Annotated in this window: 58 protein-coding genes (1 of these 58 only partly in view); 23 read left to right on the top strand and 35 right to left on the bottom strand. The window is 48.3% G+C overall.

Annotated elements, in window-relative coordinates; all coding sequences use genetic code 11:
* A protein-coding gene (locus ACN4EK_RS07020) for an NYN domain-containing protein (RefSeq protein WP_431657016.1) crosses the window boundary here: on the bottom strand, window positions 1-1,400 show its 5' portion. The gene continues 25 nt to the left of window position 1, outside the view; the window shows 1,400 of its 1,425 coding nt (coding positions 1-1,400); the start codon lies at window positions 1,398-1,400; its stop codon lies off the left edge, out of view.
* Between the two features lie 473 nt (window positions 1,401-1,873).
* Here ACN4EK_RS07020 and ACN4EK_RS07015 point away from each other — a divergent pair, with 473 nt between their 5' ends.
* Both ACN4EK_RS07015 and ACN4EK_RS07010 read left to right on the top strand, forming a co-directional pair.
* Window positions 1,874-2,572 carry a PTPA-CTERM sorting domain-containing protein gene (locus ACN4EK_RS07015; RefSeq protein ID WP_431657014.1) on the top strand — a complete coding sequence of 233 codons (699 nt, stop codon included), beginning with the start codon at window positions 1,874-1,876 and terminating at the stop codon, window positions 2,570-2,572.
* A gap of 216 nt (window positions 2,573-2,788) precedes the next feature.
* Window positions 2,789-4,297 (top strand): UbiD family decarboxylase, encoded by a 1,509-nt coding sequence (locus tag ACN4EK_RS07010; protein WP_431657012.1) that lies wholly within the window; start codon window positions 2,789-2,791, stop codon window positions 4,295-4,297.
* 38 nt (window positions 4,298-4,335) lie between these two features.
* Here the strand turns inward: ACN4EK_RS07010 and ACN4EK_RS07005 are convergent, their stop codons facing one another.
* Window positions 4,336-4,713 carry a hypothetical protein gene (locus ACN4EK_RS07005; RefSeq protein WP_431657010.1) on the bottom strand — a complete coding sequence of 126 codons (378 nt, stop codon included), beginning with the start codon at window positions 4,711-4,713 and terminating at the stop codon, window positions 4,336-4,338.
* Between the two features lie 141 nt (window positions 4,714-4,854).
* Between ACN4EK_RS07005 and ligA the strand changes: the two genes are divergently transcribed.
* Window positions 4,855-6,993 (top strand): NAD-dependent DNA ligase LigA, encoded by a 2,139-nt coding sequence (ligA, locus tag ACN4EK_RS07000; protein WP_431657008.1) that lies wholly within the window; start codon window positions 4,855-4,857, stop codon window positions 6,991-6,993.
* Here the strand turns inward: ligA and ACN4EK_RS06995 are convergent.
* The 5 genes from ACN4EK_RS06995 to ACN4EK_RS06975 all read right to left on the bottom strand — a co-directional run bounded on the left by ACN4EK_RS06995 (window position 6,990) and on the right by ACN4EK_RS06975 (window position 13,219).
* Window positions 6,990-8,333: an FAD-dependent oxidoreductase gene (locus ACN4EK_RS06995; protein ID WP_431657006.1), complete on the bottom strand. Its 1,344-nt coding sequence runs from the start codon at window positions 8,331-8,333 to the stop codon at window positions 6,990-6,992. The genes ligA and ACN4EK_RS06995 overlap by 4 nt on opposite strands.
* Window positions 8,334-8,460: 127 nt before the next feature.
* The gene (locus ACN4EK_RS06990; protein ID WP_431657004.1) at window positions 8,461-8,820 is read right to left on the bottom strand and encodes an antibiotic biosynthesis monooxygenase family protein; all 360 of its coding nucleotides are present in this window, start codon (window positions 8,818-8,820) and stop codon (window positions 8,461-8,463) included.
* Window positions 8,821-8,952: 132 nt separating this feature from the next.
* Complete coding sequence (aceA, locus tag ACN4EK_RS06985; protein ID WP_431657002.1) at window positions 8,953-10,395, bottom strand: isocitrate lyase; 1,443 nt, start codon at window positions 10,393-10,395, stop codon at window positions 8,953-8,955.
* Between the two features lie 62 nt (window positions 10,396-10,457).
* Window positions 10,458-12,101 carry a malate synthase A gene (gene aceB, locus ACN4EK_RS06980; protein ID WP_431657000.1) on the bottom strand — a complete coding sequence of 548 codons (1,644 nt, stop codon included), beginning with the start codon at window positions 12,099-12,101 and terminating at the stop codon, window positions 10,458-10,460.
* Window positions 12,102-12,844: 743 nt separating this feature from the next.
* Entirely contained in the window at window positions 12,845-13,219 is a 375-nt protein-coding gene (locus tag ACN4EK_RS06975; protein WP_431656998.1) for a CopG family ribbon-helix-helix protein, read from the bottom strand.
* Window positions 13,220-13,542: 323 nt separating this feature from the next.
* On the opposite strand from ACN4EK_RS06975, the gene ACN4EK_RS06970 reads away from it, so the two are divergent.
* Entirely contained in the window at window positions 13,543-13,842 is a 300-nt protein-coding gene (locus ACN4EK_RS06970; RefSeq protein ID WP_431656996.1) for a thylakoid-associated protein, read from the top strand.
* Between the two features lie 228 nt (window positions 13,843-14,070).
* Here ACN4EK_RS06970 and ACN4EK_RS06965 read toward each other — a convergent pair whose 3' ends face one another.
* The 6 genes from ACN4EK_RS06965 to ACN4EK_RS06940 all read right to left on the bottom strand — a co-directional run bounded on the left by ACN4EK_RS06965 (window position 14,071) and on the right by ACN4EK_RS06940 (window position 21,403).
* On the bottom strand, window positions 14,071-15,168 hold the full coding sequence (locus ACN4EK_RS06965; RefSeq protein ID WP_431656994.1) for a class III poly(R)-hydroxyalkanoic acid synthase subunit PhaC: 1,098 nt from the start codon (window positions 15,166-15,168) through the stop codon (window positions 14,071-14,073).
* A 107-nt stretch (window positions 15,169-15,275) separates the two neighbouring features.
* Entirely contained in the window at window positions 15,276-16,439 is a 1,164-nt protein-coding gene (gene phaE, locus ACN4EK_RS06960) for a class III poly(R)-hydroxyalkanoic acid synthase subunit PhaE (protein ID WP_431656992.1), read from the bottom strand.
* A 31-nt stretch (window positions 16,440-16,470) separates the two neighbouring features.
* A complete protein-coding gene (gene phaB / locus ACN4EK_RS06955; protein ID WP_431656990.1) occupies window positions 16,471-17,193 on the bottom strand; it encodes an acetoacetyl-CoA reductase PhaB in 723 nt (240 codons plus the stop codon).
* An 11-nt stretch (window positions 17,194-17,204) separates the two neighbouring features.
* Entirely contained in the window at window positions 17,205-18,527 is a 1,323-nt protein-coding gene (locus ACN4EK_RS06950; protein ID WP_431656988.1) for a thiolase family protein, read from the bottom strand.
* Window positions 18,505-20,049, bottom strand: a complete 1,545-nt coding sequence (locus ACN4EK_RS06945) for a glycoside hydrolase family 1 protein (RefSeq protein WP_431656986.1) — start codon at window positions 20,047-20,049, stop codon at window positions 18,505-18,507. Before ACN4EK_RS06945 ends, ACN4EK_RS06950 begins: the two co-directional genes overlap by 23 nt.
* Window positions 20,050-20,218: 169 nt before the next feature.
* The gene (locus ACN4EK_RS06940; protein WP_431656984.1) at window positions 20,219-21,403 is read right to left on the bottom strand and encodes an MGDG synthase family glycosyltransferase; all 1,185 of its coding nucleotides are present in this window, start codon (window positions 21,401-21,403) and stop codon (window positions 20,219-20,221) included.
* 72 nt (window positions 21,404-21,475) lie between these two features.
* On the opposite strand from ACN4EK_RS06940, the gene ACN4EK_RS06935 reads away from it, so the two are divergent.
* Window positions 21,476-22,747: a methylglyoxal synthase gene (locus tag ACN4EK_RS06935; protein WP_431656982.1), complete on the top strand. Its 1,272-nt coding sequence runs from the start codon at window positions 21,476-21,478 to the stop codon at window positions 22,745-22,747.
* 1 nt (window position 22,748) lies between these two features.
* On the opposite strand, the gene ACN4EK_RS06930 is transcribed toward ACN4EK_RS06935, so the two are convergent.
* The 16 genes from ACN4EK_RS06930 to cysE all read right to left on the bottom strand — a co-directional run bounded on the left by ACN4EK_RS06930 (window position 22,749) and on the right by cysE (window position 33,317).
* Window positions 22,749-23,393 carry a class I SAM-dependent methyltransferase gene (locus ACN4EK_RS06930; RefSeq protein ID WP_431656980.1) on the bottom strand — a complete coding sequence of 215 codons (645 nt, stop codon included), beginning with the start codon at window positions 23,391-23,393 and terminating at the stop codon, window positions 22,749-22,751.
* A gap of 203 nt (window positions 23,394-23,596) precedes the next feature.
* Entirely contained in the window at window positions 23,597-24,202 is a 606-nt protein-coding gene (locus ACN4EK_RS06925) for a CBS domain-containing protein (protein ID WP_431656978.1), read from the bottom strand.
* Between the two features lie 240 nt (window positions 24,203-24,442).
* Entirely contained in the window at window positions 24,443-24,739 is a 297-nt protein-coding gene (fdxB, locus tag ACN4EK_RS06920; RefSeq protein WP_431656976.1) for a ferredoxin III, nif-specific, read from the bottom strand.
* Window positions 24,740-24,774: 35 nt separating this feature from the next.
* Window positions 24,775-25,119 (bottom strand): FeoA family protein, encoded by a 345-nt coding sequence (locus tag ACN4EK_RS06915; protein ID WP_431657170.1) that lies wholly within the window; start codon window positions 25,117-25,119, stop codon window positions 24,775-24,777.
* A gap of 41 nt (window positions 25,120-25,160) precedes the next feature.
* A complete protein-coding gene (gene fdxH, locus ACN4EK_RS06910; protein WP_431656974.1) occupies window positions 25,161-25,460 on the bottom strand; it encodes a ferredoxin FdxH in 300 nt (99 codons plus the stop codon).
* A gap of 54 nt (window positions 25,461-25,514) precedes the next feature.
* The gene (locus ACN4EK_RS06905) at window positions 25,515-25,880 is read right to left on the bottom strand and encodes an iron-sulfur cluster assembly accessory protein (RefSeq protein WP_431656972.1); all 366 of its coding nucleotides are present in this window, start codon (window positions 25,878-25,880) and stop codon (window positions 25,515-25,517) included.
* 209 nt (window positions 25,881-26,089) lie between these two features.
* Window positions 26,090-26,959, bottom strand: a complete 870-nt coding sequence (locus ACN4EK_RS06900) for a HesA/MoeB/ThiF family protein (RefSeq protein ID WP_431656970.1) — start codon at window positions 26,957-26,959, stop codon at window positions 26,090-26,092.
* Between the two features lie 24 nt (window positions 26,960-26,983).
* Window positions 26,984-27,301 (bottom strand): nitrogenase-stabilizing/protective protein NifW, encoded by a 318-nt coding sequence (gene nifW, locus ACN4EK_RS06895; protein ID WP_431656968.1) that lies wholly within the window; start codon window positions 27,299-27,301, stop codon window positions 26,984-26,986.
* Window positions 27,298-27,516 carry a CCE_0567 family metalloprotein gene (locus ACN4EK_RS06890; RefSeq protein ID WP_431656966.1) on the bottom strand — a complete coding sequence of 73 codons (219 nt, stop codon included), beginning with the start codon at window positions 27,514-27,516 and terminating at the stop codon, window positions 27,298-27,300. The genes nifW and ACN4EK_RS06890 overlap by 4 nt, the downstream gene beginning before the upstream one ends.
* A 239-nt stretch (window positions 27,517-27,755) precedes the next feature.
* Window positions 27,756-28,226, bottom strand: coding sequence for a NifX-associated nitrogen fixation protein (locus ACN4EK_RS06885; protein WP_431656964.1), 471 nt, complete (start codon window positions 28,224-28,226; stop codon window positions 27,756-27,758).
* Window positions 28,223-28,639 carry a nitrogen fixation protein NifX gene (nifX, locus tag ACN4EK_RS06880; protein WP_431656962.1) on the bottom strand — a complete coding sequence of 139 codons (417 nt, stop codon included), beginning with the start codon at window positions 28,637-28,639 and terminating at the stop codon, window positions 28,223-28,225. The genes ACN4EK_RS06885 and nifX overlap by 4 nt, the downstream gene beginning before the upstream one ends.
* Window positions 28,640-28,675: 36 nt before the next feature.
* Complete coding sequence (gene nifN, locus ACN4EK_RS06875) at window positions 28,676-29,980, bottom strand: nitrogenase iron-molybdenum cofactor biosynthesis protein NifN (RefSeq protein ID WP_431656960.1); 1,305 nt, start codon at window positions 29,978-29,980, stop codon at window positions 28,676-28,678.
* Window positions 29,980-31,377, bottom strand: coding sequence for a nitrogenase iron-molybdenum cofactor biosynthesis protein NifE (gene nifE, locus ACN4EK_RS06870; protein WP_431656958.1), 1,398 nt, complete (start codon window positions 31,375-31,377; stop codon window positions 29,980-29,982). Before nifE ends, nifN begins: the two co-directional genes overlap by 1 nt.
* Before the next feature lie 264 nt (window positions 31,378-31,641).
* Window positions 31,642-31,962 (bottom strand): Mo-dependent nitrogenase C-terminal domain-containing protein, encoded by a 321-nt coding sequence (locus tag ACN4EK_RS06865; RefSeq protein ID WP_431656956.1) that lies wholly within the window; start codon window positions 31,960-31,962, stop codon window positions 31,642-31,644.
* A gap of 321 nt (window positions 31,963-32,283) precedes the next feature.
* Window positions 32,284-32,517, bottom strand: coding sequence for an Asr1405/Asl0597 family protein (locus ACN4EK_RS06860; protein WP_431656954.1), 234 nt, complete (start codon window positions 32,515-32,517; stop codon window positions 32,284-32,286).
* Window positions 32,518-32,543: 26 nt separating this feature from the next.
* Window positions 32,544-33,317 (bottom strand): serine O-acetyltransferase, encoded by a 774-nt coding sequence (gene cysE / locus ACN4EK_RS06855; RefSeq protein WP_431656952.1) that lies wholly within the window; start codon window positions 33,315-33,317, stop codon window positions 32,544-32,546.
* 511 nt (window positions 33,318-33,828) lie between these two features.
* Between cysE and ACN4EK_RS06850 the strand changes: the two genes are divergently transcribed.
* Complete coding sequence (locus ACN4EK_RS06850; RefSeq protein ID WP_431656950.1) at window positions 33,829-34,167, top strand: hypothetical protein; 339 nt, start codon at window positions 33,829-33,831, stop codon at window positions 34,165-34,167.
* A gap of 74 nt (window positions 34,168-34,241) precedes the next feature.
* Here ACN4EK_RS06850 and ACN4EK_RS06845 read toward each other — a convergent pair whose 3' ends face one another.
* The 3 genes from ACN4EK_RS06845 to ACN4EK_RS06835 form a co-directional block, all read right to left on the bottom strand.
* Window positions 34,242-34,553, bottom strand: coding sequence for a hypothetical protein (locus ACN4EK_RS06845; protein ID WP_431656948.1), 312 nt, complete (start codon window positions 34,551-34,553; stop codon window positions 34,242-34,244).
* Between the two features lie 62 nt (window positions 34,554-34,615).
* On the bottom strand, window positions 34,616-34,867 hold the full coding sequence (locus ACN4EK_RS06840) for a hypothetical protein (protein WP_431656946.1): 252 nt from the start codon (window positions 34,865-34,867) through the stop codon (window positions 34,616-34,618).
* Between the two features lie 775 nt (window positions 34,868-35,642).
* Complete coding sequence (locus ACN4EK_RS06835) at window positions 35,643-35,813, bottom strand: hypothetical protein (protein ID WP_431656944.1); 171 nt, start codon at window positions 35,811-35,813, stop codon at window positions 35,643-35,645.
* A 49-nt stretch (window positions 35,814-35,862) separates the two neighbouring features.
* Here ACN4EK_RS06835 and nifB point away from each other — a divergent pair, with 49 nt between their 5' ends.
* From nifB to ACN4EK_RS06780, 11 genes are all read left to right on the top strand, one after another.
* Window positions 35,863-37,206, top strand: a complete 1,344-nt coding sequence (gene nifB, locus ACN4EK_RS06830; RefSeq protein WP_431656942.1) for a nitrogenase cofactor biosynthesis protein NifB — start codon at window positions 35,863-35,865, stop codon at window positions 37,204-37,206.
* A 101-nt stretch (window positions 37,207-37,307) separates the two neighbouring features.
* Window positions 37,308-37,694, top strand: coding sequence for a DUF362 domain-containing protein (locus tag ACN4EK_RS06825; protein ID WP_431656940.1), 387 nt, complete (start codon window positions 37,308-37,310; stop codon window positions 37,692-37,694).
* 3 nt (window positions 37,695-37,697) lie between these two features.
* Window positions 37,698-38,903, top strand: coding sequence for a cysteine desulfurase NifS (gene nifS, locus ACN4EK_RS06820; protein ID WP_431656938.1), 1,206 nt, complete (start codon window positions 37,698-37,700; stop codon window positions 38,901-38,903).
* Between the two features lie 62 nt (window positions 38,904-38,965).
* Window positions 38,966-39,844 (top strand): Fe-S cluster assembly protein NifU, encoded by an 879-nt coding sequence (nifU, locus tag ACN4EK_RS06815; RefSeq protein ID WP_431656936.1) that lies wholly within the window; start codon window positions 38,966-38,968, stop codon window positions 39,842-39,844.
* A 307-nt stretch (window positions 39,845-40,151) separates the two neighbouring features.
* Window positions 40,152-41,048, top strand: a complete 897-nt coding sequence (gene nifH, locus ACN4EK_RS06810; protein ID WP_431656934.1) for a nitrogenase iron protein — start codon at window positions 40,152-40,154, stop codon at window positions 41,046-41,048.
* 94 nt (window positions 41,049-41,142) lie between these two features.
* On the top strand, window positions 41,143-42,654 hold the full coding sequence (gene nifD, locus ACN4EK_RS06805; RefSeq protein WP_431656932.1) for a nitrogenase molybdenum-iron protein alpha chain: 1,512 nt from the start codon (window positions 41,143-41,145) through the stop codon (window positions 42,652-42,654).
* Window positions 42,655-42,826: 172 nt separating this feature from the next.
* Window positions 42,827-44,365 carry a nitrogenase molybdenum-iron protein subunit beta gene (gene nifK, locus ACN4EK_RS06800; RefSeq protein ID WP_431656930.1) on the top strand — a complete coding sequence of 513 codons (1,539 nt, stop codon included), beginning with the start codon at window positions 42,827-42,829 and terminating at the stop codon, window positions 44,363-44,365.
* 131 nt (window positions 44,366-44,496) lie between these two features.
* Complete coding sequence (nifV, locus tag ACN4EK_RS06795) at window positions 44,497-45,627, top strand: homocitrate synthase (protein WP_431656928.1); 1,131 nt, start codon at window positions 44,497-44,499, stop codon at window positions 45,625-45,627.
* Window positions 45,617-45,883: a nitrogen fixation protein NifZ gene (locus ACN4EK_RS06790; RefSeq protein ID WP_431656926.1), complete on the top strand. Its 267-nt coding sequence runs from the start codon at window positions 45,617-45,619 to the stop codon at window positions 45,881-45,883. The genes nifV and ACN4EK_RS06790 overlap by 11 nt, the downstream gene beginning before the upstream one ends.
* 49 nt (window positions 45,884-45,932) lie before the next feature.
* A complete protein-coding gene (gene nifT, locus ACN4EK_RS06785; protein WP_431656924.1) occupies window positions 45,933-46,136 on the top strand; it encodes a putative nitrogen fixation protein NifT in 204 nt (67 codons plus the stop codon).
* Between the two features lie 200 nt (window positions 46,137-46,336).
* Window positions 46,337-46,975, top strand: a complete 639-nt coding sequence (locus ACN4EK_RS06780) for a (2Fe-2S) ferredoxin domain-containing protein (RefSeq protein ID WP_431656922.1) — start codon at window positions 46,337-46,339, stop codon at window positions 46,973-46,975.
* Between the two features lie 4 nt (window positions 46,976-46,979).
* Here the strand turns inward: ACN4EK_RS06780 and ACN4EK_RS06775 are convergent, their stop codons facing one another.
* On the bottom strand, window positions 46,980-48,611 hold the full coding sequence (locus ACN4EK_RS06775) for a helix-turn-helix domain-containing protein (RefSeq protein WP_431656920.1): 1,632 nt from the start codon (window positions 48,609-48,611) through the stop codon (window positions 46,980-46,982).
* Window positions 48,612-49,576: 965 nt separating this feature from the next.
* On the opposite strand from ACN4EK_RS06775, the gene ACN4EK_RS06770 reads away from it, so the two are divergent.
* Genes ACN4EK_RS06770 through ACN4EK_RS06760 form a run of 3 tightly spaced genes read left to right on the top strand, consistent with a single transcriptional unit; the run spans window position 49,577 to window position 51,170 of the window.
* Window positions 49,577-50,065, top strand: a complete 489-nt coding sequence (locus ACN4EK_RS06770) for a hypothetical protein (protein ID WP_431656918.1) — start codon at window positions 49,577-49,579, stop codon at window positions 50,063-50,065.
* A 35-nt stretch (window positions 50,066-50,100) separates the two neighbouring features.
* Window positions 50,101-50,721 (top strand): cysteine dioxygenase family protein, encoded by a 621-nt coding sequence (locus tag ACN4EK_RS06765; protein ID WP_431656916.1) that lies wholly within the window; start codon window positions 50,101-50,103, stop codon window positions 50,719-50,721.
* A gap of 20 nt (window positions 50,722-50,741) precedes the next feature.
* On the top strand, window positions 50,742-51,170 hold the full coding sequence (locus ACN4EK_RS06760) for an ArsC/Spx/MgsR family protein (RefSeq protein ID WP_431656914.1): 429 nt from the start codon (window positions 50,742-50,744) through the stop codon (window positions 51,168-51,170).
* Window positions 51,171-51,188: 18 nt separating this feature from the next.
* Here the strand turns inward: ACN4EK_RS06760 and modB are convergent, their stop codons facing one another.
* On the bottom strand, window positions 51,189-53,051 hold the full coding sequence (gene modB, locus ACN4EK_RS06755; RefSeq protein WP_431656912.1) for a molybdate ABC transporter permease subunit: 1,863 nt from the start codon (window positions 53,049-53,051) through the stop codon (window positions 51,189-51,191).
* Window positions 53,052-53,109: 58 nt separating this feature from the next.
* Window positions 53,110-53,898, bottom strand: coding sequence for a molybdate ABC transporter substrate-binding protein (gene modA, locus ACN4EK_RS06750; protein ID WP_431656910.1), 789 nt, complete (start codon window positions 53,896-53,898; stop codon window positions 53,110-53,112).
* A 425-nt stretch (window positions 53,899-54,323) separates the two neighbouring features.
* Here modA and ACN4EK_RS06745 point away from each other — a divergent pair, with 425 nt between their 5' ends.
* The 3 genes from ACN4EK_RS06745 to ACN4EK_RS06735 all read left to right on the top strand — a co-directional run.
* Window positions 54,324-54,710, top strand: a complete 387-nt coding sequence (locus ACN4EK_RS06745) for a hypothetical protein (RefSeq protein WP_431656908.1) — start codon at window positions 54,324-54,326, stop codon at window positions 54,708-54,710.
* 74 nt (window positions 54,711-54,784) lie between these two features.
* Window positions 54,785-56,089: a P-loop NTPase fold protein gene (locus tag ACN4EK_RS06740; protein ID WP_431656906.1), complete on the top strand. Its 1,305-nt coding sequence runs from the start codon at window positions 54,785-54,787 to the stop codon at window positions 56,087-56,089.
* A gap of 14 nt (window positions 56,090-56,103) precedes the next feature.
* Window positions 56,104-57,015, top strand: a 912-nt coding sequence (locus ACN4EK_RS06735) for a soluble NSF attachment family protein (protein ID WP_431656904.1), incomplete at its 3' end; no start/stop codon positions are given.

The following is a 57,015-nucleotide window of genomic DNA, read 5'->3' as shown; positions in this document are numbered from 1 at the left end:
GTGCCCTGCTGTTGGGCTTTCAGCGTTTTACAGGATCTGAGGAATGCCGAATATTTCTGTGGTATGGCTAATTTCTTAATCACTGCGGTGATTGGTTGTTGATAAACCCGATAAAACTGAGTACCCAACACATTGATGTCCACCCAACCGTTTGCAGTCGCCTTAGCCAGTGGCTTGAGTAGCTCAACGATCGATTGTTCTAACTCAGCGGCAGTTTGGGGTAGGGGCGGCGTTTGAGGTTGTGGTGGTTGCTTGGCTAGGTCAGAGCTGGTTTGAACAGCTACACTTTGACCTTGTCCATTATTTTCTAAGCTGATCGCTCCTGAGTTAGCTGGCTGAATTGGTAACTCAAATAGGGTAATGAATGGTTCTGTTTCTTCTGAAGGTTGATGGACGACAAAGTCCGTTGGTCGATCGGTAAATAGATCTCTTGCCTTTTTGCCTGGACAGTAAGTTGATAGCATTTGGCTGATCGTAATTCCCGTGTGTTGCTTGAACAGTTGGGACACTCTCGACAATCTGATCCATAGATTAGAGATCCGAGCCTGTTCAGCCTGGATCAACAGTTTGAGTTGGGCTATTCCCTCTTCCAATGTTGGTATTTCAGGGGCAGGGCTATCAGGGTAAGTCTTAATTTCTCCTGTTTCGGAGTTCAGGATGGTCACAGCGTCGTTTTGCTTCCGCACCTGATAGACGATTAAGCCCTTCTGCCGCAGTTTGGTGCAAAGGCTGGTCATGACTTTATCAGAGGAGCAGACTAAAATCTCGCGGGCAGTTGGGTAATGTTCGTGGATGGACGACCCGATCGCAATCATCTTGCCATCCGCCATATCATTCCCGGATGGAACATGCATCAGGTCATAGCCGCGATCGTGTAACTCCTGATCATACTTGCCTAATTTACGCCAGTTGGCAAAGGCAATTTTCACCCGGAGGGGATGAGTGCAGGTGTTGGCGAGAAATTTTTCAGTTTCCAGATCGGGTTGCAGGTTTTCGGCATCCAATAGCAGAATCGCGATCTCGCTGAGATGGGTTTTTGGACGATCGAACGTTTCCGTTGAAGCGGGTTGGGAAGTTGTTGGATCGACTGGCTGGGTCGTGTCAGGATGGAGGAGTTCGCGAACTTGTTGGGTGAGTGTTGGAAAGGCAACAGACTCGAACCAGGCAGGCAGCAATAGTAACTTGAGAACTTTTTCGATTTCCTGGATTAGCTGATCAGTCGTGGCGATCGCCGCCAACTTTGCCGATAGTTTTTCAATAAACACCTGAGTATGAGCCGGATGCTGCCAGGGTAACGCTCGGCACTTTTCCACCAGCAGTTCGGGAGTTTGGTCATGGACGACGGCGATCGCCCGAGTAATAGCAGTACAAATCTGACGCAGGATCGTAGGGTCGTTCACAGGCAGTGGTGCGATCGGCAATACCAATAAGGATCCTCTACAGGAAAAAGTCAAGTTTTTCCGGGTCAAGCGGGGTGGAAACGTCTCTTGGATGTCAATTAATCCTTTGAATGTAAAAAATCAGTAAATTTACTGTCTTGGGATAGGTAAATTCCTAGAACTTCCCATATAACTAGAACAGTAACGAATCAGGACTGGCAACTGAGTGGAATGCGAGGCTTGTCCAGCTAGGTTTCCTGTAGGTCAACTCACTTGAGGTAATGATTGACCGTATCTTCTAAGTGAATGCTTTCAGGTGATGTCCTAGCCAAGCAAGACATATTCAGTTGACTGAAACTGAAGTAGAGGGTGTCTTGTTCTATCTACCGTCGGTGCACTGCTAGATTACATGCCTCATTTACAAAAGCAGGCTGTAATTCAGGGTTCATTTCAGCTACGTGAGATCGAACATCTGTCCCTTAAGCTATTAACGTATGAAACTTCAAACACCTGTGTTTTCTGCGGTAGCGATCGCAGCCGCTCTGTCGGTAATTGCTGTAGCACCAGAAGCGGTCAATGCTGCCAGCATCACGCACGAAACCTCCTCCTTCTCCTTTAGTAGTAATGACTATGATGATGGGTGGTATTTTCTGGGCAGCAGCCCCTTACCTTATTTCAACGCGGCCCTGGGCACTTTAAACAGCGTCACCTATCAAATCTTAGGTGACTCTACCGCCAGCATCGCAGTAACCAACAATGATGACCAAGACCGATACATCTCGGCAGGAGTTTCCACCTATGGTTATGCTTACCTTATGCCGCAGGGGAATTGGTGGTGGAGTGGGTACAATAACGGAGCTTATGCATCTGTTTACCAGACGCTGACACCAGGGGCAACGGCATCGGACAGCCAAACTAATAACTGGTTCGGCTCATACCCATCCACCTACACCGATAGCTATGCCTTGGGGCAATTTACCGGAGCAAGCAACTTTGACGTTAACTTCTATGGAAGTTTAGACTCTTGGGTCAACAATGTTCGTAATGTTTCAGTCAGCTCAGCTTCAACCAGTGGGCTAAGAGCCGCTATCACCTACGACTACACCCCCGTTCCGACCCCCGCCCTGCTACCTGGACTCCTAGCAATGGGGGTCGCGGCAATCCGTAAACGGAAAACTGAAGTGGATGGTTAATTTCACCCAATGTTTGGGGTTCTGAAAAGGTTAAACGCATAAAACGGAATGTCGTTATTCTGAGGGAGGACTATTGCTTTAGTCCTCCTTTTGCATCAGCTTTCTGCCAAATTAACCAATTCAACCAATGGGGAACGGTCATAGTTGTCAGCGATCGTGTACCGATCGCCCTCGGAGCTTCATAATGAAGATGGACGCTTTACATTGCTTCACAACATGGCAAGAGATCTGCGGGGTTTTATCAAACTGCTGGAACAACGGGGACAACTGCGGCGCATCTCCGCGTTAGTCGATCCGGATTTGGAGATTGCCGAAATTTCTAACCGGATGTTGCAGTGTGGGGGACCGGCTCTGCTGTTTGAACGGGTCAAAGGATCACCCTATCCGGTAGCGACGAACCTGATGGGCACAGTGGAGCGGATCTGCTGGTCGATGAATATGCAGCAGCCGGAAGAATTGGAGGATCTAGGTAAACGGCTGGCGATGTTGCAACAACCCAAACCCCCGAAGAAACTTGGGCAGGCGATCGAGTTTGGTAAGGTGCTGTTTGATGTGCTGAAAGCCAAGCCGCAACGGGATTTATTTCCAGCCTGTCAGCAGGTGGTGGTCAAAGATAATGCGGTGGATCTGAACCAGATTCCGATGATTCGCCCCTATGCGGGGGATGCGGGCAAGATCATTACCCTGGGATTAGTGATCACGAAGGATTGCGAAACTGGCACACCGAATGTCGGCGTATATCGGCTTCAGCTTCAGTCCAAAAATACGATGACAGTGCATTGGCTCTCGGTGCGAGGGGGAGCTAGACATTTAAGAAAAGCGGCGGAACAGGGGAAAAAGCTGGAAGTCGCGATCGCGTTAGGCGTTGATCCCCTAATCATCATGGCAGCCGCAACGCCGATTCCGGTGGATTTATCGGAATGGTTGTTTGCCGGATTATATGGGGGTTCCGGGGTGAATCTGGCGAAATGTAAAACAGTAGACCTAGAAGTACCTGCCGACTCCGAATTTGTCCTGGAAGGGACGATTACCCCAGGCGAGATGTTACCGGATGGGCCATTTGGTGATCACATGGGCTATTACGGTGGGGTGGAAGATTCACCGTTAATCCGCTTCCATTGCCTGACGCACCGTAAAGATCCGATCTATCTCACAACCTTTAGCGGTCGTCCACCCAAGGAAGAAGCGATGATGGCGATCGCGCTCAACCGCATCTATACCCCAATTCTGCGGCAACAGATTCCTGAGATTGTTGATTTCTTTTTGCCGATGGAAGCCTTGAGCTATAAGGCGGCGGTGATTTCGATCGATAAAGCCTATCCGGGGCAAGCTCGTCGTGCCGCCCTGGCATTTTGGTCAGCCTTACCCCAGTTTACCTACACCAAATTCGTGATTGTGGTGGACAAGTCGATCAATATTCGCGATCCGCGTCAGGTGGTGTGGGCGATTAGCTCCAAAGTAGATCCCTCGCGGGACGTGTTCATTCTGCCGGATACGCCATTTGATACGCTGGATTTTGCCAGTCAAAAGCTCGGTTTAGGCGGACGCATGGGCATTGATGCCACCACTAAGATGCCCCCCGAAACGGAACATGAATGGGGTGAAGTGTTGGAATCTGATCCATCCGTAGCGGCAATGGTCGATCGCCGGTGGGCAGAATATGGCTTGGCAGACATTAACCTCAGTGAAGTCAATCCCAATCTGTTTGGTTACGAAGTCGGTTAGATCGCTGACAATCCCGATCGCGCTCTAGATGCCGCCTATCAATCCGGTTGCCGATCCTGCTGCAAGGGATTGCCTGGTTTTCGGATGGTAAAGGAGATCGATCGGGGCGATGGGGCACTCGGTTTCCGGAGCGTGAATGACACTGGGCGGGTCGATGGTTTGGCGGCGGTTTCGGATTGCACCGGAGCAGCGGCATTCTGGTTGAGTGTTCCTGAGTTTGGGGGCGGAGAAGGCAGAGGCGGTTCCTCATAGTCCAAATGAAAGGGTAGATCGGTTAACTTGTCATAATTAGAGGCAACCGCCAAAAACACACCGCCCAGAATAAACACTGGCAACGGTAACGAGAATTGCTTCATCCACTGAAACAACTCGGCAGCACCAAACAGCAAAATAAAGCAGGTTAACCAAACTCGCATCTGCCTATCCCGGACTGACTTCCATACATAAGGACGACTACTTTGCAGGATACTCGATATTTTCAGTTTTGACCGGGGAAAAACCACGGTTGAGCCATCAGGCTCACAGCTAAACTAGGGTGATGGGTTGGGGCATACAGGATGGAAAATTTAGAGCAAGTTACTCCAGAAACGATTCAGCGGGTAGTAGAACTGCGCCAATTGGTGCAGAAAGCCAGTTATGCCTACTATGTGCTGGACGAGCCGATCATGGAAGATTCAGTCTATGACAAGCTGTATTATGAACTGCTGGATCTCGAAACTCGCTACCCAGAACTGATTACCCCCGACAGCCCCACCCAGCGCGTCGGTGAGCGTCCTGCCAGTCAGTTCACCTCCGTTAGACATAACATTCCGCTATACAGCCTGGAAAATGCCTTTGGTAATGAGGATTTGGCAAAGTGGCAGGAACGCTGGCGACGGGTGGCTCCGGCTGTAACTGAGTTTGACTATGTGTGTGAACTAAAAATTGACGGTTCCTCGATCGCCCTCACCTACGAGAACGGCGTTTTAGTCCGGGGAGCTACCCGAGGTGATGGCATTGCCGGAGAAGATATCACCCAGAACGTCAGAACCATTCGATCGATTCCGTTGCGCCTCAATCTAGAGAATCCTCCCCCCTTAGTCGAAGTGCGGGGGGAAGCCTTCCTGCCCTTAGCCTCCTTTGAAGCGATTAATCAGGAACGGGAAAGAGCGGGCGAAGCGTTGTTTGCCAACCCCCGCAATGCCGCCGCCGGAACCCTACGGCAACTAGACTCAAAAATTGTGGCGCGACGCAAGTTAGACTTTTTTGCCTACACACTGCACTTACCCCCGGCAGGAACACCAGCCAATCAGACGACTGACCAGATCCAGCTAAATTTGCTGGCTGAACCCAAAGACCTGAATCCTGAATTCGCTACCACCAATGACCCGGAACTGCCCACTCCCCAAAGCCAATGGGACGTGTTGCAAACCCTGAAACATTTAGGATTTCGGGTGAATCCGGAAGGAGCGTTGTGTCCCTCGCTCTCAGCCGTACAGGACTATTGCGATCGCTGGTCAACGGAGCGCACCCAACTGCCTTATATGACCGATGGAGTCGTAGTTAAGGTCAACTCCCTTGCCTTACAACATCGTCTGGGCTTTACCCAAAAATTCCCCCGTTGGGCGATCGCCCTCAAGTATCCTGCCGAAGAAGCCCCAACGATCGTTGAACGGATCAGTGTCAATGTGGGACGGACGGGAGCCGTCACCCCCCTGGCAGAAATGCGACCCGTTCAGTTAGCCGGAACCACCGTCTCACGGGCAACTCTGCATAACCGCGATCGCATTGCCGAATTAGACATCCGAGTAGGCGACACGGTAATCATTCGCAAAGCCGGAGAAATTATTCCCGAAGTGGTGCGGGTGTTGTATGAATTACGTCCCGCCAATACTCAACCCTTCCAGATGCCCAGCCATTGTCCAGAGTGTGGGCAACCGTTGGAAAAGCCTGAAGATGAAGCGGTGACTCGTTGCATTAATACCTCCTGTCCCGCCATTCTCCGGCGATCGTTGGAACACTGGGCTTCCCGCGATGCTCTGGATATTAATGGATTGGGTGAAAAATGGGTGGTGCAATTAGTTGATCAAGGCTTAGTCCAATCCGTTGCCGACTTATATGATCTCACTACAGATCAACTGCTGACTCTGGAACGGATGGGGCAGAAATCGGCTGAGAAACTCGTGCAGGCGATCGCCGCGTCTAAACAACAACCCTGGTCACGGGTGTTATACGGCTTAGGCATTCGCCATGTTGGCAGTGTGAACGCCCAGATTTTGACCGATCGCTTTCCTAGTGTCGAAGTAATTTTGCAAGCCACGATCGCCGATATTGCCGCCGTTTCTGGCATTGGTGACATCATCGCCCAAGCCGTCCATCACTGGTTCCAAACTCCCGCCAACCAGGACTTGATCCAACGGTTGCAAGCGGCAGGATTACAGTTCGTCGGTGAAAGCAAACCCGTCGCGATCGATCCTGCTACCCAACCGCTCTCTGGTAAAACCTTGGTAATTACCGGCACATTACCCAGCTTAAAACGCGATCAGGCAAAAGCGTTAATTCAACAAGCTGGGGGCAAAGTTACCGATTCTGTGAGTAAAAAAACCGACTATTTAGTCGCCGGTAGTGAAGCGGGATCAAAACTAGAAAAAGCTCAAGCGCTCAACATTCCCATCCTGTCAGAAGCAGAACTCTTGCAATGGCTAGAAACCTCCTAAATTGCCAAAGCAGATTTGGCCGCAAACCACGATCGATCAAACCGGCAGCCTAAATGCTCTTGAATGCAGAGTACATCCTGTTCCGCATTACTAAGGCAATTGGTCGCCCCCGGTGAGGGCGTGATGTTGAACCGAATCCCACCCCCCAAATCAATTTCTGCCTGACCCAAAATTAGCTGCCCTCGGGTTTTATCAATTAGTTGGGGGCGAATTCCTCCTACACCCTGAGCAAACTCCAGATCCTCTAGTTGCAAAGAAGGAATAATTTTTCGTGCATCTTTCAGAAACAAACGGCGATTCACTAATGGCAATTCAAACGCCATGTTTTTGAACATGTAATTCCGAATGTCTCGCACTTTAAATAAATCCCACATTACCTGTGTCACTGCCCCATCCAGCCGCAGCACTTGTAAATAATCCGCCAGTGTCTGCCAGTTGCCCCGCTCTAACAACGGTAATGGCAACGCCGTGGGCCCAAAGCGAGTTTTTCCCGGTGCCAACACATCGGGATCGCCATGAATGGCAGCAAAAGGTAACTGATCATTTTGCACCGTGTAAACCTTGCCATTTAATACTTGCGGTGTGAAGTAAAAATTGCCCGCGATCGGCAGGCAGGAATATTCCAGACCAATTCCCATGCGGTGAGCGAATAATAGACTGTGCCCTCCGGCTGACACCACCACAAACCGAGCCATCAGCGCCCCATCCGCCAGCACCACCCGATAGTTTGACCCTACAGGTTCGATCGCCTGGACAGGAGTTCCCAGTTTCAAATCAATTGTTTTATGGCTGTTTGATTGGGCACGTTCAACAAATGACTGAGCCAGTAGTCCGTAATTTACCCCGGTATATTCATCAGCGATAGCAATCGCAACGACTTCTTCCGGGCGATCGTATCCATTTACCCGGATAACCTTTGGCTCCAATTCCGCAATCTGTGCCTTCTCCAACAGTTGCATCTTGGGAAAGTATGGCTTGAATTGAATATAGCGTTGTCGTAGCCGTCCACATTCCTCAGATCCAACTCCTAAAACCAGCTTGGGAAATGGATAAATCACCTGTTCGCGCTGCGATCGCGGCAACTGACTGGCATAGCGAACAAGCATTTGGGCAGAGCGTTGTACCTTTAAAGCTTTTTCCAGACTGTAATTGGTTTCAATATCGCCATAATGAATTGTCTGGCTATTATGGGTTGCTTTAGAGTTGACCGTGGCAACGGCCTGATATTTCTCTAACAGTGCGATCCGGTTTAAATCTGTAAATTCTGCCAGTGCATACAGCAGCGCCGTTCCTGCAATACCACCGCCAATAATAATCACGTCATAAACTTGGTTGAGCATTGACTTCTGTATCCTGGTTCCTTACTCAATGAGCAAATTCAGCTATAGTCGCTCTCAATGCAGCCGATCGGTCGTCGGGGGATGGCATCTTGTCACCATCCCACCTCACGCCATGACTACTGCATCACTAGTGCTGAGCCACTAGCAAGGGTGACTGTTCCGGAGTCGGAGTAATTTCTGAAACCACCTCGTAAATGGCGATTTTGGGCAGATTGATAAACAAAGGAGTCATTTTTCGCAAGATCGCTCGATGCTGTTCCTGAGCCTGATTCATATCCATCTCATGGACGCTGTCCCAGAAAATCACGGAAATGCCGCGATCGGTGCCCGGTTCCTGTAACAGGTAAGCGCCCTTAAATCCTTGATCGTAGGTGGAAACAGCCTGCTCATACAACTGCTGTGCCTCAGCAAAGCGCCCCGGTTTAAACTCCCCGATCGCAACATGAACGAGTTGACGTTTCAAACAATCATGGAAATCACTACTCATACGGTTCTCTAACTCCAATGGTAATCCTGTGAAAATAGCAAAGCACTTGAAAATAGCAAAGTCCTTGAGAGCATGATTTCAGGGGTGAGGATGTACCTTCAGGCACATCCCCTTTCCTCACATCACAACTCCTTAAATCCAATCATCATCAACCCGCGCAAACTCCTCAATTTCCTTGTAAACCTCCTTAATCCGCGCATAGTAAGCTTCCTTGGCAAACTCCCTCAGGTCATCCGTCTCATGGCAAGAACAACCCGCATGGGCAAAGCCAACATTCGTTCCGTTAGACTCAGCAGACAAGTAGAACTGCTGTGCCTCCGTTGAAGTGGCTAATGCTGTGGTAGAAGATTGACCGCTAGAGATCGCAACGGATACCGCATCAAAATATCCGGTTCCGACCTCCTGTTGATGTCGAACTGCCGTATAGCCTTGGGCTTCACTCTCAAACTCAGCCTCTTGCAGGTCAGCATAGGCCGCCATCCCCGCATGACGATAGTTCCGAGCTAACTCAAACATCGAGTGATTCAGGCAGTGGAATCCAGCCAGGGTGACGAACTGGAATTTATAGCCCATTGCTCCCAGTTCTTTCTGGAAATTAGCGATCGTCGCTTCATCCAGTTTGGCTTTCCAGTTAAACGATGGTGAGCAGTTATAAGCCAGCAGTTTGCCGGGATATTCCCGATGAATCGCTTCAGCAAATTGACGAGCTTCATCCAGGTTCGGGGTCGAAGTTTCCCACCACAATAAATCCGCATAGGGTGCATAGGCTAACCCCCGGGCAATACAATGGGCCAAGCCTGTACCCGGTTTGAGCCGATAGAAGCCTTCCAGAGTACGTTCACCTGTAATAAAGGGACGATCGCGCTCATCCACATTGCTGGTAATCAAGGTAGCGCTTTCGGCATCAGTACGAGCCACAATCAACGTTGGTACACCCATCACATCCGCCGCTAAACGAGCCGCATTCAGATTGCGAATGTGAGCCGCCGTGGGAATCAGCACTTTACCACCCAAATGACCACACTTCTTCTCCGATGCCAACTGGTCTTCATAATGCACCGCCGCCGCTCCAGCTTCAATGTAAGCCTTCATGATCTCAAAGCTGTTTAACGGACCACCAAACCCCGCTTCTGCATCAGCCACGATCGGCGCGAACCAATGGATATTATCTTTTTGATCCAGATGTTGAATCTGATCGGCGCGTTGGAACGTCCGGTTAATCCGCCGACACAACTCCGGCCCACTATTGGCAGGATAGAGACTTTGATCGGGATACATGGTATTCGCCAAATTGGCATCTGCGGCAACTTGCCATCCAGACAGGTAAATTGCCTTTAAGCCGCTCCGTACCATCTGCATTGCCTGATTTCCAGTGACAGCCCCCAAGGCATGAATGTAATCTTCCTGGTGCAGCAAATCCCAGAGCCGATTAGCACCCACTTCAGCGAGCGTATAGGAAATTTGCATCGAGCCTCGCAGCTTCACCACATCTTCTGGGGTGTGAGCCCGTTGAATCCCATCAAAGCGACCTTGAGGAGCATTGGAAATCAGAGTATCAAAACTGGGTTCAAGCATGATTAACCTCTTATAAATTCCGAAGTGAACTGAGTAATGATGCAGAAATGAAATTGCAGTGATTACAGATCAACAAGTTGCTGATAAGCGGGTAACGTCAGAAACGATTCAAACCGCTCAGCCGTAACTAACTGAACAAATAGGTCGATCGCCCGATAAAAGCTCATGTGCAGATCGTGGCTAGTGACCAAATGCGATCGAGATTTCAGTACCACTTTGGCAGACTGAATCGCCTCTGCCAGAACAGATTGAAACAGACTGCGATCGACGGTACGACCATCCACTAAGACAACGCGGTGATGGAGCCATTGCCAGACCTGTGCCCGACAAATCTCGGCAGTCGCCGCATCTTCCATCAAGTTAAACAGTGGAACACAGCCAGAACCAGACAGCCAGTAGGTCAAATATAAAATACCAACACAGATGTTCTGCTGTAGACCCTGCTCCGTCTTGCTACCTGTGGGCAGAGTCAGGAGATCCTGGGCAGTGATATGGAGATCGTCCCGCACCACTGAAACCTGATTCAGCCCCGGCATGTGCTGGTCAAACACCTCGCGAGCGATCGGCACTAAAGCCGGATGGGCAACCCAGGTGCCATCATGACCATCCTGGACTTCTCGCAGTTTGTCGGCACGAACTTTGTCTAAGGCGGCGGCATTCGCCACAGGATCAGCCCGAATCGGAATTTGAGCCGCCATCCCACCCATTGCCATTGCCCCTCGTCGATGACAGGTTTGAATTGTCAGCAAGCTATAGGAGCGCAGAAAATGTGAGGTCATTGTCACCTGGTCGCGATCGGGCAAACAGAAGTCAGGTCGATGATGAAACTTTTTAATCCAGCTAAAAATGTAATCCCAGCGTCCACAGTTCAACGCCACAATGTGGTCACGCAGCGCATAGAGAATTTCATCCATCTCAAATGCCGCCAAAATCGTCTCAATCAAGACAGTGACCTTAATTGTCCCAATCGGTAAGTTCAGGGCTTCTTGAGCGGCAATAAACACCTGATTCCACAGCGCTGCTTCGTGCCGATTCTCCAGTTTTGGCAAATAGAAATAGGGCCCAGAACCATTGGCGATTAGCTGTCGCGCATTATGAAAGAAGTACAAACCAAAATCAAATAGCGACGCTGACATGGGTTGATCATCCACTAGAACATGAGATTCTAGTAAATGCCAACCTCTCGGTCGAACAATTAACACTGCCGGATTTGGCTTCAGTTGATAAATTTTATCGATGCTGGGATCGTAAAACTCGATCGTGTGAGCGACCGCATCACGTAAATTCACCTGACCGGATATCATATTATCCCAGGTGGGACTATTGGCATCTTCAAAGTCTGCCATGAAAGCATTTGTCCCTGAATTTAACGCGTTGATCACCATTTTGCGATCGGTAGATCCGGTGATTTCGACTCGACGATCTTGCAAGTCTGAAGGAATGGCCGTGATTTGCCAATCGCGATCGCGAATTTCTACGGTTTCAGATGAAAAATCAGGTAGCCATCCCTGATCTAACTGTTGCTGAATCGTTTCTCTTAATTCAAGTAATCGCAGCCGCTCAGTCCCAAAACGGCGCTGTAGCATGGCTAAAAAATCGAGGGCTTCAGGTGTTAAAATCTCAGCATACTGCTCAGAAATTTTACCTCGAAGAATAACTCCATTAGCGATAAATCTATTATTTTGAGTGGCAACGGTAGAGGTCATATTACTTCTCACTTTCCTCGCATGACTTATCTCAAATATCTAGGTAGGTTCTAACAAAACCAATCTCTTAGAAAGTTATAGACAAGTAAAAAACAAAGAAGAATCACAACGATCGATCACCTTTTTATGGCTTAATTCAACCGCTCTCAAGATCACCAATTTGATTTTTAGATGAAGTAGTTACTCAAGTAATTACTTCATTCGGTATCTATCGAGAATATAGGGCTTCAAGAACTGTCTAATTAATTTCAACTTCTAAACTTTAATTGACAGTCTAAAAGTTGGATCGACGCAGTCTTTGTAATTAAATTGTATTTTAGTACACCAAAACCTATTCTGAGAACTGTCAAAATAAAATTTACATTTATTAATAAATTCAATACTTGATTACTTTCAATGGTTTATATGACGAATTTTTTTATAAAAAGACTTAAGAATAGAGCTTAAAAGTGGCTTCAGATAGGAGTTCTGGATTTAACAAATATATTTGAAATACATTGAATGTCAGTGTATTACATAAGGAGAATGACATAGAAAAATGTATGACAACTGAGCTAAAACTCTATGAAATTTAGTTTAATAAAACTACTATATTAAATGAATTTAAATCATCCTATGTTGGGTGTAATACATTGGCTAAACGGCTAGCATAGAGCCTTATAATCAAAAAAACTGTACCTGGACAGGCACAGTATCATCAGCTATTAAAGTTTTTAATTTTTAAACTGATCAGGGATGTTCAACTACTTAGTTTTAAACCAGGTATCAGAGAATTTTTTCATATATGAGAAGTAGTTAAACCACCAATCAATATACTCCCGGGTAGGTGGGTTAACTTGACTGGGATAGTCTGGCAACGATTCAGGATGGCATGGTGGTTGATGCTCCTTCTCTTCGTGATCAACAGATTCAATTCTCAGGGTGTCATACATCTGCTCATGACTCATTGGAATTGCCTCATGCTGCGCCAAAAACTGATTGATGGCATCCAAAATCACCTGGGAGCGATTAGGAGTTTTACCTTCCCGGCGAGGTGGATATAGTTTTTGCGCCAGTTGATCAATCCGTGCGAGTGTTTCAGGTGGAATACGAATGGATACCAGAGGAGAATTTGCCATATTTATTGACGCTGGTTTAAGAGATAACTAGATTTTTATGTACCAGGATTACTGATCTAACAGCCTAATAGACTTTTCCTAGAGGCTTCTATTTTAACAAAGGAAGTTAATCAGTTAATAAAAGTACATTCTATTCATCAACCCTCTAATGAATGCTTGGAATCAATGGGAGTTATTTACTAAAAATTTCTGTAAACGAATAGAATTGCTTATCCTTATTCAAGATATAATGACATCGTAAGTATTGGTTAATCGGGAAGCGGTAGACACCGCCCCGCTTTCCGTCTATCTGAATGGTAGAGTCTTTAGCGGTTTAGCGTTAAATGTTTACAACCTATTTTGACGGATACCAAAAGCAGTTCAATGATTGGCAAAAACAGGTCAACGATTGGCAGAAGCAATTCTTTGACACCTGGATGAGTAGTGTGCCAAGTACCAAAGATGACATCAACTTCTCGGAAGGATTCGACAAAGCATTAGGCTTCCAGGAAGAAATGGTAAAGGCTTATTTAGAAGCTCAGGAAAAAGCGAACAAGATGATGATTGACTCGCAACGGAAGTTCTGGCACGACTACTTTGAGGCGTTGCGTCAGAAGTCGGCTAAAGCGAATACGGTGACTTAGACTTAACTTTTTAACTTGGAGTTGCACTATTCCAGGTGGAATTTTAATGCCGAAAGTGTAACTGGTACTGTGTCAAATTTAGGTCATAGCTAAACCACCTCCAAACGCGATCGCGTTTGGAGGTGGTTTATTATTAGCCAAATAGTGTGGCATAAGTTGTGACATGGGTGATGCGGGGTCAGAAGCTCGTTCCAGCCCCGCAAACTAATTAGGATAGCGATCGACGGGCTAGGTTGCCCGAGCGTTTAACCAATTCGCAATCACCGGTGGTAAGTCTCGTTGCACCTTCCCACTCACATACATGCCAATGTGCCCAACTGGAAATGACTGCACTGTATAGTCCTGCGTACCCACGTATTGTTCTAACGCTAACGAAGAGGCAGGAGGAACTAAGTGGTCTTTGTCAGCATAAAGATTGAGAACAGGCATTGTAATGTTGGATAAGTTGACGGACTTATCCCCCAGCACGACCTCACCCTTAATTAACTTGTTCTGCTGATAGAAATCCTTGAGGAACTGACGGTACGCTTCTCCCGCCTGATCAGGGCTGTCGAAAATCCACTTCTCCATCCGTAGGAAGTTCAGCAGTTTGTCCTCGCTATCGACAATTTCGGGAAAATCTAAATACTTTTGAATTCCCAATTGCTGTGGCTTCAGCATCAAAAATTCGAGATTGAGAAAATCACCTGGCACATTGCCTAATGCATCCACGAGTAGATCAATATCGATCGCCTCGGAACCCAATGTACAACCGCCTCGCATATTCAATAGTGTTCCCGTCTGCTCAAAATCCACTGGAGCCACCATTACCACCAGGTTTTTGACCTTCTCTGGATAAATCGAACTGTAGCAGAGGCTAAAGGTTCCACCCTGACAAATTCCTAGCAGGGTGATTTTGTCTAGATGATGGCGATGCCGAATAAAATCAACAAAGTGATTGATATAGCCGTTGATGTAATCATCCAGGGTTAACCAGCGATCGGCTCGCGACGGATAGCCCCAATCAATCAAATAAATGTCTAAACCCAGTTTGAGGAGATTGGCAACCAGCGATCGATCTTCCTGTAAATCAACCATAAAAGGACGGTTGACCAACGCATATACAATCAACACGGGAATACCCAGGGGGTTTTCTACCACAGGGCGAAAGCGATACAGGGTAATCTTATCCTCCTGATAGACAACATCTCTCGGAGTCACACCAATTTCAATATCTTCTTCGCGTAATTGACTGAGGTTCTCAACCCCTCTGAGTAGCTTCCTGGTCAGATCTGTATACTCGTGAAGGGCATCCTCAAAACGCATTTGGGTGAAAAACGGCAGCATAGCTTCTTTTCCCTCGTTGATAGCAGATTCCGCATCATGCTGAGCAATTGAATCAGAGCGCTCAAACTGACAATTAATCCCTATTTCTGGCCTCACAATCACATTGACTAAAGCGATGGCTTCTTGGGCTCTTCAGGAGGCTGTTTTCTTGATTTTGCTGGCGGTTTGTCTGAGCTTTTGGCTGAGGTTACTGAAGGATGGGGTGCTGCTGTTCCTGAGTCTCCATCCGCCGAAGCCGCCAATGTATCCGTGGTAGCATGGGGAGCTGTAGGTTGATGTACTTCCACCTGCGCCTCATACTTCGCCAAACTAGCCTTTAAGGCTCGCACCTCTTTTCGCAATTCGTAGATGTTTTTATGCACTTCATCAACTTCACCACGGGAGGGCAAATTCATCAATTTCATCCACAGTTCCATCAAGTCCTGTTGATAGATTCTGTAGGTATTGAGCGAGTTTAAAAATCGTCCTCGGATTTTGAGATTATCTTCTGCACAAAAGGCTTGCTCATAGACTTCATCGGCAACCCGTCCCCAGATCTGCTGAAACTGCCGCCAATCCTTAACGGGTTCTCCATTTTCAGCCAGAGTTGCCAACTGCTGTATCAGAGCTTCAAAGGAGCGCATCTGAATATCTGTGAGCACAGTTTGATAATCGATGCTGTTCCGATAAAAAATCGCCCAGGCATCAAAGGCACGCAATAGCTTACCATTGAACTCACGGCTTGGCCCCAGTAGGGGACTCCGCATCAAACTGCCGGAAGACTCCTCATATAGCAAGTTCCAATACAAATTATTCAGTTCCAGCCAAGGAGTGCTCGTACCACTGACAGTTTGTTGTAAAGGTGTAACAGAGGAGGTCATGGCTCTGAGCCAAAGCTGGCTAAAGTCCTGTAACTCCGTTAGATAGAGTTGCCAAAGTTCTGTGACATCCTGGGTCGCTTTGAATGTGCCGGTCGAGCTTTGCTCAAACTGTTGACGGATCTGCTCGGAATAATTTTGGAGAAAGTGCTGCCAATCTTCTCCAGTTGTGGTTTTTGGAAAGGATTCCTTCCAGGTGTTAAAGGACAGTTGGAGAGTGCGGAGTAAGAGTTGCTGATTCTCAAAAAATCGTTGGGCGATCGAGGACGATCGCAGCCCTGTATTCCCCATTGCCTCCTGGGTGGCTGTCCCCATCAGATCAAACCAGCTTTTCCACATTTGGGTACCCACTTCAGTCCAGGTATTCACCAACTGGTCGGCAACTCCCCCCCAGGCGGTTGACTTATTATTCATGGTGGCTCCTCTTGGTTGATTGGTGATGGTTCTAAGTGTGATGGGCACCATTCACTCGCAGCACTTCACCCGTAATGAAGCTACTGGCGATCGGAGATAGTAAAAATGCCACCGCCCAGGCAATTTCCTCGGGTTTACCAAAGCGGCGCAGTGGAATTTCAGCCGTAATCTTCTCCCTGACTTTCTCAGGAATGATGCGGGTCATTTCCGTATCAATAAATCCTGGAGCCACTGCGTTAGCCCGAACATTGTAGCGAGCGGCTTCCCGCGCTAACGACTTCATCAGTCCAATCACCCCAGCTTTGGTTGCGGCATAGTTGGTTTGTCCCACATTCCCACGTTCCCCGGAGATGGAACTGATACCGACGATCGCGCCTGCACCTCGTTCATACATGCCTGGGAGAAACGGCTTAATCGTATTCGCCACCCCTTTCAGATTCACATTGATCACCGCATCCCAGTCGGCGGGTTCCAGTTTCGTGAAGAAATTGTCGCGGGTAATCCCAGCATTCGCCACAATGCCATAAACAGGACCCAATTTTTCGGTAATCTGGGCTGCCGCCGCTTCCATAGAGGCTAAGTCAGTCACATCCGCTTGAATCGCTAACGCCCCACTGGCACTGTCAGAAATTTTAATATCCGTGTAGGCAACCTTAGCGCCTAACTCTTGCAGAAAGGCAACGATCGTTGCGCCAATCCCCTGATTACCACCCGTCACCAGAATGACTTGATCTTCTAAACCCAGGGAAACCATATTCATTCTCCTTAAACTCGTTCAATTGCGATCGCCGTTCCACCGCCTGTACCATGACATAGAGCTGCCATTCCTAGTGTTTTGTCGCGTTCCTGCAAGGCATTCAATAACGTCACCACAATCCGGGCACCGGAAGCTCCAATCGGATGCCCTAACGCGATCGAACCACCATGAACATTTAATTGCTCCAGCGATATGCCTAACTGTTGTTGAAAGATCAGCGAACTGGCGGCAAAGGCCTCATTATTCTCAAACAGATCAATCGTTGAGGCGGTCATTTTTAGTTTCTCTAGCAGCTTTTGAGCCGCCCCGATCGGCATTTCAATGAAGCGCCAACTGTCTCCACTATGCCAGGAGCTACCCAATACCTTGGCAAGCGGCGTTAACCCATATTTCTCAACGGCTGACTGGCTGGCTAAGACTAAAGCAGCCGCACCATCACTAATCTGACTACTGTTCCCGGCGGTCAACACTCCGTCTGGTTTAAAGGCTGGTCTTAGTTTAGCCAGAGCTTCTAAGGTGGAGTCGGCTCGAATCCCTTCATCGGTATCAATGATCTGCGTACCTTTTTTAGTCGCAATCTCGATCGGGGTAATCTCCCGTTTGAACACCCCCTGTGCCGTTGCCGCCGCCGCCCGTTGATGGGAATGCACAGCAACTTCATCTAGATCCTTACGAGCCAGACCATAGGATTCAGCCACCCGTTCCGTTTGGTCGCCCATCCCTTCCCCAGTGGTGGCATCGGTCAAGCCATCCTGCAACAACAGATCACTTAAGGGTTCAGGGTTCCCTAAAAGCAATTTGTAGCCCCAACGTGCCCGATGCGACAGTCCGAACCCCGTCTGGGACATGGACTCCATTCCACCGGCTAATACTAAATCGGCTTCACCTGCCCCGATCGCAAGTGCTGCATTCATGACGCTCATCATGCTCGACGCACAAACCATATCAATGGCAAAGCCGTTCACAGAAGCCGGAATGTCAGCCTTGAATGCTGCTTGGCGAGGCAGTAATTGCCCATGCCCTGCCCGCAAAACATTCCCCATAATATAGAGATCTAAGGCTGAGGCTGGCACCCCTGCTTGAGCCAGCACCGCTTTCATCACATGAGCCCCCAGATCAACTGGGGAAAGCGCCGCCAGCACTCCCCCGAAACGACCTAAAGGTGTGCGCGTTCCCGATACGATATAAACATCCCGCATAAGCACCACCAAACCTCTAGCCGCAGGATATAAGGAGAATGTGAGAAACTTGTGAAGATTAACAGACAGCAATAGTTGAGTGCCAGGTGGCTCTACCGATCGCTGGTCGTTAACCGGGTGGCTGGTCAGCAAACTCTTGGATTAATCGGGCATAGGTGGCTGAGGGGCGATCGCCCAAATGATCTTCAAGCAAACGTTCGGTACCATTGGCATAGTCGATCGTAAATAAGCCAAAGCGGGGGGTAAACGATCCCCATTCATAGTTATCGGTGAGTGACCAGTGCATATAGCCAATTAACGGCACTCGATCCGCCAGTAAGCGGCGAATCTGCTGAACATGGTGTTCTAAGAACTGGCTCCGAGTTACGCCATCGGGTCGGGGAGTCGCAATTTGATTATCCGGTTCCCGCCGCAAAGCCATGCCATTCTCCGCAATCATCACCGGCAATTGCAAATCCTGAGCATAATACTGGCAATAGAAATACAAACCTTCAGGCACCATGCGCCAGTCCCAACACTTGAGCATGAAGCCACCCGTCAGTCCGGCAATCCAGCCTTTAGCTTTTAAGTTGAACTGTGACCACAGGGGCAGTCGCACATTATTGACGAAAAAGGGATCATAGTAATCGATCGCGACATAATCAATCACTGACGGGTAAGGGGAATCCTCTAACTCCTGTAAAAACCCGCTCAAGGGTTGCGGATTAATGATACGCGAACCATAGAAATTGGCAAAAATCCGTCCGAGCTTACCAAACTGAGTGGTTAAATCATGCTGTAACGGAATCCGAGCTTTCTCTAACTCTAATTCCAGTTGTCGCGCATTGTGATAGAGATAATCCCGTACCTCCGATCGCTCAATTCCCCGTTGTTTAACTGCCAGTAGATCCCATAACGCTTTATCTGACCAATACAGATCACTACTACAGGTATTGAGGGAAATCAAAGGCGTTAACCAACCCTCCGACTGATACAACGATCGCAAGCAGTTGTAAGCCCGAATATGCGCCTTCAAGAGAATATTGTAGGCTTGCAACAACGCCGTTGTTCCCTGGGCATGACCGGGGAATAAACCACTTAGATAAGTATTGGGGCCTAGAATATTTAATTCATTGATTGTCATGAGCCACCGCACTGGCGATAGCTGGTAGTGGTCAACCAACCGCCGATTAATCTGCGTCATGCTGACTCGGACATAGGTTTCAAACAAATCGATCGTTTGTTCCGATAACCAGGCATCCAACCCCAACCAGGCAGGATGGGTGAAATGATGCAACGTAACGATCGGTTCTAACCCATACTGATAACAAGCCGCAATGCGATCGGCATAGGCATCTAACGCCGCATAATCAAATTCTGGGACTTGGGTCGATCGGGGATCTGAACTTGGCTGAATCCGTGCCCATTCCAACCCCAGGCGAAACGAATTCAAGCCCATTGCCTGACACGCCCGAAAATCCTCCTCATACCGCGTCCAGAAGCCAGATGCTTCTCCCGTTGATGCAATCAATCCCTCTTGTTCATGAAGTGCCCAATTATTTTGGGGTTGTCCAGAAGCATTAAAACCACCTTCGCTTTGGTAGCCAGAGGTGGCAACACCCCAAAGAAACGGCTCATTCCAGGTCGGGGTAGCAGGATGGGAATAGGTTTGCATAGTAAGGAAGCGAGTGAATCAACACAATTAGGGCAAAGCGATCGTCGCCCCAAAGCTTAGAGCATTTCTGACTATTTTGCCCTGTTCAGCCGCTAGAGGGCACACCTGTTTGTTAGAGATTATTGGGATCAATTTACTAAATGAATCTATCTTGAGAATGACCCAAGCCTTAGCCTCCTGAACTTACGGTTGGCGATGTATCCATCTGAGCTTTAGTTTGAGCCGCAGGTAAATCAGTTAAGATCTTATTAGCAATATTAATCGCTGCCTGGGGTTTACCCAGCCCTCTCGCCTGTTGTCGCATAAAGGCTAACTGCTCAGGTCGCTCTAACAGATGCAACACCGTTGGTGGTACCATTTCGGCTAACCGTAATTGAATGCCTGCTCCGTGTGCTGCCACCATATCGGCATTCCATTCTTCTTGACCAGGGAAGGGATCAATAATAATCATCGGGGTTTCTCTCGCCAATACTTCACTGGTAATCAATCCACCCGCTTTGGTAATGACTAGATCACTTGCGGTGACTAGATCATCGACATAATCAATTAACCCCAACTTCCGCAATTGCATGTGAGTGCCATCAGTAATATCCTCTAGTCGATCTAATAAGGTTTCATTGCGTCCCGCCACAACCACCAACATACCGGGTTGTGAACTTTCTACTAATTTACTCACCATCGGTCGGACTCGCTTAGATTGCAGCCCACCACCAAATAATGTGACTACTGGCACATCAAGCGGCAAATTGTGCCGTCGCCGCACGTCTGACGACGATTTAGGTTCAGCAATCTCTAGCCGAATGGGGATACCCGTCACATGCAATAAATCGGGCTTAACACCCCGTTGAATCAAGATATCTGCACTGAGTTGGCTAGGTAGGAAATAACCATCTACCCCATAGTTAATCCAGGTACTATGGGCAATCATATCGGTGACGACCACATAGTGAGGTTTCTTCAGCTTTCCCTTCCGATCCATCAACTGCAACAATCGGCTAGGAATTTGCTGCACACAAATCACTGCATCCGGATCAGTGTCATAGACTAAATGTTCTAGATCTTTGAGAAACGGGCGTTCAATTTTAGCCAGCAGTAGATTAATTTCATTCACCGATCGCTCTAAGTCATCAATATCAATGCCTTCGTAGAGCAGGCGATAGCCCTGGGGGACTTTCTCACTTAACCCCTCATAAATGGCGGTGAGTGTTTCTCTCAATAGAGGATTAGCATGGGCTAAGGCATCCTCAATTTGCACATTGACATTAGCTGACTGGGCAAACGCTTCATAAAGGGCTTTCGCGGCACTGGCATGTCCTGCCCCTAACGAAGCATATAAAATTAAAAGATTTGTCATAGTTGTTACTCACCGCAGGTCAACTCTTGTGCCTATTATGAACTAATGCCCTGCTCATCAACCTGAAATCTCATGGCTGCCACGATCGCCTTCATTGCCCACGATGCTAGAAAAGATGATCTAGTTACCTTTGTCACTGAACGGGCAGGGTTATGGTCGCGGTATCAAATTATTGCCACTAGAGGAACTGCCGATCGCCTGCAAACTTCTACCCCGTTAAGTGTGTCACCAGTAGCCTCAGGAGCGATGGGCGGAGATGTGCAAATTGCGGCTCAGGTCGTAGCGGGTGACGTTGTTGCTGTGATTTTTCTGGTCGATCCACTCTACAGCCAACCGCATGAACCTGCCTTCCTGACTCTACAACGGGTGTGTAATCTTCATAATGTGCCGCTAGCGACGAATTTAGCGACGGCTGAAGCGATCGCGGCTCAACTGGCAAAATCTCTGGTTGCCCATTTAATCTACAACCCCGTGTCTGGGCAGGGGAATGCCGAGCAAGATCTGGCATTGATTCAGGAGTTGTTAGAACCCAACCTGCACTTACACATTCACACCACTACACCGGATATTAACCCTGAAGAATTTGTCAAAACTGCGATCGCCGATGGGGCGGATGTGATTATTGCATCTGGGGGAGATGGTACAGTCTCCACGATCGCGGGGGCATTAGTGGGCACTGGGATTCCCTTGGGCATTATTCCCCGAGGCACAGCCAATGCGTTTGCGGTTGCCTTAGGCATTCCTCGGTTCCAAACCATTCGAGCGGCTTGTCAAGCCATCTTAGCCGGACATATTCGGACTGTGGATGCGGCTCGGTGTAATGGCATCCCAATGGTGTTGTTGGCAGGGGTGGGCTATGAAGCGGAAACGGTTGACCGGGCTAGCCGAGAAATGAAAACGCAATGGGGCGCGATGGCTTACATTATGGCGGGGTGGCAATTGCTAGATGAACATACCCTGTTCGATACCACGCTGGAAACCGATGAAGGGGTATTACAGTTTCAAGCGGCGGCAATCACGATCGCGAATGCGGCTCCTCCCACTTCTGTGTTAGCGCAGGGGGGTGGAGAGGTGATTCTGGATGATGGGTTATTAGATGTGACGGTGGCAACGGCGGAAACTAAACTGCAAGCCGTGACGACGATGCTGAGTATGTTGGGAGCAGCCCTAGTGAAAAGTGGACCGCAACAACAGAATGTGATTCATGGACGAACGAAGCGAATTGTGGTTAAAACTGAGCCACCGCAGAAAGTTGTGGTGGATGGGGAAATTATTGGTACAACCCCGATCGAAGTCGAATGTATTCCGGGTGGATTAACGGTGTTTGCGCCCAATCCAGGGTAAATTAACGTTTCCGAGCAACGATTTGGAAAATATGCCAGTGCTTTTCTTCACCCAACGCGGTTTTTCCAGGGTGTTCCTCTTCCTCAAAGTGTTCTAAGGCAAAGGGAGCTAAGTACGCGTCTACCTGTTCTCGCGTCAGGTGCGTCATTGTCGGATACATCGCCCAGGAATCGCGATCGCCTACTAATTGCCCACAAAATCGCCCGCCCGATCGCAATGCCGTGACGATTTTTGTCCAAAAGGTAGGGAAGTGGTCAGGTGGACAAAACTGGAGCGAAAAACTGGCATTGATCAAATCAACATTACCCTTGGGAAAATCAGTCATCTCTTCAAACCGGATCACTTGAGTTTCCAGTTGGGTTAAATCTACATCCGTTCGGCTGCGGAGCCGCTCGATCGCTTCCGGTTGGGCATCAATCCCTAACACTCGCCAGCCTCGTTGCAGTAGTTCCACCGCATCCCGTCCATCGCCGCAGCCTAAATCGATCGCCGATCGCGGTTCTGAAGCAGGTGGTTCAGCATCAAATTGTGCCAATGCCGTGAGTAAGGTTTCGCGAGGGGGACGACCTTCGACGGCTTGATAGTAGGCAACAAAATCATGGTTAGATCGATGCCCAAACATCGGAGTTTCTGTAGCGTCTGACATAGGCTCAGCGATCGGTAACGGCTAAATTAGTAGAAAGGAGGACTCAACGTGGTCAGCGATCGAGTCCTCATCAGGTTAACTTAGAATCAAGGAGTTAATAAAGGGTAGGGGTTTGGCATTCGGTCAATCGTCCTGCCGATCAGCCAGAGATAATCTACCGAATGCTAAACCCGTACAGGGGTAATAGCTCGCTCAGAAATATCCTAAGCTGTAGCTAGTTCCGCCGTTGCTTGAGAGTCGCCATATTGTTCAAACGCCGTTTTAGCTGGTGCTTCACCCTTGCAAAACGCCAATTCGGCTTCGATTTCATTCACCGCTTCCCAAGCTGCTTGGGTGGCTTCTGCGGCTGCCCCTTGAGCGGCCAATACAGCCCGAGCTTCCGCGATCGCTTTCTGCAACGCATTCTCTAAAACCTGCACTCTGGGATTTTCCAGAAAATCAGCTTTCAGCAGAATGTCCGTCACAGAGATGATGCCAACCAGATCCCCTTGAATCACCGGAGCGCGATCGATCCCCGTTTGGGCAAACAATCGAGCCACATATTCAACCGCTAGATCGGGATTGATCACCACGCAGGGTTTCGTCATCACTTCATAGACCCGCACTTGCTTCGGATCTTTACCATAGGCAACCACTTTGCTGGCAATATCCGTGTCGGTGACAATTCCATAGGCATCATCATCCGAACGACGATCGACAATCAGGGAATGCAAGCCTTTTAGCTTCATTAAGCGAACCGCTTCCGCAACCGTTGCCGATCCTCGAACAGTCGCTACATCTTCGGTCATAATGTCGCTTGCCTTAGCCATTTGGGAATTCCTCCTCAAACTAATGAAATTAGTAATTAAGCCAGGACAAAATTTGCATGAATGGGTGACAGGGTTAGGTAGAAGTATGAGAGCAACAGGATTGGTAATGAGCGATCGAATAACTCACCGAAGATCACCTCATTCCAGTGATGAAAAAAAGTAATTAGTCATGGATATCCCCGATTGTAACGGAGTCACAGGGAGTCACCCCTGACTAACTACTCCAAGTGTCATCAACTCTCATCCAACAGCTAGAGCGACGTGGGTATAGCAATTCTTCGGACATACCCGCGAACAAGCTTGACAGCCAATACATTTGGCTTGATCAATGATGGTCATCACTTTACGTTCAATTTCTTCGTCGTCTTCATCCTCGACGAATTCCCCATCTTCATTCAAAGCGCGTAAGTGCAAAACATCCCGACCGCACACCTTAAAACATCTGCCACAACCAATACACTTGGTTTGATCGATTTTAGATACAAACTGCGGTATCCACTCTAATTTGCCAAACGTTAAACCAGTCAGTGTTGCCATAGTGTTCTCCAATCCTGTTGTTAACAAAGTGTCGGCTAAATCACAGCCGTCGTTGTCCTGGTACGAGTCCGACTGACCTGTGTACTGCTAACTCGCACATAGACGGCGTTTATCACAGTCTCGCTCAATGTAAAGCGGTTGCCCCCAATTCGCACCACGAACCGAGGAAAGCGCTGTTCAACCGTAATCGAAGTTCCCGGAGCAATGCCGATCGCCCGCAGTTTTTGAGCCGCCACATCATTCATCACATTTAACCGAGTCACGACACCCCGTTCTCCCGGTTTCAGCAATCGCAGTGAGGAGCCAGCTACCGTAAATGTTTGATTGAACATCGGACGATCGACCTCCATGAGTAATTGATTGAAGTGCAGTAGAGACACTATACGCAATATCTCTACAACCAATTGTTCAGGGCTAGGACTTAAACCAGATAAGCTTCCTGATGTGTCCGAATCGTGCAATCTGATTTAGGGTAGGTGACACAAAGTAAGGCAAATCCTTTCGCCACTTGCTCATCATCCAGAAAGGTTTGATCGGATTGATCAATTTCCCCTTCCATCACCTTACCAACGCAACTGGAACAAGCCCCCGAATGGCAGGAAAACGGTAGATCAATGCCCGCATCTTCGGCGGCTTCTAAGATCGTTGTATCTTCATCGATCGCCAGGGTGGTATCGAGATTGTATTTTTTGCTGATCAAACGTACATTGTAAGTTGCCATTGTTGTTACCTCAGAGAGAGTAGTAGTTACTTTTCGGGTCAAGTGAAGGCGGGGTTAGCTACAGGGTACAGCCGTCGGCGTACAATCCCCTGCCTGGAAGGACTTGCCACAACCACAGGTATCAGTAGCATTGGGGTTGCTAAATTTGAAGCCACTTTCTAACATGCTGTCTACAAAGTCCACCACAACTCCTTCCAGGAGAGCCGCACTTTGAGGATCAATAAAAATTCGGACTTTACCCTGCTGCTGAATCACATCATCTGGCTTCGGTTGACTCGCAACATCCAGGGTGTACTGATAGCCATTACATCCCCCATCACTCACACCTAAACGAATTCCTTTCTCAGTCTCACTCGGATTAGAGCCTTGGAGGAAGCTCCGGAGTCGGAATTCAGCTTTTTCAGTTAAGAAGACAGTCATTGAACCTCCTGAAGGTTATTTAGGTTAAAGATCAATGGGGATGGGAATTTGCCCTTTTTACTTGAAGGATTTACTGCGCACACACAGGTTGAACCTGACTTCGTTTGCATCCTTTTAGCCCCCTAAATCCCCCACCTTTGGGGGACTTTGAATAGTTTGGCTCCCCTTAGCTCAATCAGTAACATTTAGATCGAGCCTACGATCGCACATCAGCAAAAGAGTAAATAACGATCGCTGGTTGCCGCGTGATCTAGCCCAGTGGCGTAATGGTGTTCCTGACGATGGGTTAACTCCCTGGTAAATCCCTGCCGGGAGAAGGTACGCCAGGGGGCATGTTTGCCACAGACAGGACAGTTTGGATCACGGTAGGCATGGCGTTTGGCAAACTCTAACCGTCCTAAATCCATTGTTAACAGTTGAGACAGTAAGGGGCGATCGAGTCCAGTAATTAGCTTGATCGCCTCTAACGCCGTTAAACAGGCTAATGTGCCAGAAACGGCTCCCAATACGCCAAAGCCGCGCCGATCCCAATCTGGTTTTTCGGGAAATAGACAGGATAAACAGCCCGTTTGTCCGGGAACGATCGTGGTCAGATAGGCTTGCATGCCATCCATCGCCGCCTCGATCATTGGTTTACGCCACCGGACACAGGCATCATTAAGTAGATTCCGCTCTGTGAAGTTGTGGGCACAATCCAATGCTAAGTCAGCCGATGCCATTAACGAGTCCACATTTTCCGGCGTGACATAATCAAATACCGCTTCGATTTGTACATCCGGATTAATGGCGGTCAGGGTTTCCTTCGCTTTAAACACGCGGGGGTGCCCGACCCAATCATCCGTCATCAGCACCTGACGGTTCATGTCATCCAATCGCAGATCCCCTCCCCGCACCAGAATCAATCGTCCAATGCCAGCGACTGCCAGGTAAAGTGCAGCCGTTCCACCTAACCCGCCTACTCCTGTCACCACAGCAGTCACAGATTTTAAGCGGCGCTGAGCCTCTTCTCCAAAGCCCGGCAGCATGATTTGACGGCGGTAGCGTTCTAATTCGATCGGACTCAGGTCTATCACGGTCATTCCCTCGCATTCAACCAATCGCTGTTATTCAGCTTGAATATCAGTCAGTAGCACAACGTTTTTGGGCTTTTCATTGAAGACTTTGAATAGCTTCGTTTGTAGGGGGCTAGTGGTGAGAAACACGTTATAAGCCTGCACTAACGCTTCCTGATAACGGTTCAGCAGTTCAACCTCAGTCCGATCTGCGGTACCCTCTGCATCAATGTCAGCCATCAGTTGCGAAAACTTCTTGAGAATGTGCAGACGATTCACATTCACGACTTTGGGATCGTATTCGAGCTGAAAGAACTCAAAATACGCTTCGGCATCAGTGATAGCTTTGAATTCCTTCAGAGTCGTCATGGTGCTTGCTCCTGGGCTTTCAGTTGTTTCTTCAAGTTATCCAACTGGTGGAAAATGTCGTAGGTTTGCTGAGCCAACTCCATTAATTGCTCATAGTTAGTCGGCAAACCTTCTGCCAAATCATGCAAATCCATTTTGATTTGACCAGCTTTACTATTGAGGCGCTTGATTTGAGTTTTCAATTCCTCAATGCTGGCGATCGTGTCTTGAGCCATAAAGTTCCTGAGAGAGTAGTCTGGCAAATTAGTCCTAAAATTCCTAAACTTTGAAGGTATTTAGCTCTCCAGAATTGAGGATAGTGGGTAATTTGGAGCCTGATTTTGTGGGAATTAAGTCCTTTACACTCGCCCCCTAAATCCCCCAACTCTGGGGGAATTTGAAAGTTCTAATTCCCCCCAGAATTGGGGGGCTAGGGGGGCAGTTTGGGTAGCTATTTGGGCGGTCTAACCTTCCATTAAGCTTTTGCCGCGTCTGGAAACCGCCGAATATATTCGATGCCACTTTGGGTCATCTTTTCTCCTTCGGCAGCCAGTTTTTCTAGCGAATCAAACCCAAATCGTTGCGCATCCCGTAACGTTCTGGCAACCACCAACAACCGCCCCGAAAAGACTAACGCCCAACCAAATCCTTCATGACTCAGATCAATCACGACTTGAGACAGTTGACCCGTTTCTGCTTCTACACAGGTCGCGATCGCCCGATAGAATGCCATAATCCGCCCTTTCGTGATCGGATCAACCTCACCATCGACGGAGATCGCTCGTTTTTGAGCTTTCGTCACTACATACGGTTTAAGCAGCAATTCATCCGACCAGGAGCGAAACGTCCCATAGGGATCATTGACCCGGATCTGCTGCACGATCGCTTTTAGAAAGGGAGAATCCAGAATTTCAGTTGAGGTAGTTTCCGGTGCGGTTGTACTCATACAGTTACTTCTTCCTCTGTTTCAAGTTGATCAAAATTAGCGGTGCTTTGTTGTAATGCTTTGCGTAACCAGGGTGGGGGGCTGCCATTCAATGTTTGAACCAATCGATCCAAAACATCAGTAATTTCGTCTTCCTCTGATCGCGCCTTCACAGGAGTAATCTTCTGCTTAATTAAGCGAGCCGCTGCACTCCCACCGATCGCCGAGACATAGACGATCGTACAGTCATGGAGCGCTGCAATTTTGGGCAGTAGCTTATCCTCATTACCATCCTCTTTCAAATCACCCTCAAAGGTGAGGGTTTCGAGGAATTGATGTCCAGTTTGAGATACCTCGTAAACATCAATCTTTTTTGCCCAACCAAAATGAGCATTGATATGAACGCGATCGTTCGTTGTAAACGCAATTTTCATCCTGTCCTCCTCATGGGTAGCGACATTAGTAGCGAGTTAATGGGTGGCGTTTCTTTCTTCCTGTTCCAAAAATAGATTGCCGATATCAAACAACATCCGCATCGTGCCGCGATAGCCAACCTTGGTAAATAACCCATTGCCCAGGCGATCGAAAATCGGCAGTCCCATCCGATAAAGCGGAATGTAGAGTTGGCGGGAGACGGTCGCAGCATTTGAGTTAGCAATCAGCAGATCCGCCCCGATCGCCAGTTCCGCCAAATCTTCCAGATCCCCCAATGTGACTGAGGGAATAGGCAACTTTTCTAACAACGGCGACTTTGTGGTGGTGACGGCAGCTTGAACTTCGGCTCCCATCGATTGCAGAAACGTGACAACGGAGGCTAGCAGATCGGGTTCTAGGGCTAACGCAACTCGCTTCCGTCCAAAGAAAAAGTGGGTATCCAGCATGGCATCCTGAAGCTGGCAGCGTTGATGGCGATAGGACTCCGGCACTGGCATCTCACTCAGGCTTGCCAATAGTTGCATCAAGCTATCCACTGCACTTAATCCTGTTACCTGATTCATCACGGTGTAAGGGGTGCCAAAGCGCTCCTGAAGAATTGCCGCCGCATTCCGCATACTTTCCCCCAACGCCAGGGTAAAGCGCGATCGCCCGACATCACACAGTTGAGTATAGGTTGTGCCACCTGTTGTCACCGCACTATAGGACTCTGACAGATGCCCATCTAACGACGTTGAGTGATCTGGAACCACGATCGGCTCCAAGCCAAACGCTTTGACCATCTCTTTAATTTCTTCCGTATCACCTGGAGTAAAGGCTGATCCGATTAACACCGTGATTTGTTCTGGTTTAACTTGCTCCGATCGCGGTACCGTCTTCACCATACTTTCAACGGCGGCGGCATAACCATCCTGCAAGGCTCCTCGGAAATCAGGCGTGGAGGCAAAGATAATCGGTAGCCCATCTAACTGGGGATTGCGTTTACGGATGGTGCGGAGAATGCCTTCCATATCATCGCCGCGTGTTTCGGTTAGTCCAGTGGTACACAAGCCAATCATTTCCGGTTTGGACTTTTCCACTAACGTCAGAATTGCCTGTTCCACATTGTCCTCACCACCCAAAATGGTCGTGACTTCCGTCATTGCCGTGGTGGACAGGGGAATCGCTTCCCGAAAGTGACGCACTAACATGACTTTAGCAAAGGCAGTACACCCTTGAGAGCCATGAAATAATGGCATTAAGCCCTTGAGTCCCAGGAAGGCTAACGCGGCTCCCAACGGCTGACTTTGCTTGAGGGGATTCACTGCAACTGCTTTTTTCGGACTGACGATCGTCGCCATTACAGCACCTCCGCTAAAGGTTGTTCTGATTGTTCCCACGGAGCCGGTTGCCGCACCTGTGCCCAAACCGGGCTGTATAACGCCTCTTCCAACTCTTTCGCCATCTCAATCATGCCGACATACCCTGCGTAGGGATGATGGCGTTCCTGGTTAATGTCGAGGAACGGGATGCGAGCTTTTAGAGCGGTGTACTGGTTTCGTCCTCCCGCAATCAACATATCGGCTTTGGTTTGCTCAATCACCCGCAATAGTTCCTGAGCATTACCTTTTTCCATCATGATGCCATCGGCTCCCAGCAACTCCCGAATTCGGGCTTTGTCTTCCTCGGTGCTTTTCTTGGTACTGGTCGCCACCACTTCCATCCCCAGATCCTTCGCAGCAGAAATGATCGACCAGCTTTTCACCCCACCCGTGTAAAGTACAACTCGTTTGCCCTTTAATCTGGCGCGATAGGGAGCTAAGGCGCGATCGAGATTAGCGGTTTCTTCACCGATCAATTGTTCGACTCGGGCTTGCAGATCGGAATCACCGAGTTTGGCGGCAATATTGCGGAGACAGCGATTCATATCCTCTACGCCATAAAACGATTCTTCCACGTAGGGAATGCCGTAGCGCTCCTCCATCTTCCTTGCCATATTGATCAGCGCTTTCGAGCAGATCATCACATTCAGCTTAGCCCGATGAGCAGTGCAAACTTCCTGATACTTAGCATCTCCAGTGATCTTCGCTAACACCCGGATGCCCAATTTTTCAAATAGAGGTAATACCCCCCACAATTCACCTGCAATATTGTATTCACCAATTAAGTTAATGTCGTAAGGCGTAGTAACTTCCGGTTCAGCACTACCAATGACATACTCCAGTAAACTTTCACCACCAACTCGATTGCCTAAGTTTTTGCTGCCAATAAATCCAGGGGAGTTTACGGGAACAACTGGAATACCAACTTTTTCCGCCGCTTTCTGACAAACTGCATCCAGGTCATCCCCGATTAATGCCGTAACACAGGTGGAGTAAACAAATACAGCCGCCGGTTGGTAGCGTTCTTGAAGTTCTAGAATCGCCTTGTATAAGCGTTTTTCAGCTCCAAAGATAATATCATTTTCATTTAGATCGGTGGTGAAGCCCAGCTTATAGAGTTTGGCATCGGAGGATAGGCTACCTCGGCTGCCCCAGGAATTGCCAGCACAGGCGATCGGTCCATGCACTAAATGCGCCACATCCGTAATTGGGACTAACGCAATCATCGCGCCATCAAAAGCACAGCCACCTTGAGCGGCTCCGGGTTGTGCCTGTTGAGTACAGGATTTATTCTTGCCTTTAGCGTCCTTATTGTGGTTGTGTTCGCAGGCTGACTCATTTAAGAGTTCGTTAATCTTACCTTGAGTAATTTTCATGGTTGAGCGCTTTGAGTGATGAGTTTCGAGCAAACAGATGGCAACAGACCGTTGGGGTGAATTCCGCTGAGTGATGAGAGAATCAAAATTCTGGCTCAAAACTCTAAACTGACAACTCAAAAAACAAATTCAGACTCACAAACTTGAACCTATTGAAAGGTAGATTAATCAACTGACATGACTAGAGACTTGAATCATAACTGAGAAATGTCATTCACTCAATCTAAACACTCTCGATTGTTCCTATTTTACCAGTTCACTCGTTTAGCAAATGTATCTAGTGATATCTTCACAACAAACATCAGTCAGATAGCTTAAGGCACGAAACCGTAAATAGACCAGCTCGTTGTAGAGGGGATTCAGTTTACACATGGGTGGAATATGCCACGCCCAGATCCATAACTGAAGATCTCGCTCAAACGGACACTCACAAGGAATCACTCGGCAAATCAAGTGAGCCAGTTGACGATCGCGAATCTCTATCCGATCCAGCCACTGGCGTAACGGTTGGAGTGGGTCAACCTTCGGCAGTCCTTTCAGGATAGACAATCGAGTCTGGGTAGCTGAATGAATGATAGTAGTCATAGGAATTGCAATTAATCAGTAGGGGGGAATAGAAGTAATTGATCGACCAGAAGTAGGAAAGGGATGAAAAACAAGTGGATAGGCATCTCATCCCTGGGGTTAGCTCGAAAGCGATACATCCTACCGCGACTCTTTCGGTGGTTTTTTGGCATCCTCTACCATTTGATTCAGTAGGTAATCATGTACCAAGGTGTAGAGAAAGATAATGCCGATTCCAGTCAGTATTGGTTCGATCATATTGACCTCTTAGGGCTGCGGGTGAGTAACCGTCGGGATTACAGAGATGAGGCTACCAAAGACTGTTTGCGATCGAGCATTGATTTAACTTTGCCAACAACGCTCTAACCAATCGACTAATTCCTGGCGGGGACAGACAAACTGTTTCATGGTTGTGTGTAACAAGACGGCTGCCAAACAAGTATTCACCTCAACTTGTAAAGAACCGTCGGCTAGACACTGACAGGGAATCATCAGTTCTTGCAAACGCTGATGGACGCACCAGCGATCGATACGAGAAACTTGAATTGTTTGGGGTGCGGGTGGCTCGAAAAGCATAGCTGTCACCTTACTAGCATTCGGAGTTAGGGTTGCTGATTCTGAAGGGTATGTAGTTCTTGTTCTAATCGTTCAATGCGATCGAGTAATGTCCGCACAATATCGGCTTGCACATCTGGGATTTTGTCGTGATCTAATGGACAGATATGCTGATCTCGACGGCAAATGTTGCGACCGGGGACACCGACAACAGTGCAGGTAGAAGGCACATCTCGCAGCACAATTGATCCCGCGCCAATGCGGACATAATCACCCACTTGAATATTGCCTAAAACCTTTGCTCCTGCTCCCACAACGACATGATCTCCGAGGGTGGGATGACGCTTACCAGTTTCCTTACCCGTACCGCCCAGCGTCACCCCCTGGTAAATCAGGGCATAGTCACCAACGATCGCGGTTTCGCCAATCACCACTCCCATACCATGATCGATAAATACACCTTTGCCGATCGTGGCACCGGGATGAATTTCCACGCCAGTCAACAACCGAGCCATGTGAGCGATCAATCGCGGGAAGAAAGAAACCCGGCGAACATGCAACCAGTGGGCGAGCCGATGCAGCACCAGGGCGTGCCAGCCGGGATAACAACAAAGCACTTCTAACCAATTACGAGCGGCCGGATCACGCTCAAAGATGATGGAGAAATCGGTCTGGAGCGTTTGCCAAGCCCGGAGAATGGGCAGAGTGGGTTGAGGTTGGTCTGATTCGGTATCTACAGCAGACGCGCTGGGAAGAGGCTCAGTGACCTCTGCTAAGGAGCGGGACGGGCGGGCTAGGGATAAATGGGAAGATTGACGCATTGCTTTCCGGGAGTAGTAAAGCTGTGTCCTATTCCTCCTGCTTATATCAGGTGGGACGACAGGGAATCGACCAACTTACCCGGATAAGATTATTGGATTGATTAGTCATGTACTCAATCCTCAAAAGCCCAACGAGTACCCGATATAAAAAAACTTTTGGGTACGGGTACAGGTATTTTTACACAGGGGGATGAGTATTTTAGGGGGTGGGGAATCAGTATTTTTGGACTCAGGAATAAACCCCGATTCATCAGGATTACAGGGAGTTTTACAGCAGATTTCTGCGTACTTAAACCTGTACTCACCTGCACTCAAAGAGCGGGATTTATCGGCTATTCAGCAATTTTCTGTATCTACAGCTACGGTTCCTTATCCTATATATATGGATGCAAAAACACAAGTCATCGCGACATAACTTATATATTGATCTGTATCGATCATTACAGATAACCAGCCACTCAGCGAGTGATAGGATCAGCCCATTCCCAATCGGTCAATTTCTCCTCAAATCATGGCTCAAAATCCCAATGAATCGCTTCAGATCCAGCAGGTCACCGGACTCCAACCCAAACATTTCGCTGATTTAATCCGAGCCGCCCAGCTCGTTTTTGATCCTGCCGGTGGCGTATCTGGTCGAGTCGTTGAAGTAGACTGGCCGCAGTTTGGCATTTCCTCTGGTGTACTGGAGAATCTCCGGGAGTTAGGCAGGCAATACCAATACGCCTCTCCCTACGTTGCGATCGACGTGATCTGGTCACAACTCACCCCAGAAACGCGCAGTTGGCTGATTGAAAACAAAAAAGAACTGTGGCGGCTGGAAGAAATTTTCCCCGCGTTGGATGAGGATTAAACTTACCACTCAACAAGAGAAACAGGCGATCGAGATCTCTCTCGATCGCCTACTTTCCGGAGATGGAGCGCGGGTTAACTCTGACGTTCAGCAATAAGGACAGCCGCGATCGGTTCTGGTAATTCCTCTAGGTCACTACTGTCTGCCGTTGTCATCGGGGAAGAGAATGTATAGTTCGGGTCGCAGGTTCCCGTATCGTAGACTTGAATCACCCACTTATCGGGCAAGCCTTCTACGCCAATTTCTACGACATACCAGGCATCGTTGATATAGCGAGAGCCTAGCACCGCAAACCAATCGTAATCCTCAGGGGGAATGTTCAAGTCTTCTAGCAGAAAGCTGTGTGCTAATCGTTCGGCTTCTGCTGCCGTCATCAATTCAGCCATTGGAGCAATCATTCCTTTTCACCACTCAAATCAGAACGCTAGAAATCCTCAGCACTCCAAATCTATAGCTGCGGATATAGCCCTAATTCTTTCGCCAGTTCCCGCGCCACATGCACCAGAAACTTAGCGGCATCTGGATTGTCGTTGTGCGCAAAGTACGCCGCTACCTGAGTCATGGCTTGCACCAACCCAGCATCAATCAATTCACGATGACCATCTAAGACATCAGGCTCCTGGCCATTTGGACAGTGCAGCAATTGATCAATCAGGTTCAAATATAGGGTTTGGCGTTCGTCGGTCAGTTGTTCCGTCATAAGTAAAGTGATTGGAACAGAAGGTTGATGTCACTCGATCGAACCATAATTAATAGTGTAGAAAGGTATCCGCTAGTACTAAGCTATTCACCCAGAATTGTCTCTGCGGCTACTTTTTACACCAATCACACCTCGATCGTTAAATAATCATTAACGCAGATTTTTCGCCAATAAAAATGATATTTTAGATACAGAATTGAATTTCGGAGATGACTGGGGTAGCTCCAATTTAAGTTGCTCCAGTTTTTACCCCCTTTCTGGCTGAAGATTGAACCCATTCAGCAGTTTTTGAGTACAGATGAAAGGACTCAAAAAGATCACTCAAACTATCGTTAAAGGTCTGGTATTACGTGGTTTGACCTGAGTACAGAAAAGCCTGCTCCCTCACCCCGTAAATACTCGTACCCTGATGCAGAAATACTCAACCCCTTACCCTCAAAAAAGTTTTAAAGCCTGATCAAATCAAGGCTTGAGGTTGTTGAGTACAAGCTTAATCAATTCAATAATTCTATCTACGACACACCACAAAACGGTTCTGAGGTGGCTGGTATAACTTCCTTAACGCCAAACACAAACTGCTCTTTCAGGAAATCAAACCTCTAGATTCCAATAAGAGCTTGAGTGTGTGGAGGGATGTGCTACCACTAAACCCTGTGAATCGAAGTCGTCTACGAAGCTATATTTACCCACGTTCATCAGTGGATCGTAGCGAACAGGGAATTCTAATCTGTGTAGGCAGATTCGCTAGTATTGCGGCTTCGATCGCCAGGTTTCGTTAGTAGTCAATTTTCCACGGCAACCAGTCCACCCAGCCCCTTCCGAAATTCAATTCAATGACACCACCACCAGCTACAGGACTTTTGATTTCTCCGACCACAAGTTCTCCTGCCTCGGTTACGGAATCGGTTACGGACATTTTGGTTACTAAAAATACAGTCACAACCACATCGAGTTCCAGTAGTTGTGGATGCAGTAGTACTAAACCTGCACCCACTATGGATGAACGGCTCCGAGAACGCATTGAAAAGCATCCTTGTTACAGCGAGGAAGCGCACCACCACTATGCTCGGATGCACGTTGCCGTCGCCCCAGCTTGTAACATCCAATGCAACTACTGCAACCGCAAATATGATTGCGCCAACGAAAGCCGCCCTGGTGTCGTAAGTGAACTATTAACACCAGAAGAAGCCGCCCATAAGGTGTTGGTGATTGCGGGTAAAATTCCCCAGATGACCGTATTAGGGATTGCTGGTCCTGGTGATCCGTTGGCAAATCCTGAAAAAACCTTCCGTACCTTTGAACTGATTGCCGACAAAGCCCCAGACATCAAATTATGTCTGTCTACCAATGGTTTAATGTTGCCGGATTACGTCGATCGCATTAAGCAACTCAACATCGACCACGTCACCATTACCATTAACATGGTTGACCCCGAAATTGGCACCCAAATTTATCCCTGGGTTCACTATCGCCGTCGCCGTTATAAAGGGTTAGAAGCCGCCCGCATCTTACACGAACGGCAAATGGAAGGCTTACAGGCACTCAAGGAAGCCGATATTCTGTGCAAAGTCAACTCTGTGATGATTCCGGGCATCAACGATCAACACTTAGTCGAAGTGGATCGAGTGATCCGGGAAAAAGGCGCATTTTTGCACAACATCATGCCCCTGATTTCTGCGCCTGAACATGGGACTCACTTTGGTCTAACCGGACAGCGAGGACCTAACCCCAAAGAACTGAAAGCCCTGCAAGATCAATGTGCCGACAGCAACATGAAAATGATGCGTCATTGCCGCCAATGTCGGGCGGATGCAGTGGGGTTATTAGGTGAAGATCGATCGCAGGAATTCACCAAAGACAAGTTCATGGAAATGGCTCCAGAATACAATCTGGAAACCCGTCAAGAAGTCCATGCTGGCATCGAAAAATTCCAGCAAGAACTGAAGTCAGCTAAAGCCAAAGTTAAATCCAGTCAGAAGGTGGCTAACAGCCCGAAAGTTCTGGTTGCCGTCGCGACGAAAGGAGGCGGAATCGTTAACCAACACTTCGGTCATGCTAGAGAATTCATGATCTACGAAGTGGATGCCAATGAAGCGAAATTTGTGGGACACCGCAAGGTCGAAAACTACTGTCAGGGTGGCTACGGTAAAGAAGATACCCTCGATACCGTGATCAAAGCCATCTCTGACTGCAAAGCTGTACTGGCATCCAAAGTGGGTGATTGTCCCCAGAAGGAACTAAAGCAAGCTGGTTTGATTGTGATTGAAGCCTACGATGTGATTGAAACCGTTGCCCGTCAGTTCTACAACGAATATGTATTGAACGCTACCGAGAACTGAGGACTGTACGCTGAGAACTGGGTTGACAAACTAATTGACATTCGAGTTGATAGCTCAGTTCTCATTCCTCATTCCCTGGCACTGCATTAAGGAGTAGCACAATGACATATACCATTACTAATCAGTGTATTGGCTGCGATCGTTGTCTTTCAGTTTGCCCGACTGGTGCCGTTCAATTCGATGGAAATCGCTACTGGATCGAGTCTGATTTATGTAATCACTGCCTTGGCTACTATAACGTTGCTCAATGTGCGGCGATCTGCCCAACCAACTACGGTTGTATTGCAGTCACTTCCCGAGGTTCAACTCCGGTTAAAAGCTTAAGTCCTAACGATTACTGGGAACGCTGGTTTACAGCCTACAGCTATCGGATTGCCCGTTTGCAATCGCAGCAACAAAACTCTTATTGGGAACGTTGGTTTGACACCTATTCCAAACAACTAACTCAGCTATTCGCCACACATTCTTCTCCGCTTGCCGAGGTTTAATCCATGACTGTGATTTATCTAGACAATAACGCGACCACCAAGGTAGATCCTGCTGTTCTAGAGGCAATGATGCCTTATTTGACCGAATACTATGGCAATCCGTCCTCCATGCATTCCTTCGGTGGACAGGTAGGTAAAGCAGTCAGACAAGCTCGTGAACATGTAGCTGCACTCCTCGGGGCTGAAGAGTCAGAAGTCGTATTTACGAGCTGTGGCACAGAAGGGAATAACACCGCCATTCGAGCGGCGCTGGCGGCTCAACCCGATCGTCGCCACATCATCACCACCCAGGTCGAACATCCGGCAATCCTGAATGTCTGTAAGCAACTGGAAAAACAGGGTTACACAGTGACTTACCTGTCCGTAAATCGCCAGGGACAACTGGATTTGATGGAACTGGAAGCCGCCATTACTGGCAATACCGCCCTGGTTTCCACCATGTATGCCAACAATGAAACGGGTGTGGTTTTCCCCATTGAGCAAATCGGGGCGATCGCCAAAGAATATGGAGCCGCCTTCCATGTGGACGCGGTACAGGTGGCGGGTAAGCTCAATCTGAATATGAAGACCAGCACGATCGATTTGCTGACGATCTCGGGTCACAAACTCCACGCTCCTAAAGGCATTGGCGTATTGTATGTGCGGCGAGGATTTCGCTTCCGTCCCTTACTCCTCGGCGGGCATCAGGAACGGGGTCGTCGGGCGGGTACGGAGAATGTCCCTGGCATGATTGCGATGGGCAAAGCCGCCGAGATTGCTAACTTTGAACTCAAATATATGCAGCGGGAAACCCGGTTGCGCGATCGCCTGGAACGGGGACTGTTAACGGCTATCTCTGATTGCGAAGTCAACGGACATCTCACTGAACGTCTGCCCAATACCAGCAACATCGGATTTAAGTACATTGAAGGCGAAGCGATTCTGTTGTTATTGAACCAACATGGCATTTGTGCCTCCTCCGGTTCCGCCTGCACCTCTGGCTCCTTAGAACCCTCCCATGTGTTACGAGCAATGGGTTTGCCCTACACCACCTTACATGGCTCCATTCGCTTCAGCTTATCGCGCTATACCACGGATGCCGAAGTCGATCGCGTTCTAGAGGTGATGCCGGGAATTGTCAAACGATTGCGCGAAATCTCACCCTTCAACAATGACCAGGCTGAATGGTTACAAGACCGTGAAACCGCCACCGTTGGCGCAAAAGCCTAAACCCCGCTTCCCCTGTCTGCCCACGCTTTTAGTTGTGCCCTTTATCCTTCAGAGAACTTGCCATGTGGGACTACACTGATAAAGTATTAGACCTGTTCTACAATCCCAAAAATCAGGGAGCGATCGACGATCCGAATGAAGCTGGTATTGCCGTTGTGTTTGGTGAAGTTGGTAGCATTGCCTGCGGTGATGCCCTGAGATTACACCTGAAGATCAACATCGAACAGGATACAATTCTCGATTCCCGGTTTCAAACCTTTGGTTGCACCAGTGCGATCGCCTCCTCTTCGGCATTGACAGAAATGATTAAAGGGTTAACCTTAGATCAAGCCTTAAACCTGAGTAATAAGGATATTGCTGAGTATCTCGGGGGCTTGCCGGAAGCCAAAATGCACTGTTCGGTGATGGGGCAGGAAGCGTTAGAAGCGGCAATTTACAAATACCGTGGCATTGAAGTTGAACATCACGAAGAAGATGAAGGCGCGTTAGTTTGTACCTGCTTTGGCATCAGTGAGAATAAAATTCGCCGGGTGATTATCGAGAACGATCTCGGCACAGCCGAACAGGTGACCAACTACATCAAAGCTGGTGGCGGTTGTGGTTCTTGTTTAGCCAACATTGAAGACTTGATCATCGCTGTACAGGCAGAAACCGCGACGACCTCCGCTAGAGTGGCGGCTGAACTAGAACGAGTCAATCAACCCCTAACCACGATTCAAAAAATCAATCTCATCCAGCAAGTGTTGACCGAAGAAGTCCGTCCGGTGCTGATGGCAGATGGCGGTGATGTCGAACTGTACGACCTAGAAGGCGACATTGTCAAAGTTGTGTTGAAGGGAGCCTGCGGATCTTGCTCCAGCAGTACCGCTACCCTCAAAGTCGCGATCGAAGCCCGGTTGCAAGAACGAGTATTACCCAGCCTGACGGTTCAAGCGGTCTAAACCAAATCGAGTACAGTTTTTCCACTCTTCACTCTCTGAAACTTTTCTACCCACGATCGAATTCATGAAAACCTACTCACTTTTACGCTCCCCAGCGACCTGGGGCGAACGATCACCACCCATGTGCCACTGCGAACGCCTCCGGCACACTGATCGAAATCGCTCTTAGTGCGTTAACCCGCACGACTCTCTCTGAGATTCCCACCGACACCCGTAGGGGCGGGTATCGCAAACTATCGGGAAGGCTATCACACCCACCCCTACATGCCCGACCCTTCTAAAACTATCCATTAAGGAGACAAGTTCCATGACTGACGAACAAATTAGACAGATTGCGTTCTACGGCAAAGGTGGTATCGGTAAGTCCACAACTTCACAGAACACGATCGCTGGTATGGCAGAACTGGGTCAGCGCGTCATGATCGTTGGTTGTGACCCGAAAGCAGACTCCACCCGTCTGATGCTGCACAGTAAAGCTCAAACCACCGTTCTTCACCTCGCAGCTGAACGCGGTGCTGTGGAAGATGTAGAACTTGAAGAAGTGCTGCTGACTGGTTATCGCGATGTCCGTTGCGTTGAATCCGGTGGTCCTGAACCCGGTGTCGGTTGTGCTGGACGCGGTATCATCACTGCCATCAACTTCCTGGAAGAAAATGGCGCTTATGAAGACCTCGACTTTGTATCCTACGACGTATTGGGCGACGTAGTTTGCGGTGGTTTCGCCATGCCAATTCGGGAAGGCAAAGCCCAGGAAATCTACATTGTCACCTCTGGTGAAATGATGGCAATGTATGCCGCTAACAACATTGCTCGGGGGGTTCTGAAGTATGCCCACTCCGGCGGTGTCCGTTTAGGTGGTTTGATTTGTAACTCCAGAAAGGTCGATCGGGAACTTGAACTGATCGAAACGCTGGCGAAGCGCCTGAACACTCAGTTGTTACACTTCGTTCCTCGCGACAACATCGTTCAACACGCTGAACTGCGCCGGATGACAGTGATTGAGTATGCGCCCGATAGCCAACAGGCTGAAGAGTACCGCACCTTGGCGAAGAAGATTATCGACAACAAGAACCTTTGCGTCCCGACACCAATTTCGATGGATGAACTGGAAGATCTGTTAGTTGAATTCGGCATCCTGGGTGGTGAAGAAGAGTACGAAAGAGCGATCAAGGAAGGTACTAAAGCTCCGGCTAGTATCGCCTAGTTAATTCGCAGGGGATGGAGCATCTTACTTACCCATCCCCTCCTTTCCCTTTCTCTCCATCCGCCCATTCCCTACTCACTCAGAGAGGCAAAACATGACACCTCCCGAATCCGCTACATTAGAAGAAGCGACTACCGTTAATCAGACCACATCCGTTGCCGACACTAAAGAACTGATCAAAGAAGTTCTGGAAGCATATCCCGATAAAGCCAAGAAAAAGCGGGAAAAACACTTAAATGTCTATGAAGCAGGTAAATCAGACTGTGGTGTTAAATCTAACATCAAGTCGCTTCCTGGCTCCATGACTACCCGTGGTTGCGCTTATGCCGGGTCTAAAGGGGTGGTTTGGGGTCCGATTAAGGACATGATCCACATTAGTCACGGTCCCGTTGGTTGTGGTTATTACTCCTGGTCTGGTCGCCGTAATTACTACATCGGCACCACTGGAATTGACACCTTTGGGACAATGCAATTCACCTCTGACTTCCAGGAGCGTGACATTGTGTTTGGTGGTGACAAAAAACTTGCCAAGCTCATCACTGAATTAGAAGAACTGTTCCCCTTAAATCGCGGTGTTTCGATTCAATCAGAATGCCCGATCGGTCTAATTGGGGATGACATCGAAGCGGTTGCTAAAAAGTCCGCTAAAGAAATTGGCAAAACCGTTGTACCCGTTCGTTGCGAAGGGTTCCGGGGTGTGTCCCAATCACTAGGTCACCACATTGCCAACGACGCTGTTCGCGATTGGGTATTCCCCCAATACGACAAAGCCAAGAAAGAAGGTAATGTTCCTGAAGGCACTCCCTACGATGTCGCCATCATTGGAGACTACAACATTGGGGGAGATGCCTGGTCTAGCCGGATTCTGCTGGAAGAAATTGGCTTGCGGGTTGTAGCACAGTGGTCAGGGGATGGCACACTGCATGAAATGATCAACACTCCTTCCGTGAAACTGAATCTAGTTCACTGCTATCGCTCCATGAACTACATCAGCCGTCACATGGAAGAAGCCTATGGTATCCCCTGGTTAGAATACAACTTCTTCGGGCCGACCAAAATTGCTGAATCCCTGCGCGAAATTGCTGCCAAATTTGATGCCACGATTCAGCAAAAAGCGGAAGAAGTGATCGCCAAGTATGAAGCCCAAACCCAAGCCGTGATCGAAAAATATCGTCCTCGGCTGGAAGGCAAAACCGTTGCTCTGATGGTAGGTGGTTTACGTCCCCGTCACGTTGTTCCCGCCTTCTACGATCTAGGCATGCAACTGATTGGTACAGGCTACGAGTTTGGACATAACGACGACTACAAACGTACCACTCACTATGTAGAAAACGGCACACTGATCTACGATGACGTTTCTGCCTATGAGTTTGAGGAGTTTGTCAAACAACTAAAACCCGATCTGATTGCCTCTGGGATTAAAGAGAAATATGTTTTCCAGAAGATGGCACTGCCTTTCCGGCAAATGCACTCCTGGGATTACTCCGGTCCCTACCACGGTTACGACGGATTCGCGATCTTCGCCCGTGACATGGATCTCGCACTCAACAGCCCAACCTGGAGCCTGATTGGTGCTCCCTGGAAGCAAGCTGAGGCAACGGCATAACTGGGCTAGGGGATGAGGAGATTGGGAAGATGGGGAGATAGGGAAGACAAGATATATCCTCTCTCACCCTCCTTACCTTCCCCACCCCCCTCATCTTCCCCCACTCCCTCACCCTCCCCACCTGCCTCGCTGCCTCACTCCTCTTCATCTCACTCATACTTGGAGACTCATCATGGCTCAGAACAATATCGACAACATTAAAGACCACGCGGAACTATTCCACCAGGACGAATATCAGGAATTATTTCAGGCCAAAAAAGAATTTGAAGGCGGGCATGATCCGGAGGAAGTCCAACGGATTGCGGACTGGACAAAAACTTGGGACTATCGGGAAAAGAACTTTGCTAGAGAAGCGTTGACCGTTAACCCCGCTAAAGCCTGTCAACCGCTTGGAGCCATTCTCGCCGCTGTTGGCTTTGAAGGCACACTACCCTTCGTACATGGTTCTCAAGGTTGTGTCGCTTACTTCCGCTCTCATTTCACTCGCCACTTCAAAGAACCCTTCTCAGCCGTTTCCTCCTCTATGACTGAGGACGCGGCGGTGTTTGGGGGCTTGAACAATATGATTGATGGCTTAGCCACCTCCTACAATCTCTATAAACCCAAAATGATTGCCATGTGTACAACTTGCATGGCAGAAGTGATTGGGGATGATCTACAAGCCTTCATCAAGACCTCGAAAGAAAAGGGTTCCATCCCAGAAGATTTCCCAGTTCCCTACGCTCATACGCCTAGCTTTGTCGGTTCCCATATCACGGGGTACGACAACATGATGAAAGGGATTCTGACGAATCTGACAGCGGGCAAGAAAACCGAAACGAAGAACGGCAAAATCAACTTTATCCCTGGATTTGAAACCTACATTGGCAACCTGCGGGAGATCAAGCGGATTGCTAATGTCATGGGCGTTGATTACACCCTGTTAGCCGACAACTCCGAGTACCTCGATTCACCCAATACTGGGGAATACAACATGTACCCGGGTGGTACTCCGCTAGAAGCGGCGGCGGACTCGATCAATGCTGAAGCCACGATCGCCTTCCAGGCTTACTCCACCACCAAAACTCGGGAGTACATCCAAAAGGATTGGCAGCAACCGACCTATGTAGCTCGTCCCGTTGGCATTCGCGGTACGGATGAGTTCTTGATGAAGCTGTCTGCCCTGACTGGTAAGCCGATTCCCAAGGAGTTGGAAGATGAGCGGGGTCGTGCAGTTGATGCCCTCACCGATTCCCAGGCATGGCTACATGGCAAGCGGGTATCCATGTACGGCGATCCCGATTTAGTGATTGGCTTGGTGCAATTCCTGTTAGAAGTGGGTGCGGAACCCGTTCACATTGTTGTTAGCAATAGTAATGATGTGTTTGAATCGGAACTACGGGCATTGCTCGATTCCAGTCCCTTTGGTCAAAATACCGTGATCTACGGCGGTAAGGATCTCTGGCACATGCGCTCCTTACTATTTACCGAGCCGGTAGACTTCTTCATCGGGAACTCCTACGGCAAGTACCTCTGGCGGGACACCCACACCCCGATCGTGCGGATTGGCTATCCCATCTTCGATCGCCATCACCTGCACCGTTATGCTACCTACGGCTACAGTGGCACGATCAATCTACTCAACTGGATTGTCAACACGATTCTGGATGAGTTGGATCGCAACACGATCGTTCCAGCGAAGACAGACATCTCCTACGACCTGATTCGCTAATCACTTGAAAAAATTGGTAATGGTTGATTCATTTCGACCATTACCAATTACCAATCTAGTTAACGCGAATTAAACATCGCTCTTCCAAGAACTTCGTTAATTGTTGTGGTTGTGCAGGTGAGGCATTGACAATGAATCCAATTCAAATCAACGACACAACCCTACGGGATGGCGAACAGGCGGCAGGAGTCGCCTTTACTTTAGAGGAAAAAGTCGCGATCGCTCAATTGCTGGATGCGATGGGCGTACAAGAACTGGAAGTTGGCATTCCGGCAATGGGAGAGGCAGAAACTCGCGCGATCGCCACAATCAACAATTTGGGACTAAAAGCCCAATTGCTGGGTTGGAATCGAGCTGTAATTTCTGATATTTCTGCCTCACTCTCCTGCGGTCTGAAGCGTGTTCATATCTCCGTTCCCGTGTCTACCATTCAAATTGAAACCAAGTTTCAAGGGCAATGCCAAACCATGCTGGAGCGGTTACGTAACACCATCAGCTATGCCTGCGATCGGGGGTTATATGTAGCAGTCGGGGGCGAGGATTCTTCCCGCGCTGACGAATCCTTTTTGTTAGATGTCGTCGGCTATGCCCAGGAATGGGGCGCGTCCCAGTTTCGCTTCTGTGACACCGTTGGCATCCTTGATCCCTTCAGCACCTACCAAAAAGTCCGGAAGTTAGTGGAGTCGGTGTCAATTCCCATTGAAATGCACACCCACAATGATTTGGGTTTAGCCACTGCCAATGCTCTAGCTGGAGTCAAAGCTGGAGCAACGTCCGTGAACACCACCGTCAACGGTTTAGGGGAACGGGCAGGTAACGCGGCTTTGGAAGAAGTGGTAATGGGACTGAAGCAGATCTACGGCATCAAGGTGGGGATCGCCACCCAACGGTTTCTAGAATTATCGCGTTTAGTCATTCAAGCCTCCGGGTGTGGCATGCCCCCCTGGAAAGCGATCGTCGGAGATAATGCCTTTGCCCATGAGTCCGGCATTCATGCCGCTGGAGTGTTGAAAAACCCCACCACCTACGAACCCTTTGCACCCGAAGAAGTCGGTTTACAACGGCGGTTAGTAGCTGGTAAACATTCAGGACGACACTTAGTGATTGCGATGCTGCAACAACACGGCATTACCTTAGGACAGCAAGAAGCCCAGGTTGTGTTAGATGCTGTCCGCCAACGATCGACCGAGATGAAACGGAATTTAACAGTAGACGAACTATTAACGTTAGTGGAAGAGCGGAGATTGAGCCATGCAATCTAGTGAAGTTGAACTCGATGATCCACCTGTTTTTGACATCGGAGAAAAAGTGCGATCGCGGAAATTAATTCGCAATGATGGTACATTTCCCGGTAAAGAAATTGGTGAGACATTAGCCAAAAAAGGGGATGTAGGATATGTCGTCAGTATTGGCACATTTCTGCAAGCCTCGTACATTTATGCCGTCCATTTTATGACCACAGGCTACATCGTGGGTTGCCGTGGCAAGGAGTTAGAGTCAGCAGAAATTTCCGAATAGTTATAGTACCCGTTGTCAATTACGTCCATTGTTTGAGGAACTAACCCGTATGAAAGTCATGTTACGCCAGAATTCTTTAGGACATTTAGTTGTCTATGTAGCCAAGAAAGATTTAGAAGAAGAAGTAGTGAAACAAGAAGATACGGCAGAAGGTAGATTGATGACCTTAGCTAATGATTGGCAGTTGGTATTTACAGATTTAGAAGAACCAATTAAGTTACCGAAAACTGTGGAAGCTCGACGAGTGGCTTAGGCTAGTTGACCTTTGCCCTCATCCCCAACCCTTCTCCCAGAGGAGAAGGGAGTCGATCCAGTTCTTGTTCCCTCTTCTAGGGGAGAGGGCTAGGGTGTAGCTTGCTTCCCGAAGGGGGGTGGCTTACAATCGCCGATTAAACTTAAACAGTGTTTGCAAACCATCCTCTATCATTCTTGTCCCTGATTTGGTGTGGTGTTATGAGCAATTCTCGTTACGATCGCCAATCATCCTTCCAACTTGAAGGGGAATTTCTCACCTTTGTTGCAGAAGCAGGCAAAATTAAATACCTGCGCCTGATTGTGGCTAATGATGAGGTTCAAATTAAGCTATCTAAGGCTGCCCGTGCCTCACTATTTCAGCAACAGCAGCAAAGTTTAGAGTTAATTCTACGCCCGTGGGATCGAATTCAAATTACCGGAGAACAAAAGCTCGATCGTCACAGTAACATCAAGCTCAAAGCCCATGACGTAATCAAACTCAATCAAAGTTGTTCTCTAGCTTGTAAAGATCAGTTTACTAGCGAGATGACTTCAGAAGTAGATTTAGCGGTTCCTAGAAATGCTTCTAAACCCTCTACTAAATCCTCGTCAAAACCAAAAGCAAAGTTGTTGATTTGTCAGAAGTCAGGTTGTCAAAAACGAGGTGGCAATAAACAACATCAAAGACTCGAAACCTTGTTACACGATCGCGGGATTCAGCATCTTGTCATGATTGAAGCCACCGGATGTTTAGGTAAATGTTCCATGGCTCCCAATATTATGTTGATGCCGGGTAAGCAACGGTTAAGTGGGATGAAACCAGAAGCGATCGTGGAGTTACTAGAAATGCTGAAGTAAGCCATTATTCAAGTTCTAACACCTTTCGTAGCAGGACTTGATCTTCTAACTTAGCCTGGAATCGCCCATTCTCAATATCTCGAATCCAGCTTTGACTTTTACCAGTCCGTTCCGCCAATTGCCGTTGGCTCCAACCCCGTTCTTTTCTGGCTAACACAACCTGTTCACCCGATAATGTCGGTAACGAATTAATTTTGAGTTTCTTTCGGGTTGATCGGGGACTAATTGGTTTATTACCAGAACCGGGCGATCGCTGTTTTTTCCGGGCTAATGGTTGATTCCAATCATCTGGCAACTCAAAATATAAGATGCGGGCATTCATGAGCAAATTCCATTTACCGCGTGGTCCAGCATCCGTTAAGCGGGTGTCATTATTGGCATCATTCATCCAAAATTCTAGTGCTGCCTCCGCATCGTCCGGAATGTCTTGCAACTTTGCCCAGAGTGGTTGAATTTCTGCCGGATACGTCATGGGATCAAACACAGGTTTCAACCCGTAATTACTCAGCACAGCAAGATCACTTTCAAACGTCCGCATCAAGCGTTTGCGCTCATCCCGTTGAGAAGCGACATGCATAATTCGGGCTTCACCATAGGCAATTCGCATCAACGTGGGTACTGTCACCCGCTGTTCATTGCCAATTCGAGCTTTAAACAACAGCCACAACATCATACGGACAGCCCCTTCATGTTGCTGCCAAATACTCATGACCGTAGTCAACAGCGATTTTGGTAAATTGCCATATTGATATAACGCCGACTTTTCTTTAGAACGTTGTTGGTTCAGAAAGTATTTTGCCCAAGTTCCAGGTCGAATCCGAAACGTTAACCCTACCAAATGCTTACAGCCTAATTCATCTTCCTGAAAATGATGGTGTGTTTCTAACAAATGCCACAAACGATTTTCTTCTAAACAAAACGCTGGGATTCGTCCTTGCTGTGCCCAATTCATTGAAATTGTAATCAAACAGGGTTGTTGAGCTAGGGCTTTAATTAAAGTTAGTTTTGCTGGTTTAGTTAAATCCTTCCGTTTGTCCAATCCTAGATATTCTTCAATCTGCTGGTCACTAATGACAAATTCTTCCTCCCAAGGTTTTTCTAAGGCTGCTGCATGAGCCGCATAAATTAAATGTAAACAAGAGGCTCGAATATCTAAGGCTTGTAAAACCGTTTCAGCCTGTGGTTTTGGTAATGCAACGGGATGATCCGGATCCAGTGAGTTGGTAATGCGTAATGTAATCGATCCCTTGCCCTGATTCACCGTTCGGTGATAGGCGAGTTTGCCATCCTCATCTTCTTTCCAGGACAACGATCGACGCTGGGCTAACAGATTACACATCTCCCAAATGGCGATCGCAGAGGCAAATGGACTCGTTTTCCCATTGGAGAACAGATCCAGGCTAGTGGTCGGTCGCGCCTCAACTAACTTTGTTCTCCCCTTCTTAGCCTGAAAGGGGACGGGAGCCCCCACCGGACAATGAACTAAACACTGTGGTTCTGGGAAAAAGCCCTCACAGTTGTTGCACAACACTGGGTTAATCCAAAAGTTGCCATCATCGACGCAAATCGCATTCGTTGGGCATTGTGGACGACAGTTATCACATCCCACACAATCATCAGGAATCTTATAAGCCATAGGGATTTCACAGGGAGTCCAAGGTTAAGTGTAGCCAACCTAAATCGCCGATGAGTCAATCTCTCATCTCTCAGAGCGTTGTAGACCATGCCAAGCCTAAAACGCACCTGAGGTACGAGAAATAACGGATATGCTTGAGTCGTTACCGAACTATTCACGATCGATATAGGTATTTTTTCTAATTAAAAAATACGAACAATTATGTTCAATTTGAGCGTTTAAATAGGACTTAACTCTACGAAACAAATTTTAACACGCCTACCCCACAAGCGGTTCAGATTGATCTTGATTCAAGCAAGAAAATTTAGTTGTTTTTGCTACGGTTTTGCAAAACCTAACCGTTTCATCAATTACTTTTCGCCTCTGTCAGTAGAAGTAATGTTCCTTGAATCAACTACGAAACGGGCAGAAATGTTATCTATAAACGTTCTAATATTAGTAATTTGTAATTTTAGTTACAGTTTATTTTCTAGATTCCTCTAAGACTCTGGCTTCAGAGCATTTTCCTTCGCTTTGTCCAATAGAGTCAAACCGTTTTACCTCTGGAAATTTTCTCAATTAGGCTATGCGATCGTGCCCAGAAATCCCAGTTTGTCAGTAGAATAATTGTCAAAAATTTTTGTTTTCAGGTGATTATCAGGACTGACTGAGCTTGTTAAGTTGTGATCAACCAAAAATTTTTGAAATATGAACAGATCAGGCTTAGTAGATCAGATGCAGCCGAAATAGTTGAGTAGAGTTGCGTAATAGAACTCAAATTTTTTTAAGCTGAACCACTCACAAATTAGTTTAATATCTTTCTAGAATTGATATTGCTGATCTGATAATTTAATGATCAGTTCTAATTATTGCCTGTGGTTTGGTTTAGATCCATTAACAGGTTCTACTATCCCAGCAGACTTACTTGTTTTCTCAATTACAGCCTTGCCTTACTCTGATCATCCCATCTTCTCTTGATTACCACCATGACAACTGACGAGAGTACCCTATCCTGGTATCAAGTACCCGCAGAAACTAAACGCTTATTGCAAGCGGCAGCCGCTGCCTGGGAAGATACGGCTAGTTCTGAAGCTTTAATGCGTCAGGCGATCGCCCAAACTCAAACAGATCTCAATGTTTTAGTGGCTGCCTATCGCTACTTTTTTTATAAAAATAACAATTCAATGGCACTTCAGATGGCACATCAAGTGCTGGAACAGGTACAAATAGTCGAACAACTACCAACCGAGTGGGAACAACTCAAACCAATCTTGATTTGCCGAAAAGAAGAACCAAATATTCGGTTATACCTCAGTGCCTACGCGGCTTCTGGACTGGTGTTAGCTCGCCTAGGCAATATAGAAGCCGCAACAGTCATTACCGCTAGAGTGAGTGAGATTGACGATCGCAAAGAATTTGGTGCATCTACCGTATTGGATGTATTGACACGATCGCCGGAAGAGGACGATGAGTAATGTCTAAATCAACATCATTGAATTTTGGAACTGTTATGAATGGAAAAGATTGGTTAGTCAATGATGATGGTAGTTGTGAGGTTCGGCCCTCGGCTCGGGAATGGGACTTAATCCGGGAGCATTACTACTTCCATCGCTTCTTGACCGAAATTGTTGATCTGTTAGACCAGGCAACCCACGAAACCGAAGAATGGGATTTTCTGCCCCAAATTCGGATGAAAGTCCGGCAACTGATGACCAATTCCTACTGGCTCCAGACTCAATATTTAGAGGCTGATCCCAAATTAGGATTTGCGATCCTGCCGTTGTATGACGAAATTGGTTATCCCCTGACAGTTCAAACCGTTACCTTTGCTCCGGGAGTTACCTCACCCATTCATAACCACGGGACTTGGGGAGTAGTCGCCGTCCTCAAAGGAGAGGAACAACACACCTTCTGGCAACGTACTCCTAATTCAGAATTTCCTGATCGAATTCAACCTGTAGGCACTAAAGTTGTCACGGCTGGAGAAATTATCAGTTTCACCCCTCAAGCCATTCATCAAATCACAGCCGTTGGTGATACCCCCGTCATTACATTTCATCTCTATGGCGACACTCAACCCCGATCGCGGTTTGAGTTTGAGCCAGCGACCCACACCGCTAAACAGTTCTAAACCTATCTTGTCTCCACTCTATGGCAACAGTCATTTTCTACGAAAAGCCAGGTTGTATTAACAACACCAAGCAAAAGATGCTCTTGCAAGCTGCCGGACATCAGCTAAAAATCCATAATCTGCTGACTGAAATCTGGACAGCAGAGAGCCTCCGACCCTTCTTTGGCGACCTGCCAGTCACCGCATGGTTTAATCACACTGCTCCAATGATTAAGTCGGGTGAGGTCGTGCCCAAAAGCCTAGATGAGGCGGCTGCATTGGCTTTGATGGTTCAATATCCCTTGCTAATTCGCCGCCCCTTACTGCGAGTTGCCGATCGCTACGCGGTTGGGTTTGACCAAGTTGAAATCAATACCTGGATTGGGTTACAGCCATTAGATGCGACCCAAAAAGAGACTGTAGAATCGCTGCAAAAGCAGGATTTACAAAGCTGTCCTCGTCAGTCCTAATTTACTGATTCCACGATCCTAAGCTTTCAATAAGATTAGCCGGAGTGAATCCAGTTGAACATACCAAGGGAGTGGATTTTGCTTCAACGTTTCCCACTTCTCTTTAAACACTTCTGCTTGCAGATGATAGTCCTGGGCATGAGTTGGTTGGGTATTAAATTTGAGAAATACTGTCATCCGATGCGGTGTTTCACTGGTGGCAACAAGCCAGCAAGGAAAGGTGTTCGGTTGGTGAGGGTTTCTGGTAAAGCGGATTTGATGGGCGCGAATACCAACATAGTCAAGCCGATCGGGGAAAGGTTCAATCACTTGCAAGGTCACGCCCCAATCGATCGCCAGGATTTCCTGTTCCGTGATTGCCTCCGCCTGGGAAAAGTTTTTGCATCCCGTCAATTTTGCGACTCCCAGCACACCGGGATGTTCAAATACTTCATATTTAGAACCCGATGCCATCACCTGTCCCTTGTCCAGCACCAGTAAGTTCTGACAGACCCGATAGGCTTCTTCCAAGTTATGGGTGACAAATAAACTGATTCCCTTAAAGTCACGGAGTCGGGCAATCATTTCCTGTTCCATCTGGCTCCGCAAATGGGTATCCAGGGCTGAAAATGGTTCATCCAGTAATAACACTTCGGGGTCGCTGGCAAGTGCCCGGGCAAGTGCCACCCGTTGCTGCTGCCCACCGGAAAGCTGGTTGGGATAGCGATCGCCGTATCCCTGCAATTGCATTGCTTCGAGTTGGGCTTCTACCCGTTGCCGAACTTCACCGGCTGAAAGGGTTCTCGGTAAACCAAAGGCAATATTTTTTGCCACGGTCATGTTGGGAAATAGCGCATAATTCTGCACCAGAAAGCCAATCCGCCGATCGCGACTGGGCACATTAATGCCGCGTTTGGCATCAAACAGCACCCGCCCATTCAAGACAATTTGCCCCCGAGTAGGAGCCTCCATACCAGCAAGGCAGCGCAGTAACATGCTTTTCCCCGCTCCCGATCCCCCCAATATGCCCAACGTCGATTCGGCAACATCAAAGGCTAACTCTAAGTCAAAGGTCGCCAGACGTTTGCTCAGATTCACGGTTAACCCTGAGCCGCTATCAGCAGGTCTCCGGGGAGCGGGAAAAGTGCTGGTTGGAGCAAGGACAGCGTTACGTTGCGTCATGGCAGTAGTCTGTCTCACTACACTACCGTGGCGCGATCGACGCTTTTGCCGTTGCTCCTGCCAGAAATTGACTGCAAAGATCCCCGATAGGGACATTAGGATAATCACGACTGCCCAGAACCAGGCTTCGTTCATGGCTCCCGCTTCGACCGCAAAGTAGATCGCCATTGGAATTGTCTGGGTCTGTCCGGGAATATTCCCTGCCAGCATTAGCGTTGCCCCAAATTCACCTAAAGCCCGAGCAAACGCCAGCACCATTCCCGCCAATACTCCCGGTAACGCCAAAGGCAACATGACGCGGCGAAACACCGTCCACTCAGACGCACCTAATGTCCGTGCCACCGCTAACAAGTTTTGATCCACCTGTTCAAAGGCACCCAGGGCAGTGCGATACATCAGCGGAAAGGACACCACCATTGCCGTAATCACGGCTCCATACCAGGTAAATACCACACTGAAGTCAAAGGACATCAGCATTTGACCCGCAGGACCATGTTTGCCAAACAACAACAGTAACAGAAACCCCACCACGGTTGGCGGCAGGATCAGCGGTGAGACGAAGATCCCTTCCAGCAAGGATTTGCCTCGCCCCTGATAGTTCAACATCCAGTAGGCAGCGGCAACTCCGGCAAAAAAGGTTAAGACAGTGGCGAGTAGGGAAACTTTGAGCGAGATCCACAGAGGAGACAGATCGAGTGGCACTGCAAATGGGTCATTCATGGCACGATTGAGTTATCGACATCAACTCTATCGGGGACTAAGAAGGGAAGCGCCAAGGTTATTTGACAATAAAGCCATACTGACGCAATACCCCTTTGGCTTCGCTTCCAGACAGGTATTTGACAAATGCCTTAGCCTGATCAATGTTTTTGCTACTTTTCAGCACTGCCATTGGATACACGATCGGCGAGTGGTAGGCATCATCAGCAGTCACCGCAATGTTCACTTTGTTAGAAATCTTGGCATCGGTCAGGTAAATCATTCCTACATCCGCATTGCCACTTTCTACTGCCGCTAACACCTGCCGCACGTTATTCGCATAAACGAGTTTTGGTTTGACCTCGTTCCATAGCTTGAGCTTTTGCAACACCTGTTCAGCATACTGACCGGCGGGTACACTGCGCGGCTCCCCGATCGCAATTCGCTTAATTTCCGGTTGCTTCAAACTCGCAAAACTGGTCACGGCTCTAGACCCCTGGGGAACCACCACAACTAGCCTGTTATTCGCCAGATTGGTACGCGTACCAGTCACCAATCCTCCTTTTTGCTCCAACGTATCCATTTGTCGCTTCGCTGCCGAGATGAAGACATCGGTCGGGGCACCCTGTTCGATCTGCTGAAGTAGCGCTCCCGATGCCCCAAAGTTAAAGGTGAGGTTCACATCCGCATGGGCTTTCTGGTAGAGCGGTTTAATGTCTGCCATCACATCCTTCAAGCTAGCCGCTGCCGATATTAACAGGTTGGTACGAGCCTGAGCGGGTTCAGGATTGACAAAGCGCCACCCCAGTGCCAGAAAGAAACTCATGAATGCGACACTCAAAAATAACAGAACCTGTTTACGTTGCATAGAATTATCCTTAGAGCAAGGCGCTTGAGATGAGAGCTGGCAAAACCATACCAACCTTAGCCGACCTGCCCAACTAAATTGGTAACAGTTTTAGTCAAAGCGGTCATTGTATAGACTCAATACCAACCTGCTGCATGATAATAGAATCCTTTCAGAGAATTTGTAACCTATGCCACACCAATAAAGTTGGTAATAGAGTTACGGCATTAGTATCTGTAGGGCACTGGCACGATCGCTGATCTAAGGCGATTTTGGGAAGAAAAGATCCCCCAGTTGTTTGTTGTATCCGTCAAGCGATCTGCCAAACCTGCCCTTACAGGTCTTTTGTTTTCTAGAAATCGCCTGAGCAGTGATTTAACCTAAACTTCCTGGTGTGGGTCTTGCTAGAATTTTGAAGCAGTCGCAACCCATTGGGCGATCGAACCTTGAAGCAGAAACGTGCCAAATCCTTGCTATTAGCGCTACTAAATTCTCTGGCTGATTTTGATGGGGAGTTATCCGAGGCAGCGATCGAACTATTGGATGAGTTAAAAACCCGATCGCAGCCGTTGCCACCGTTGTATGCCGATGTGTTTCTGTTGCCCCATTCTGCCACCTGTAGCGATTTAGTCGATCGCATTCGCTCGCTGTCTCAGGAGCAAGTGGCGATCGCGAGTTATGCGTTTCAGATTTTTCGCTATTACGAACAAATTTTGCGAGCGTATCCCAGTGGTGGCTCCCCGCAACAACAAGCCGCGTATGAGTCGCAGATCGAGCGAGTGCGGCTGTCTGTGGCGCGATCGAAAGCCGCGTTAGCCGAATCGTTTGGCTAAGGGATCTATAGCGTCTCGGTCGTAACCTGGCAGATCTCAGTATGATGATGGAGATTAGCCTGTTGTAATGCTGTATGAATAAGCCACTGCTAGAGATCTTCCGGAAGGCGTACCGAGATTTAGATCTGTTTCCGCTATTTTCAGCCGAGGAAATCAAGCGGTTTCGGGTGGAGTATGGCGGCGATACGCTGGCGCGGTTAGAGCAGGTGATCGATGATGCGCCGACGGATGGCAAGATTGTGTTTGCTGGACACCGGGGATGTGGCAAGTCTACGCTGTTGGCAAAACTAGCTCGGCAGATGCAAGATTTGAATTATTTTGTCGTGCTGTTTTCGATCGCTGATATGGTTGAGATGTCAGCCGTGGATCATGTCAATATCCTGTATGCGATCGCGGTGCAACTGTTGAGTAAAGCGACCCGGATGCAGGTGGCGATCCCAGAGAAAACGAAGGAAACGATTCTCAAGTGGCTGATTACGACCCGAACGGAAAGTGTTACCCAAGATCTGAAATCGCAGTTTGGCGTGGGTGGCGATATTTTGAAGCTGATTACGGCAAAGCTACAGTCAGAATCGACGTTTAGGGAAGAGATTAAACATACCTATGAACGGCGGATTAATGATCTGGTGCAGAAAATTGATGAGATTGCCCGTAGCATTCAGGAGGTCACAAAGCGAGAGGTGCTGGTGATCATTGATGACCTGGATAAGCTGGATTGGCAACTGGTAGAGGAGATCTACCAAAACAATATTAATGCTCTGTTCCGACCCCAGATTCGGATTGTCTTTACGATTCCGATCGCAGTAATTCGGGATATTGAGTTGCGGACAATTTTGCAGACGGCATCGGGGACACCCATTCAGCAAATGGAGGTGGCAAAGTTTTTTACCAAAGCGTCACGGCATGATCCGGCAGCGACTCCGGCGGAAACAAAGATGCAAGTATTTCTTCAGGTGTTGGCGAAACGGATTCCCACGGAGTTGATTGAACCAGAGACAGCGCGGGAAATGGTGTTGCAGAGTGGTGGGGTAATTCGGGAACTGGTGCGAATTGCTAGAGGGTGTTGCTCTCAGTGTTTGTTGCAACTGCGGAGTGATCCGACTCAAACCGATGTGAAGATTAACCAGGAGGTGTTGCAACTGGCGTTGAGGGATATTCGCAATGATTTCGCGGCATCACTAGGCGAGAGTCGGTATGAGATTTTGGCAACCACCTATCATCAGGCAGAACCGACGGAGATTACGGATCAGGAGTTTTTAGTCTTATTGCATGGGCTATATATTTTGGAGTACCGCAATGATGATCTGTGGTATGACGTGCATCCGGTGGTGGTGGAGTTATTACGACGGCGGAATTTGTTGACTGCAATAACCGCATAACCAGGGAAAGCGTCATGGTAGCCGTCCCCGATCGCGAAGCCGACAATCGGTATCACTATAACCGTCTGATGGTGGCGCTGGAAGCCAGCCAGGGCAAACTCGATTTGCTGATTGCGGTCTGCAATGACCGCAATTTGCAAGCGGAGATGATTCAACAGTATGAGCAAGAGTTGCGGGAGCAGGGGGTGCAACCGTTCCGAGTGTTTGTGCAATGGCAAGACCCCAGTTTACGGCTGGCATTAGAACGGTTGGTAGAGCAGGAGCCTACACTTCAGGTAGGGAATGCGGCGGTAGTGACAGTCCAGGGGATTGATAGTTTAATTTCGGTGCGGTTGGGCGAGGCGCAGTCGCAACAGGAGCGGTTTTTTGGCTACCTACAATGGACACGGGAAGCATTTCGGCAGTTTTCGTTTCCGGTGGTGATCTGGATGACGAAGCAGGTGTTAACTCAATTAGCCGAGCGATCGCCAGACTTTTGGAGTTGGCGCGGTGGAGTGTTTTGGTTTGGGCTACAACCAGAAGACCTGCGCTCACCCGATCGCAACTCGCCTCAAACCATACAGTCACCTCATCAAACCGAGCTAAATGGTACTTTAGAAAACTTGCTGCATCAGATTGAAGCGTTAGAACAACAGCCGGATGCAGATCGATCGCAGTTAGCCGACCTGTTTGAGCAATTAGGTGAGGCATACGCCCGACGAGTTAAGAGTGGAAAAGATCGACAATTTGCGATTCAAGCCTTTAAGCGAGCGATTCAGTTGCAGATAGACCTGGGACAACAAGCAGACTTAGCAAATAGTTGGTACCAATTAGGTAATCTTTACTTTGAATTAAAAGACAATGTCAAACAAGCTGCGGATGCTTATAACGAGGCGCTGGGGCTTTATCGCGACGTGGGGGATCGGCTGGGCGAAGCCAACACCTTA

This window comes from Pantanalinema rosaneae CENA516 (assembly GCF_050753385.1).
Lineage (GTDB): Bacteria > Cyanobacteriota > Cyanobacteriia > Leptolyngbyales > Leptolyngbyaceae > Pantanalinema > Pantanalinema rosaneae.
The sequence above is the reverse complement of the archived record's forward strand: the minus strand, read 5'-3'. Positions and strand labels throughout refer to the sequence as shown.

Coding starts and splice junctions, on each gene's coding strand:
- ACN4EK_RS07015 (WP_431657014.1), top strand. CDS start 1,874: ATGAAACTTCAAACACCTGTGTTTTCTGCGGTAGCGATCGCAGCCGCT.
- ACN4EK_RS07010 (WP_431657012.1), top strand. CDS start 2,789: ATGGCAAGAGATCTGCGGGGTTTTATCAAACTGCTGGAACAACGGGGA.
- ACN4EK_RS07005 (WP_431657010.1), bottom strand. CDS start 4,713: ATGCGAGTTTGGTTAACCTGCTTTATTTTGCTGTTTGGTGCTGCCGAG.
- ligA (WP_431657008.1), top strand. CDS start 4,855: ATGGAAAATTTAGAGCAAGTTACTCCAGAAACGATTCAGCGGGTAGTA.
- ACN4EK_RS06995 (WP_431657006.1), bottom strand. CDS start 8,333: ATGCTCAACCAAGTTTATGACGTGATTATTATTGGCGGTGGTATTGCA.
- ACN4EK_RS06990 (WP_431657004.1), bottom strand. CDS start 8,820: ATGAGTAGTGATTTCCATGATTGTTTGAAACGTCAACTCGTTCATGTT.
- aceA (WP_431657002.1), bottom strand. CDS start 10,395: ATGCTTGAACCCAGTTTTGATACTCTGATTTCCAATGCTCCTCAAGGT.
- aceB (WP_431657000.1), bottom strand. CDS start 12,101: ATGACCTCTACCGTTGCCACTCAAAATAATAGATTTATCGCTAATGGA.
- ACN4EK_RS06975 (WP_431656998.1), bottom strand. CDS start 13,219: ATGGCAAATTCTCCTCTGGTATCCATTCGTATTCCACCTGAAACACTC.
- ACN4EK_RS06970 (WP_431656996.1), top strand. CDS start 13,543: ATGTTTACAACCTATTTTGACGGATACCAAAAGCAGTTCAATGATTGG.
- ACN4EK_RS06965 (WP_431656994.1), bottom strand. CDS start 15,168: ATGCTGCCGTTTTTCACCCAAATGCGTTTTGAGGATGCCCTTCACGAG.
- phaE (WP_431656992.1), bottom strand. CDS start 16,439: ATGAATAATAAGTCAACCGCCTGGGGGGGAGTTGCCGACCAGTTGGTG.
- phaB (WP_431656990.1), bottom strand. CDS start 17,193: ATGGTTTCCCTGGGTTTAGAAGATCAAGTCATTCTGGTGACGGGTGGT.
- ACN4EK_RS06945 (WP_431656986.1), bottom strand. CDS start 20,049: ATGCAAACCTATTCCCATCCTGCTACCCCGACCTGGAATGAGCCGTTT.
- ACN4EK_RS06940 (WP_431656984.1), bottom strand. CDS start 21,403: ATGACAAATCTTTTAATTTTATATGCTTCGTTAGGGGCAGGACATGCC.
- ACN4EK_RS06935 (WP_431656982.1), top strand. CDS start 21,476: ATGGCTGCCACGATCGCCTTCATTGCCCACGATGCTAGAAAAGATGAT.
- ACN4EK_RS06930 (WP_431656980.1), bottom strand. CDS start 23,393: ATGTCAGACGCTACAGAAACTCCGATGTTTGGGCATCGATCTAACCAT.
- ACN4EK_RS06925 (WP_431656978.1), bottom strand. CDS start 24,202: ATGGCTAAGGCAAGCGACATTATGACCGAAGATGTAGCGACTGTTCGA.
- fdxB (WP_431656976.1), bottom strand. CDS start 24,739: ATGGCAACACTGACTGGTTTAACGTTTGGCAAATTAGAGTGGATACCG.
- fdxH (WP_431656974.1), bottom strand. CDS start 25,460: ATGGCAACTTACAATGTACGTTTGATCAGCAAAAAATACAATCTCGAT.
- ACN4EK_RS06905 (WP_431656972.1), bottom strand. CDS start 25,880: ATGACTGTCTTCTTAACTGAAAAAGCTGAATTCCGACTCCGGAGCTTC.
- ACN4EK_RS06900 (WP_431656970.1), bottom strand. CDS start 26,959: ATGACCGTGATAGACCTGAGTCCGATCGAATTAGAACGCTACCGCCGT.
- nifW (WP_431656968.1), bottom strand. CDS start 27,301: ATGACGACTCTGAAGGAATTCAAAGCTATCACTGATGCCGAAGCGTAT.
- ACN4EK_RS06890 (WP_431656966.1), bottom strand. CDS start 27,516: ATGGCTCAAGACACGATCGCCAGCATTGAGGAATTGAAAACTCAAATC.
- ACN4EK_RS06885 (WP_431656964.1), bottom strand. CDS start 28,226: ATGAGTACAACCGCACCGGAAACTACCTCAACTGAAATTCTGGATTCT.
- nifX (WP_431656962.1), bottom strand. CDS start 28,639: ATGAAAATTGCGTTTACAACGAACGATCGCGTTCATATCAATGCTCAT.
- nifN (WP_431656960.1), bottom strand. CDS start 29,980: ATGGCGACGATCGTCAGTCCGAAAAAAGCAGTTGCAGTGAATCCCCTC.
- nifE (WP_431656958.1), bottom strand. CDS start 31,377: ATGAAAATTACTCAAGGTAAGATTAACGAACTCTTAAATGAGTCAGCC.
- ACN4EK_RS06865 (WP_431656956.1), bottom strand. CDS start 31,962: ATGACTACTATCATTCATTCAGCTACCCAGACTCGATTGTCTATCCTG.
- ACN4EK_RS06860 (WP_431656954.1), bottom strand. CDS start 32,517: ATGCTTTTCGAGCCACCCGCACCCCAAACAATTCAAGTTTCTCGTATC.
- cysE (WP_431656952.1), bottom strand. CDS start 33,317: ATGCGTCAATCTTCCCATTTATCCCTAGCCCGCCCGTCCCGCTCCTTA.
- ACN4EK_RS06850 (WP_431656950.1), top strand. CDS start 33,829: ATGGCTCAAAATCCCAATGAATCGCTTCAGATCCAGCAGGTCACCGGA.
- ACN4EK_RS06845 (WP_431656948.1), bottom strand. CDS start 34,553: ATGGCTGAATTGATGACGGCAGCAGAAGCCGAACGATTAGCACACAGC.
- ACN4EK_RS06840 (WP_431656946.1), bottom strand. CDS start 34,867: ATGACGGAACAACTGACCGACGAACGCCAAACCCTATATTTGAACCTG.
- nifB (WP_431656942.1), top strand. CDS start 35,863: ATGGATGAACGGCTCCGAGAACGCATTGAAAAGCATCCTTGTTACAGC.
- ACN4EK_RS06825 (WP_431656940.1), top strand. CDS start 37,308: ATGACATATACCATTACTAATCAGTGTATTGGCTGCGATCGTTGTCTT.
- nifS (WP_431656938.1), top strand. CDS start 37,698: ATGACTGTGATTTATCTAGACAATAACGCGACCACCAAGGTAGATCCT.
- nifU (WP_431656936.1), top strand. CDS start 38,966: ATGTGGGACTACACTGATAAAGTATTAGACCTGTTCTACAATCCCAAA.
- nifH (WP_431656934.1), top strand. CDS start 40,152: ATGACTGACGAACAAATTAGACAGATTGCGTTCTACGGCAAAGGTGGT.
- nifD (WP_431656932.1), top strand. CDS start 41,143: ATGACACCTCCCGAATCCGCTACATTAGAAGAAGCGACTACCGTTAAT.
- nifK (WP_431656930.1), top strand. CDS start 42,827: ATGGCTCAGAACAATATCGACAACATTAAAGACCACGCGGAACTATTC.
- nifV (WP_431656928.1), top strand. CDS start 44,497: ATGAATCCAATTCAAATCAACGACACAACCCTACGGGATGGCGAACAG.
- ACN4EK_RS06790 (WP_431656926.1), top strand. CDS start 45,617: ATGCAATCTAGTGAAGTTGAACTCGATGATCCACCTGTTTTTGACATC.
- nifT (WP_431656924.1), top strand. CDS start 45,933: ATGAAAGTCATGTTACGCCAGAATTCTTTAGGACATTTAGTTGTCTAT.
- ACN4EK_RS06780 (WP_431656922.1), top strand. CDS start 46,337: ATGAGCAATTCTCGTTACGATCGCCAATCATCCTTCCAACTTGAAGGG.
- ACN4EK_RS06775 (WP_431656920.1), bottom strand. CDS start 48,611: ATGGCTTATAAGATTCCTGATGATTGTGTGGGATGTGATAACTGTCGT.
- ACN4EK_RS06770 (WP_431656918.1), top strand. CDS start 49,577: ATGACAACTGACGAGAGTACCCTATCCTGGTATCAAGTACCCGCAGAA.
- ACN4EK_RS06765 (WP_431656916.1), top strand. CDS start 50,101: ATGAATGGAAAAGATTGGTTAGTCAATGATGATGGTAGTTGTGAGGTT.
- ACN4EK_RS06760 (WP_431656914.1), top strand. CDS start 50,742: ATGGCAACAGTCATTTTCTACGAAAAGCCAGGTTGTATTAACAACACC.
- modB (WP_431656912.1), bottom strand. CDS start 53,051: ATGAATGACCCATTTGCAGTGCCACTCGATCTGTCTCCTCTGTGGATC.
- modA (WP_431656910.1), bottom strand. CDS start 53,898: ATGCAACGTAAACAGGTTCTGTTATTTTTGAGTGTCGCATTCATGAGT.
- ACN4EK_RS06740 (WP_431656906.1), top strand. CDS start 54,785: ATGAATAAGCCACTGCTAGAGATCTTCCGGAAGGCGTACCGAGATTTA.